Source organism: Prosthecobacter sp. (assembly GCF_049294395.1).
Lineage (GTDB): Bacteria > Verrucomicrobiota > Verrucomicrobiia > Verrucomicrobiales > Verrucomicrobiaceae > Prosthecobacter.
Genome location: NZ_JBAQCR010000147.1, coordinates 1 through 41,218, shown reverse-complemented (window position 1 = coordinate 41,218; position 41,218 = coordinate 1). Strand labels below are relative to the sequence as shown.

The window sequence follows — 41,218 nt, the reverse complement described above, 5'->3', positions numbered from 1 at the left end:
CTCCTGCACGGCGTCGCAGATGGCCTGGGTCTGGTCGCGCCGGTCGCCGGGCTCGTCCCCGATGGGCCGGTAGCGCAGCTCGACGGGGTAGGAGCGACCCGACACCTCCACCACCGGGGCGCCACCGAAGTGGGCCGAGAAGCGCTCGGTGTCGATGGTGGCGGAGGTGACGAGCAGCTTGAGATCGGGGCGCTTTTTCAGCAGGCCCACGAGATAGCCGAGCAGGAAGTCGATGTTCAGGGAGCGTTCGTGCGCCTCATCAAGAATGAGCACGGAGTAATTCCGCAGCATGGGATCGCTCTGGATCTCGGCCAGCAGGATGCCGTCTGTCATGAACTTGATGCGGGTGTCGCGGCTGGTGTCGTCGCTGAAGCGCATCTTGCAGCCGACTTCGCGGCCCCAGGGTACATTCAGCTCTTCCGCCACGCGTTTGGACACGCTCATGGCCGCCACACGACGCGGCTGCGTGCAGCCGATCTGGCCGCGCACATCGTGCAGGGCTTCGAGGCACATCTTGGGCAGCTGCGTGGTTTTTCCTGAGCCGGTTTCGCCCGCCAGGATCACCACCTGATTTTGGCGAATGGCCGCAACGATCTCGTCACGGCGGGCCGTGATGGGCAGGTCTGGGGGATAACTGATGTGCGGCATGAGACGAAAACGGGCGCGGAGAGTAGGCGGAAAATGGCAGATGACGAATTCCGAATGACGAATGCTGCGCAGATGTATTGTCCGCCATGGAGTCCACCCGTCCAAAAACCGCGCAGCAAGGCGTGTGTGCCGTCACTGGCAAGTCACAGCCGATCACCAAGCTTTTTGTCCTGCGGGAGCTGCGTCCCAACATTGCGCATACCCTGCGCGTCCGTCATCCAGAACTGGCCGACGACTCCCGGGTGAGCTTGGATACCGTGAACGCCGCCCGGCTGGAATACATGCGCGATTTGCTGGAGACCCAGGTGGGTGATCTGACGAAACTGGATGAGGAGGTGGTGGAAAGCCTGCACAAACATGAGGTGTTGAGCGAGCGCCCGCTCTCTGAGACGGAGGAGGTGCAGAACCTCACCTTTGGCCAGCGGCTGGCGGACAAGATCGCGGACTTCGGCGGGAGCTGGACGTTCATCATCTCATTCTGCTTGTTTCTGGCCCTGTGGATTGTCATCAATGCCGGGGTGCTGCTGAAGCAGCCATTTGACCCGTATCCATTTATCCTGCTGAACCTCATGCTGTCGTTTCTGGCCTCGCTGCAGGCACCGGTGATCATGATGAGCCAGAACCGGCAGGAGGCGCGCGACCGCCAGCACGCGGAGGGTGACTACAAAATCAATCTCAAGGCCGAGCTCGAGATCCGCCACCTGCACGAAAAGATGGACTACCTGCTGCATCAGCACGCCACCAAGCTGATGGAGGTGCAGCAAATCCAGCTCGACCTGCTGCGCGAGCTGGCGCACGGGCGCGGCAAGCCGCACGTGTGATTCAGATCGAGCGTGGCAGCGGCCCCACTGGAATGAGTTTCACGTTTTGCGCAGGCAGTTTGGCCCCCGCTTTGATCCAATCGCGAAGGACTTGAACATCCTTTTTGGAGATGGCATGGCCGCTGGGCGGCATGGCTCCGGGGATTTCATCAGGAAAGATGACGACCTGGAAGAAGCGGCTGGACTGCGGTTTGCCGGGGACAATCCAATGAGAGCCGATGAGCTTTGAAAGTGCGTGCGTGTCGTTGATCGGCGGCATCGTGGAGAGCCGGTTGTCGCCGTGGCAGTGCACGCATTGATGTTCGAGGACGGTGAGAGCCGGCCCCCAGTTTCCAGACCCGGCGCTCGCGGTCGCAGATTTTTCTTCCCAGACAGGCTGCGTGCAGGAGGCAATCAGAACGAGGCAGGCTGAGAGCAGAAGTCGTTTCATGACTCAGCATGCCAGCATTTCCGGATCTTCACACCGCAAATGCTTGTGCGGGAATTGGCCTACTCCTCGCCTTTGAAGTACTCCACTTCCTGCATTTCGAAGGCTTTCCGGTGAGGTTTAGTCATCCATTTGCCGGAGTCGGGGTAGTGGATCACATCTGCCTGCGGCTGGTCGGCAATGACGAAAAAGGTGAGGTCTTCGGTGCCGTAGTTGATGAGCTGGTGGGCCTCTCCTGGAGGAAAGACGAGGTAGTCGCCCGCCTTGATGTCTTCCTGCCCCTTGGGGGTGCGCACCGCACCGACGCCGCTGAGGATGTAGTAGGCCTCCCACTGGGCGGTGTGTTCATGGAAGGGAAAATTGATCTTTCCCGCTGGAATGCGCTGGATTTCGAGATCGAAGGGATGGCCGCCAGCCCAGGTGCCGATGTCCTTCTGCCCGCCTGCGGCGATCGAGAGTGACTTGCGGGCGAGGCCGTACTTGCCTTGAGGGGAGTTTTGCTGGGTCCAGGGGAGGTCTTCGGCATTGGTGCGGGTCATATGGGCAGGTTGTAGCACGCGACGGACGTTTTGGCGTGATTTGGAGCAAAGAATTTTCAGCAAAACCGGCATCCCCGCTTGCCAAGTGAGCGTTCCCAATGCAGTTAGAATCATTCTAATTCTAAATTCGTCATGCCCCCCTCCCCTTCACGCACTCCTGCCAAACCTACCGGTCTGGACTGCCGCCTTGCCGTGCTGGGTTCGGACGTGCGCCTGACGCCGCACCGGCGTGAGGTGTTCGAAGTCCTGGCCTCCTCCACGGACCACCCCACGGCCTACGACATCCTCGACCGGGTGAAAAGCCGCAGCCCCGGCATGTCTCTGGCCACCGTTTACAACTGCCTGGAGCACCTGACCACCGCAGGGCTCATCAAGCTCGTCCATCTGGAGCGTGGGCAGTCCCGCTACTGCGCGAACCTGCACGAGCACATCCATTTCCACTGCGAGACCTGCGGCAAGGTGATCGACGCGCATCCCACCACCGACTTCGATCCCGCCAAGTTCTGGAACCTCCCTGCCGGCACCAAGATCGCCCGCACGGATCTGGCCATCCATGGCACCTGCTCCAAGTGCGCGGAAAAAGCCCTGAACTCGTAAGCCTGAACCCAAAACCACTTTCCATGTCCCTCGAAATAAAAGCCCTCCACGCCCAGATCCCCGGCCGCGAAATCCTCAAAGGCCTGAACCTCACGATCAACCCCGGTGAAGTCCATGCCATCATGGGCCCGAACGGCTCTGGAAAGAGCACCCTGAGCAAGGTCCTCTGCGGCCACGACGACTACGAAGTCACCAGCGGCGAAGTCCTGCTGGACGGCGAAAACATCCTCGACATGGCCGTGGATGCCCGCAGCCGCGCCGGCCTCTTTCTGGCCTTCCAGTACCCGCATGAAATCCCCGGTGTCAGCAACGCCAATTTCCTCCGTGCCGCCTTGAAGGCCCGCCTGCCAAAGGGTGAAGACATCGATGCAGTGAAGTTCTACAAGCAGCTCTACGCCCGCATGGACCAGCTGGAAATGGACCGCAGCTTCACCAGCCGCAGCGTCAATGAAGGCTTCTCCGGCGGTGAGAAGAAGCGCAATGAAATCCTCCAGCTCATGATGCTGGAACCCAAGTACGCCATCCTCGACGAAACCGACTCCGGCCTCGACATCGACGCCCTCAAAATTGTCTCCCGCGGCGTGAACGCCATGCGCAGCGAGAACCGCGGCTTCCTCGTCATCACCCACTACCAGCGCCTGCTGAACTACATCCAGCCCGACATCGTCCACGTCCTCAAAGACGGCCGCATCGTGAAGACCGGCGGCAAAGAGCTCTCGTTGGAGCTTGAAGAACGCGGCTATGACTGGGTGACTGATGAGTCGCTGGTGGCGGCAGCATAACCCCACCCTTTGAAGCCATATCGAGATGAAACCCAGCGTGTATATCGAAACGACCATCCCGAGCTACCTCGTAGCCCGGCCTAGTCGTGACATCGTACTCGCCGGGCATCAGGAAACGACGCGCATTTTTTGGACGCAGCGCCGAAAAGAATTCGACCTTTTCATCTCTTCGTATGTGATCGAAGAATCAAGCAGTGGAGAAGCTGAAATGGCGGCCCTCCGCTTGGACAGTCTCAGAGGCATCCCCATGTTAGCCGAAACGCCGGAAACTGGTTTACTGGCCTTGCGTTTGATTGCCAAACTCGGTCTTCCTCAGAAAGCCGAGGCAGATGCATATCACATCGCCATTGCGGCGGTCCACGGAATGGACTTTCTGCTGACTTGGAACTGCACACACATCAACAACCTGAACATGTTTCGACGCATTGAAGAAACCTGCCGGGAAGCAGGCTTTACGCCACCAGTCATCGGTACCCCCGACGAACTCATCTAATGACTGCCATGAACACCATCGAAGATCCTATCGTCGCAGAAGTGCGGGCCAATCGTGAAGCGATCTTTGCCAGTTGTGGTTACGATCATTCCAAATTCAACGCCCACATGCATGAGGTCAGCGAACGACTCAAAAGCGAGGGGTGGCCCGTGGCAAACCGCCCCGTCATCCGTCGCTCCACGAGCCACCAGTCCACTCCTCCAGAATCCTTCATCCTCCGCGAAGACCCTCCAGCAAACACTGAAAGCTGAGTGCATCCAGCTTGAAACTTTAAACCTGAAACCCGCCAAACTTTAACATTATGGTCACCGCCCCAGACAACGACATCTCCGACATCAAGGTCGACAGCGTCGGCGATTTCACTTTCCCCGAGCGCAACAAGTACGACTCCGGCTTTGGCATCACCGAGAAGACCGTCGATTTCATCGCCGATGTGAAGAATGATCCCGACTGGATTCGGGAGTTCCGGCACAAGGCGCTCAAGGTCTTCCAGGACAAGCCGATGCCGACACATTGGGCCACGAAGGATCTGGAGAACATCAAGTTCGACGAATTCCGCTACTACCTCAGCGACGGCCAGAAGCCGAAGCGCTCCTGGGACGATGTGCCCGAGGACGTGAAGAAGACCTTTGACCGTCTCGGCATCCCTGAGCAGGAACGCAAGTTCCTCGCGGGTGTGGAAGCGCAGTATGACTCCGAAGCCGCCTATTCGAACATCAAGGCAGCCGTCGAAGAGCAGGGCGTCATCTTTGTGAACAGCACCGAAGGCCTGCACAAACACCCCGAGATCTTCCGGAAGTGGTTTGGCAAGGTGATCCCGACGGGCGACAACAAGTTCTCCGCGCTCAACAGCGCCGTGTTCTCCGGCGGCTCATTCATCTACGTGCCGCCCGGCGTGAAGGTGAAGCATCCGCTGCAGGCTTACTTCCGCATCAACAGCGAGCAGTTTGGCCAGTTTGAGCGCACGCTCATCATCGCCGACGAAGGTGCGGAAGTGATGTACATGGAAGGCTGCACCGCGCCGAAGTTTGAAACCGCCACTCTGCATAGCGCGGTGGTGGAACTCGTCGCCATGAAGGGTGCCAAGATTCAGTATGTGACCGTGCAGAACTGGAGCAGCAATGTCTTCAACCTCGTGACGAAGCGCGGCATCGCGCATGAAGACGCCGAAGTGCGCTGGATCGACTGTAACATCGGCAGCCGCCTCACCATGAAGTACCCCGGCGTCATCATGAAGGGCAAACGCGCCCGTGGTGAAGTCATCAGCATCGCTCTGGCGAACAGCGGCCAGCATCAGGACACGGGAGCCAAGATGGTCCATGCCGCCGATGACACCACGAGCAACGTCATCTCCAAGTCCATCTCCATCGGTCAGGGCCGCAGCACCTATCGTGGTCTGGTTCACATCCCAAAGCACCTCAAGGGCTGCAAGAACAACACGGAGTGCGATGCGCTGCTGATCAACAGCAACAGCCACACGGACACCTACCCCGCCATCAGCGTGCGGGGCAACCAGCACTCCACGCAGCATGAGGCGAGCGTCAGCCAGGTCAGCGCGGATCAGATTTTCTACCTGATGCAGCGCGGCCTCACCGAGGCTGAAGCCATGAGCTTGTCCGTGAACGGCTTCATCAATGACCTCGTGAAGGAATTCCCGATGGAATACAGCGTGGAATTGAAGCGCCTCATCGACCTCGAAATGGAAGGCAGCGTGGGCTAGCGCCAGCATGACGAAATCAGAATGACGAACAACGAACATCAACGAATCCCAGCTGCGGGATGCCCGACTTTGTCACGGCACTCTGGAGTATTCCATCCTGCCGGACCTTTCCGCATGCCTGTGATCGCCCGAAAGCGCCGGAGGGCCGGAGGGCCGGCGCACTCCAAAACGCTGTCGCGGCTTTTATCACACCCACGCGTTTGTCATCGTTGTGTTCCAAAGATGCCGCCCGCCATTAACCACTGACTTTTTACCTCTCACTTCCCTTCGATGTCTGCCACGCTCCTCGCTCCCACATCCCCCTCCATGCCCGCCGAAGCCACTCCTGATCAGCCCGCTCCTTCCGGCCTCGAAATCACCGTGCCTGTGCGCGATGAGAAATCCGCCCCCGGCTGGTTTCTCGCCCGCTCCGAAGCAGCCTGGGCTGAATTCCAGACGTTGCCGATGCCTGGCATCAAGGATGAGAACTGGCGCTACTCCAGCTCGAAGAAAATTGAGCTCGCTGATCATAAGCCTGCCATCGCCCCCACGGCTGCAAACACCGCTGCTGCTCTCGCGGCCACAGAAGGGCTCAAGGAACGTGCGGCACGCTTTGTCTTTGTGAATGACGTGCTCGTCGAGTCTGACACCACGAACCTGCCTGCGGGTGTGGTTTGCGTGACCTTTGCGGATGCGCTGCGGGATCACAACGAGGTGCTCAAGGAGCACTTCATGCAGCGTGAGATGACGCTGGGGTCGGCGAAGTTTGCGGCCCTGCACCTCGCGCACGTGAAAGCAGGTGCGGTCATCATTGTGCCAAAAAATGTGGCGATTGAGAAGCCGGTCGAAATCTTCCATTGGGTGGTCGGCGATCATGCCGCCATCTTCCCGCACACGCTCATCGTGACGGGTGACAATGCCGAAGTCAGTGTGGTCGATCATTACCGCAGCCTCGAAGGCGAAGGCGGACTCAGCATCGCCATTGCCGATCTCGTCGGCGGACGTGGCAGCAAGATCACCTATGCCGCATGCCAGGAGCTGGCGGATGATGCGCAGGCGCTGCATCTTTCCAGCATCGTGGCAGGACGTGATTCCGCCATCAAGAGCTTCCAGGTGCAGCTGGGCGCGAGTTTCAGCCGCAGCGAAAGCGTGAGCGATCTCATCGGCGAAGGCTCCCGCAGCGACATGCTCAGCGTGTCATTGCCGATCGGCGAGCAGGTGGTCGATCAGCGCACGTTGCAGAACCACAAGGCCCCGCATGCCAGCAGCGACCTGCTGTACAAGAACGCCCTCTACGGCAAATCGCGCAGCATCTTCAGCGGGCTCATCACCGTGGATGAAGGCGCGCATTACACCGACGCCTACCAGACCTGCCGCAACCTGCTCAACAGCAACGAAGCCGAGGCAACGAGCCTGCCCGGACTCGAAATCAGCGCCGACCAGGTCAAGTGCAGCCATGGTGCCACCAGCGGCCCCATCAGCGATGAGGAGCTCTTTTATCTCAAAGCACGTGGCATCAGCGACAGCGAAAGCCGCAAGCTCATCATCGAAGGCTTCCTGGCCGGTGTCATCGAACGCTTTGGCAATGGCGAACTGCTCGACACCCTGGTGGCGCGCATCGACGAAAAGCTGGAGCGCGCGGTATAGTCTGCGGGGCGCCCCCTGCCCTCTTATCGCCGCATCTGCACTTTTTGCGCGGGCTCCATCATCGTCTTGACGCCGCTGGCTGCTGGGTTTTTAAGCACCTCGTCCACCTTTTGCAAAAACCCACGAACGTATGCCGCTGAGAGCGACTGCGACAGATGGGAGTTCGGAAGCGACACGACCAAGCCCTCGCCTTGAGCCGCCCGTTCCAAGACGGCACGATCATACCTCTGTCCCTCCAAAGTGACCTCGTGGTCCTCTGCAGTCTCCTGCATGTCGCTCGCCTGTAATTGCAGGACATTTTTTTGATAACAGTGGAAATAGCGCGCCTTGCCAGACGCTATTTGAGCAGCCAGCCCCCCTCGCACCATCCGCGGAAGTTCTGTTGTCGTGGTGAACTCGATGTAATCCCAATCTCCCTGCACCAGCAGCGAACCGCTCTTCAACCGGAAGACCTCGGTGCTGGCATAAGCTTTGGCTGGATTTTTGACTGTGGAAGGCGTTTCACATGCGACCAGACAAAGGCCGACAGCCATAAGAATACGACGGGAGAATTTTTGCATCATGACCATAGGATAAAACAACCATTCGCCTTCAAGCAATTTTTGCTTCAAAACATCCCTGACACCTTCCGGTCTTAACCACGCTTTCCATCAATCCGTTGCTGCTTGGAAATATACCGATGGCACCAGCTCGACAGTGGCGTTCTGACACAAGAGCTTTGCCCCCACTTCAACAAACGCGATCCAGCGCAGGAATCACCCCGACCGAAAGATCCACCGGGCAGTTGGTCACACTCGGGGTGAGACGCTCCCACATGTACTGAACGGCCTGGGCCAGCAGTTGAACGTCCACGCGGGCATCGTGGCGCTTCACGCCTTTGCTGGACACGCCTACGCGGCCCAGAACCGCGTCCAAACCATGGCCACCTTTGCCGCCCCAGATTTTGCGGGAGAAGTCACGTGAATCGAGGGCGCTCGTCTCGCGCACCGGAATAGCGTGGCGTTTGCAGTTCTCCGCAATGAAGCGCATGTCGAAACGAATGCCATTGTGGGCAATGAGCGTCGCATCATGACCGACGAAGCGGGAGAACTCCATCAGCACATCCACGGGATGGGGAGCGTCCGCCACCTGCTCCTGCGAAATGCCAGTCAGCTTGGTGATGAAGGACGGAATGCGGTTTTCCGGCCGCACATAGCTGTCGAAGTATTCTCCTTCATCCCACTTGCCGTTCTTCACCTTCATGGCTGCGATCTGGATGATCTCATGCTGGGAGGGTAACAGGCCGGTGGTTTCGAGGTCGAAGATGATGAGGTTCATGAATGCGGGCGGAACACGCTGTCGCATCCCAGCCCTTCGTTGCGGCCATAGCAGGCTGATTGCAAGGCATTAAACGTACACCCGGGGCACGCGGGAGTTGATATTGGTCAGCACTTCATAGGGAATGGTGCCCGCCCAATCCGCCACGTCTTGAGCGGATATGCCATCACCAATGAGGGTCACGGCGTCGCCATTGTAGGCGGTGCCCCACTCCAGATTGACCATGAACTGATCCATGCACACACGGCCCGCAATGGGATGCCGCTGGCCGCGAATGACGACCTGTCCGCGATTGGACAGTGCCCGAAAATAACCATCGCCATAGCCCACGGGCACGGTGACGACACGCACCGGGTGATCGCTCTGCCAGGTACCACCGTAACTGACGGAACTACCGGGCTGCACGACTTTGAAATACACCACCTGAGACTTCCAGCTCAGCGCCGGCTGCAACGTGACGGTATGCGGAACCTCCTTTGAAGGATAGACGCCATAGAGCATGATGCCCGGACGGACGAGATCGAGATGGCTCTCTGGAAGCTGCAGTATGCCGCCGGAATTGGCGATGTGGCGCTGGGGGGGCTGCAGTCCGCGCTTTGGATAAAACTCCAGCACTTCAACAAAGCGTGCGAGCTGCTCTCTGGCTGAAGCGAGGTCTGCGGAGTCTGAATTGGCAAAATGCGAGTAGATGCCGGCGACTTCCACATTCGTGAAGCTCAGACTGGCCTCCAGCAGTTTCTCCGCGTTGTACCAATGCACGCCGATGCGCTCCATGCCGGTGTCGATCTTCAGATGCACGCGCGCTTTTGTTTTCACTGCGGCGGCGGCTTCATCAATCTGGCGCAGCTTGTCGATGGAAGAGGCCGCCATCATCAAATCATGCGCGATGAACTGCGGGATCTGCCGCGTGGCCACACCGCCAAAGACGAGAATCGGCAGCGTGATGCCGGCCTGACGCAGGACGATGGCTTCTTCCAGCAGCGCCACGCCCAGGCAAGGCGCGCCATGATTCATCAGGTGCCGCGCCACCTCGACGATGCCATGGCCGTAGGCATTCGCCTTCACCACGGGCATGACGGACGCCGCGCCCACATGCGCACGGATGGCGTCATAGTTCTGCGCGATGGCACCGAGGCTAACCTCGACGTGGGCTGGGCGGATGGCGTCGGTTGGATTCAAGTGGGGCACACTCGACTAGCCCAGGATCGCTTTCAACTTCGCTGACACTTCGGCAAAGGCTTCGTCACTCATCGCCGGTGTGGCTGCGGCAGCCAGGGGCAGTCCTTCTTCAGGGAGGGTGATCCAAGAGCGGCAGCCGCCGTAGCTCTTGGCATAGGGGAAGTGCCAGTTCTGCGGCAGTTTGTAGGCACGGACGAGAGCGACATGCAGGCAGGTCTCATCGTCATAGATGAAGCGATCCTTCACCACGTCCTCATTCCAGATGTGCAGCGGAGCCAGTGCGGCCACTTTGTCCCAGTCCGTGACTTTCCAGACCTGCTCCAGCGTGGCGCAGCCGTCGATGTCGACGGTGGTGCGTTCCTCTTCGGGTGGGAAGTCGCGCTGGGTGTTTTCGGGCACCCAGCTGAGTTTTTCGGCCTGATTGTGGAACCAGGTAGGGAAGAGGAAGAACTGCCGGTGCTTCCACTCAAAGCCGCCGCGACCTTCGTGGATGCCGCCTTTGCGCAAAATGATGCTGAGCCGGCCCTGCGCGAGGGCATCGCAGACGAAGGACCATTCTTTGAATCCGGTGGGGGTGGTGAAATCAGGCATGATAGAGGGTTACGTAAGCGGAGCAGCGGCGAGAGCAAGCAGGAGCAAAAAACGAAGTCATAATGACAAATGACGAGGTCACACTTCGGTTATCAGATAACCACATCTGGCTCCAGCTCCCGCACGCGCCGCACCGCCACTGCCAGGTCCACTGCTTCCCCGCTCTCCACCACCCAGTGGGCTGCGATCAGCGCCGATCGTTGCAAGCCCAGCTGGCAATGCACAAACACGCGTCGCTCCAGCGCCCGCTGCTCACGAATAAACCCCAGCGCTGCTTCAATCTGTTCCGTCTTCAGCGGCACCAAGTCCAGCAGGGGCAGGTTCACGTAAAACGCCCGCTCCCGAAATGCCGTCGGCGCATTCGTTTCCGCCGTCAGATCCAGCACAGCCAGATCACCCTGCCCTTCCGCCATTACCATCGCCACCGCCTCCTTGCCCGTCATGCGTCGCCCAAAGCACACGCCCGGCGTCACCTCACACCAGCCGGGTTTCCGCTTCAGCCACCTCTTCTGCACCCAGTCCCGCACCAGCAGGATCGGCAGCAGGCACCATTCGGCGGAGGGAGACAGGGTGCCGTTCTCCTTGCCCAAAAGACGCGACAACCCGGTGGCATACGCCAGCGCCACGATTCCGCACGCCACCGCTGGCCACACAAAGCCGATCCACGCGAACCCCAGCGCCCCGAACACCACCGCGCCCGCTCCATAACGCACCGCATATTTCTTCGAGGGATTCCGCGTCCCCATCTGCCTCGGGTCAGGGATCAGGGCCGCCACCACCCAGCCCATGATAAATCCGCCCGCCACATCAATGAGGTGATGCTGCCACACCAGCAGCGTGGAAAGACCGATCAGGATGAACCACACCTTCACCGCCGTGCGCAGGTGTCCTGTGAGACGGGCCCCATAAAACACCCACACAATCGACCGCAGACTGATGTGCAGCGATGGAGCCAGATTGTACGGCAGGTCGTTGAAATACAGCGCGTGGAAAAACGGCGCCGTCCATCCACTCGGCTCCGGCCTCGGCAGCCCCAGCTTCAGCGGAAACAGCAGGAAAAACACCCCGCTGAGAATGGTCACCGCCATCAGCCGTTTCGTCAGGAGATTCAGCTCCGTCTTGCTTCCGCATAAAAAAAACGCCCCGCAGAAGAAGAAGTCCAGCGACCAGTAGGGCACCACCAGTTCCTTGACGAAAGGGATGCTCCGCTCCCATTCAAACATCATCGTCGGCACATCTCCCCGCGTGTGCGTGAACAGGTTGCAGCCGCTGTACACGATCACAAACGTCGCCCCCGCCAGCGCCAGCCGCCACATCGCCGGCCATGCAAGTCCAGCTTCACGCAGGGTTCGGTTCGGCAGGTTTTGCATCAGCATGATTGCAGCAATAGATATGATTTCGTAGCGCGCAGATTTTTCCCCGGTCCGGGCTCTCCATCACGCACCACTCTTCGGTTTCCTCGCCAAACTCACCGTGAAAATACCGAAGTCATCCACCCACTGCTTCTCTTTCTTGAAGCCTGCAGCCTGCACCAGCGCATCCATCTCCCCCTGCGGACGTCGGCGCATGACCCAGAACTGCCCATCACGATTCGTCAGCGTCCGCGCGATCATCTCCACCTGCGGATGCCACGGCTGCCCCGTGTAGATCAGCCAGCCACCATCATTCACCGCATTGAAGAGGCCGCGCAAAGAGCGCTGCAGCTTTTCGTTCTCTGGAAACAGCTCGTAGAGACCTGACACCACCGCCACCGATGGCTTCGGTTCCACACTCGCCAGCGAGTTTTCGTCAAAGGCATCGCCCTTCAGATGCGTGATCCGCTCCTGCAGTCCCATCTCGCGCGCCGTCGCACGCCCTGCATTCAGCGCTGACTCGCTCCAGTCCCGGCACAGCACCTTTAGATCAAAGCCAAATTCCTGGTCCTCCAGCGCATCCAGCAGATAACGCCCAGCGCCCCCTGCGATGTCCATGAGCTGGAGCGGCATGCCGGACTCACTCACTTGTTTGAGCGCATGCTTCAGTGCCTGGTTCATGCACGCCCGCCGCTGGCGGATGCCGCGCCAGCCGATCGCATCCAGATAACCACGGTCAATGACCTTGCCAATGCCCAGCCCCCCGTTCGCCTTGTTTTTGTATACGTAGTCGAGGGACTCCCCTGAATCGAACCCCGTCGCATGGCCGATACGGATCCCCTCGCTCAGCTTGCCCAGCGTGCCCAGGCCGATGCGCTGAATCAAAAACGACAGCCCGTGCAGGGAGGGAGAGGGCAGCGGTTTCTTCAGCATCGCAAATTCCGCGTTCGTCACCGGATGGGACAAGTCGGCCTCCAACCGGGGTGGCGTGAAGTTGGCAATGCAGCGCTCTGCAAAACGCTTGATAGCCCCGCACACCTCATCCCGGCACACATCGTGGAAGATCGCATGTCGCGCGCCCTTCAGCGTCAGGTGGGTCTTCTGGTCGCTGCCATAGTTCTCGTACAACTGGTCTGCCGCCTCACGTTTCACCACCTTGTCAGCTCCGGCGGAGAACATCAGCAGCGGCCGGTCCATCACCTCCGCATCACTGATCACCCGCTTCGCGGTGTCGAAGAGGTCCACCAGAATCTTTGCCGAGATGTCCTTCGAAATGAGAGTGTCCGCATCATACACCGCCGCCGCTCCTGCGTCCCGAGTCAGCCATGATCCACGCACATAGCTTTTGATCGTCGCATCCGCCTTCAGCTTCTGCAGCAGCCGGATGCCGGTCAATGCACCGGGCACAATCAGATTCACCTCCAGCGCGGGCGTCGCCAAAACCAGGCCAGCAATCCGTGGCGCGAAATCATGCACCCATGCCGCCCCCACCACACCGCCCACGCTGTGCGCCACCACCACCGTCCGCTCCGGCACCAGCCCATGCGTCTTCTGCAGGTGATGAAAAAACGAGTCCAGATCCCGCACATACTCCATGAATCCCGCCGCATGCCCGCGCCTTCCAGGTGACTGACCATGCCCCCGCGCCTCCCACGCATAGATCGCCGTGTCCGGCATCACCAGATGCGGCACCACCGTGTCCCACCGGTCAGCATGCTCATGCCCGCGGTGCAGCAGCACCAGCGCCTTTGACGCTCCCGCCACGTTCCACGTCTTGTAGTGCAGCGCCAGCCCGTCATCCGTCGTGAATTGCAGTCGTTCAGAGTTCATGCGTCGCTCATCCTTTCGGGGGTTTTTGATTCAAGGCCTTTGCGAGATGCGCCGTGCGCCGCCAGCAAGTGATCACGATGCCAGCGTTCACAATCACAAGACACCACAGCATAAGCGGCGGTGCTTTCACATTCATAATATCGATAGTCATCATCGACAGGCAGCCTACCGTCACGGCAAACATGCGGTGTGGCTTCGCCATCGGCCCGCAGAAATCATGCCTCCCAGTCAAGCTCGCACCCAGCGCGCGGATGTAAGCCGTCAGGATAGCACCGCCCATCGCCGCCCAGCCCAGCGCGATGCCCCAGTCTGTGCCCACCGCATAACCGAGTGGCACTAAGATTAACGCATCATCAATCCGGTCGGGAATCTCATTGAAGAGATCCCCCGTCACCGACTTCAGGCCGCCCTCCACAGCCAGCAGCCCGTCCATCATGTTGCAGAAAAGCCGCAGCTGAATCCCCGCCGCTGCCACGAGCCACCACGCCCAGGCGTGCGCGCTCTGCGGCACCATCAACGCCGCTCCACCGGCCACCGCTGCACACACGATGCCCAGCAGCGAGACCCCATTGGGCGTCAGCCCCGTCTTCAGCATCCATCGCGAGAAAAACCCCGCCCACGCCGTCGTGCGTGACTTAAGCGGACGCCGTGCGGCAGAGTCGTCGATCATGGTCCCCATGCAACAGCACGCCTTGAGTCCCCGCAAGTGCCCGATTGACGCTGTGCCACTATCCGCCGCATAATCCCACCACTCCCGCACGTATAGTCGTTAGTCAGTTCGCCGCCCTCATGCCGCCCTTCTCCAATCCCACCGGAGCCTGCTCCCCCAGCGCTTCAGTCACCCGCCGCCGCCTTCTCTCTGCCGGCGGCCTCGGCATGTTCGGCCTCACCATGCCCCGCTTCCTCCGCGGCGCAGACGCGCAGCAAACTGCGGCCTTGGCGGCTGCCTCCGCCACCACTCCGGGCTTGGACAAACTCGTCGCCCGCGCCAAGTCGGTGATCTTTTGCTTCCAGTGGGGCGGACCGAGCCATCTGGAGACTTTTGACATGAAGCCCGATGCGCCAGAGGGCATCCGCGGGTTTCACAAGCCGATCAAATCGAACGCCGATGGCATCTGGGTCTCTGAAAAGCTGCCGAAGACGGCGAAGGTGATGGACAAGGTGACGCTGGTGCGGTCCGTGCATCACACGATGAAGAATCACAACAGCGCGGGCTATTACGCGCTGAGCGGTCACGCACCGCCGAGTGATGACCAGCGTCTGAAGGATTCGCCGGATCTGTTTCCGGCCTATTCGTCCGTGGTGGACAGGATCGCACCGCTCAAGGGTGAAATCCCGACAGCCGCCACCTTCCCTTACATCGTGAGCGATGGCTCCCTGACGCCGGGGCAACGGGCGAGCTTTCTCGGTAAGGAGCATGATCCTTTCATTGTGCTGCGTGATCCGAGTGCGCCGGGCTTTGCGCTGCCCGAACTGAGCCTGCCCAGCGGGGTGAGCTTTGAGCGGCTGAATGCACGGCGCGAGCTGCAAAAGCTGGTCGATTCCCAGACGCGGCTGCTGGATTACTCCGCCGAGGCGCGGGGCATCGAAAGCTACTATGACAAGGCCTTGTCGATGCTGCACAGCGAGAAGCTGCGTGCGGCTTTTGATCTCACCAAGGAGCCGGACAAGGTGCGTGATGGCTACGGACGCTCGCCTTACGGACAGAGTCTGCTGCTGGCGCGGCGGCTGGTCGAAGCAGGGGTGAAGTTTGTGACGGTGAATTTTTCCCAGGGTATCGGCGGGCAGAGCACCACCGAGGGTGGCTGGGACACGCATGGCTTCAATGACACGCGCATGTTCCCGATCATCGAGAAGTATCACATGCCGATCACGGAGCAGACACTTCCGACGTTTTTGACCGACCTCGATGAACGCGGATTGCTGGATGAAACGCTGGTCGTGTGGGTGGGTGAGTTTGGACGCACGCCGAAGATCAACAAGAACGTCTCCCGCGATCACTGGCCGCAATGCTACACCGCCCTCCTGGCAGGCGGTGGCGTGAAGCGCGGCTACGTACATGGCGCGTCTGACAAAAACGGCGAACATCCCGCTGACAAACCGGTGAAGCCGGATGATCTGGCCACCACGATGTATCACCTGCTGGGCATTCAGCCGGACACGGAGGTGCGTGATGTGGTCAACCGCCCCGTGCCCATCAGCTACGGCAAAGTCATCCAGGAAATCATCGCATGAAGACACTGCTCGCCACACTCTGCCTGCTGGTTGCCACCAGCCTGTCTGCCAAGGATCTTGGCATGAATCCAGTCTTCAAAAACTACATCGGCACCTGGAAGGCGGCGGGTGAACTGAAGGGGGAGAACAATGTCCTCGACATCAAGGAGGAATGGACCGGCGCTGCTGAAGGAGACAATTCCTTTGTGGTCAAAGGGACGCGCACGATCAATGGTGACACGCAGCCATTCCAATGGACGATCACGTATAACGAAGGTGCGGACAGCTACGAGGCCATCCTCTTAGGAGCGGAAGGTTCGCAGACGATCCGGTTTGAAGGCCATGTGTCGGAGGTCAATCTCACGTTTGAACTCAAGGCCGTCACTGGCAGCGGGGAAAGCAGCATCACCATCAACGAAGCATTCGCCGGCGATGCCAAAGACGTCATCGAAAGCAAAGTCACCTTCACGGGAGACACCGGACAGACAACCCTGCAAGGCGTGATCAAGCACCAGAAAGAAAAACTACCATAGTGAACATCACCGACTGGAATCAGGCCTATCAGGATAACTTCACGCCGTGGGACAAAGGCCTGCCTTCACCACCGCTGGTGGAATGGGTTGCCAAAAACCAGCTTTCAGGAAGGGTGCTTGTACCCGGGTGCGGCGTGGGCCACGATGTGGCGCATCTGGTGTCAAGCGGCATCGACGCCTACGGACTCGACATCGCGCCTGCCGCCGTGGCACGTGCCAAGGAGCGCTACCCTGATCTGGCGGAGCGCTTTGTGTGCGCGGATCTGTTTGAGTTTCGCGGCCAGTATGACGCCATCGTGGAGCATACCTGCCTCTGTGCGCTGCCACCTGAATGGCGAGTGAAGTATCGGGATGCGGTGGTTTCCTTGTTAAAGCCAGGCGGACTGCTGGTGGGGGTGTTCTTCATCAATCCTGAAATGGATCCTGGGGAAACCGGGCCACCCTTCGGCATTTCGCCGGATGAACTCACCACCTTGTTTGCTGAGCACTTTCACGTCGTGGAAAGTCATGTGCCTGCGGTGGCCTATCCGGGACGCGAAGGCCGCGAAAATCTCCGCGTGCAGCGGCTCGCTGCTACTTGATAGCCCCAGCCAAGGGCGCAGCAGGGTTCTGCATGCGCCGGGTGATGAAATCCTGCGGGACGAGCTGTTTCACAGTGCCCGAAATAATGCCTTCAATCCCCGGAGCAAAACGAGTCGGACGGCCATAGTAGATCATGGCGCCGGCACCTTCGTAGCCGCCTTCCTCCCAAACCCGCTGAGAGGGAATGTAGCAGGGCACGTCGTTGGTGTAGCTGTTGACCCAGGTGCGGGCGGGATCGAATTCGTTCTTGAAGCGCAGGCTGTAATCCACGACCACCTCGCCGGGCAGATTGATGGTGAGCAGGTCGTTTCCGTAATTCCAGACCTGGACGGTATAAGGGAGAGCGGGGGAAATTTTCTCGCCGCGTTCGAGCATGGCGAGATGCTGCCGGGCATGATAGGCCGTCCATTTATTGGAGTCGGCGGCTTTGGCCTTCCATTCTTCCACCGTGGGCAGTTTGTCGAACGGCAGCATCACCTCCCGCTGGCCACAGTTGAGCGGACCGTTCAAAGGCTGCATGGGGCCGTTGATCAGACGCACGATTTCTTTGGCAATGCTGACGCCGTGATTCACGGCGAAACGGCTTTCCTTGCGTGGGTAAGGGTTCTGATCTGCACCACAGCCGATGGCGATCAGGCAGACAGAGTCAGGAAAGCGCAATTCGAGTTCCTCATGTGCCAGCCCCGCCCAATCGCCATGAATCTCGTCGATACCGAGCGTCGTGCAGTGACAGGCGTAGCTGGCATGCGTAGCGATGAGCTTTTTCCCATCGGCAGATCTGACGCACAGGACTGGCAGGGCACGATCGCTCGGCCCGCTGAAATTTTGGGTATTCTGGAACCCAGCGTCTGTTTTCAACCGGCGGTTGAAGGCGAAATAGGCCCTGCCCACACTCCATTCGAGCCTGGCGGGCACCATCTTGTCTAATGACTGACCAATGATGCTGACGATGTGAGCTGTCAGCTCCTCAGTGTAGCGCTCAATGTGCTTTGCCTGATCTGCAGCCAGGTCCTCGCCGAAAAGAAAAGGCAGCGCACCTTTGAGCATCGGCGCACAATGCGTGTGAGTTGAATGCAGGGCGAAGCGCTCGTCTGCAATGATCCTGCCGCCGGTGGCAAGCCGTTTGAGCACCTCGGCACGGACAGACGCGGGCACACCGCAGTTATCGACACTGACAATGACCGCAGGAGCATCATCCTTCCACTGCAGGGCAAGAGCATTGGCATGCAGCCGCTGCGCCACCTTGGCAGTCTCTGCCGTGCGGCTGCCATAACCGCTCAGACGAACCGGATAGTCAGGCGTGATGTCGACATCCACAGCGCCCGCCTTCCAAAGCGGTGCCGTTTGCGCCAGCAACGGCACCTGGAGGAGCAAGAATATCGGGAGGATGATTCGTCGCATTTGTTCGATTATGAACAAATGCGACGAATGCTTACAAGACTAATCCTAATTGTAGCAAAAAATGCTACGCATTGGCATTCGCATAATCGATAGCAGCACGGCAGATTTCCCAGAAGCTACCGGGCTCCATGCTGGCTCCGCCGACGAGGGCACCGTCCACATCCTTCTGGCTGATCAGCTCGGCCATGTTGCTAGGCTTCACACTGCCACCGTATTGAATGCGGATTTTGGCGGCCACGTCGTCACCAAACAGTTCGCCGAGCACCTGACGCGTGTAAGCGTGGGCTTCCTGCGCCTGTTCGGGGCTGGCGGTGCGACCGGTGCCGATGGCCCAGACGGGTTCGTAAGCGATGACGCAGTCGGTGATGCGGCGCGGTCCCACGTCCGCAAGGGATTCACGCAGCTGGCTGCCAAGCACCTGTTCGATCTGTCCATTGTCACGCTCAGCGAGTGTTTCGCCGATGCAAAGAATGGGGTGGATGCGGGCTTCGAGGGCCGCGAGCACCTTGGCGTTGACGATGGCGTTGGTTTCTCCGTAAAGGCTGCGACGCTCGCTGTGTCCGAGGATGACGTGCTTGCAGCCGCATTCCTTGATCATACGGGCGCTGATCTCACCGGTGAAAGCACCTGCTGGCTGGGCGCTCATGTTTTGAGCGGCCAGTTCAACGCTCTGCTCACGTGCATTAACGAGCGCGTCCTGCGCCTTGGCCAGGCTGACGAAAGGCGGAGCCACGACGATTTGCACTGGAATTTTGTCCGGCACAAGACGGGCGAAGGCACGGAGGAAGTCATCCGTCTCCTGCGGTGTCATGTGCATTTTCCAGTTGGCGGCGATGATGGGTTTGCGGAAGGGAACGAAAGCCATGGGGATGTTTAATAAAGGGGTTGGTAGCTGAGGGGGCGATTATTTTTCTTTCAAGCAGGCGACGCCGGGAAGGACTTTGCCTTCGAGGAGCTCGAGGGAGGCACCGCCGCCAGTGGAGATGAAGGTCATTTTGTCGCCGAGCTTGGCTTTCTTGACGGCTTTCACGCTGTCGCCACCGCCAATGATGGTCTTGGCGCTGGAATTGGCCGCGACGGCTTCAGCGACGTCAAAGGTGCCCTTGGAGCTTTCCTTGATCTCAAACACGCCCATCGGACCGTTCCAGATGACGGTTTTGGCCTTGGCGATTTCGTCGGAGAAGAGCTTCACGGACTCAGGTCCGATATCGACGCCTTCCCAGCCGTCAGGGATGCTTTCGCCTGCAGCTGTGAATTTGATGTTGCCGAGCTTCTTCGTGTCGAAGTCGAAGGAATCGGTGATCATCGCATCCACAGGGATGAGGATTTTCACCCCACGCTCCTTGGCTTTGTCGAGGGCAGCCTGTGCGATCGGCTCCCATTCGGGCTTGTAGAGACTTTTGCCAATGGTGATGCCCTGGACAATTTTGCGGAAGGTGTAGGCCATGCCGCCGCCGATGATGATGGTATCAGCCTTTTCGAGCAGGCGGTTGATGACGCCGATCTTGTCGTTCACCTTGGCACCGCCGAGGATCACCACGAACGGACGCTCAGGGTTTTCGAGTTCGTCGTGCAGCCAGGTCAGTTCCTTCTCCATCAGGAGACCGGAGACGGCGGGCAAGTAATCAGCAATGCCTGCGGTGGAGCTGTGCGCGCGGTGAGCGGAGCCGAAGGCGTCGTTCACGAAGATTTCCGCGAGGTCCGCCAAGCCTTTGGCCAGTTCAGGGTCATTCTTTTCTTCACCGGCATGGAAGCGGGTGTTTTCAAGCAGGAGCACTTCGCCGTTGCCGAGGGCGAGCGCCTTGGCCTTCGCCTCTTCACCGACGCAGTCACTGGCAAAAGCGACCGGCTTGCCGATCAGGGCGCTCAGCGCTGGAGCCACAGGGGCGAGGCTCTGCTTGGGATCACGCTGGCCTTTCGGACGGCCCAGGTGGCTGGCGAGGATGATTTTGGCGCCTTTTTCGATCAGGAACTTGATGGTTGGCAGTGTCTCCTGAATGCGGGTGGCGTCAGTGATGACCATCTGGCCGTCTTTCTCTTCGAGGGGCACGTTGAAATCGACGCGCACAAAAACGCGTTTTCCGGCGAGGTCGAGGTCACGAATGGTCTGCTTGGGCATGGTGTTTTTTGATGGGGGTAAACGGGCCGCAAGGCGGCGTGGGGCCGGATTCCTAGCACAGAGCGTGCTCGTTGCGCATGGATTTTTTTGGAGGGCCGGGAGGCTTTTCCAAAAATAGGTGAAAACCCTACCGCTCATTCAAATCCAGCCGGTGGATTTCGAGCGGAAGCTCCTGCTCAAGGAACTCAATGAGGCTTTTCACCCGCTGCGGCAGGTGTTCGTGCGCGGCATGGGCGATTTGCAGATCGAGGGGGGCCAGATGCCAGTCGGGCAGCAGCTGCACCAGCCTCCCGGCGTTGATGTCACGCGCCGCCATCCACTCCGGCAGAATCGTAAATCCGGCCCCTTCAATGGCTGCCTCACGCAAAGCGGTGACGGTATCCAGCAGCATGGCGGGAGCGAGCTTGAGCTTTTTGACCTGCTTGGCCCGCTCCAGATCGACCCGGTCCCGAGAATAAAAGTGCGGCTGCAAAATCCCCAGCCAGGGCAGATGGTTCAGGTCATCCGGACGGGCGGGCAGAGGGTGGTTTTTCAACAACGACGGTGCCGCAATGAGACGCCGGTTGAGCTGGGCGATCTTTCGGATGGTCACCCGGCGGTCGGTGGGCGCACCGACCATGATACCGCAATCAAAGCCCTCTTTGATGAATTTGGTCGGGCGATTGATGAGGTGAAGCTCGGTGGTGACGTCAGGATGCAGCTTTTTAAACCGTGACAGAACGCGGGAGGCGATCCACTGGCCCACATCGACCACGGAAACCATGCGCAGATGGCCGCGCAGGGAAAGACGTTCAGAACGCAGGCGGCTGCCCATGCGATCCGCCAGAGTGAGAAGCTCGCGAGCGTCCGAAAGCACGATCATTCCGGCCGTGGTCAGGCTCATCGTGTGGGTGTCACGGCGGATGAGCGGTGCACCCATCTGGGCCTCCAAAGCCGCCAGATGCCTGCTGAGCGTGGGCTGGGCCATGCCGAGAACTTTGGCGGCACGGGAGATGCTTCCCGTGTCAGCGATCTGCACAAATTCACGGACATGCTGGAGGTCATTGAGGTTGGTCATTCATTTATTGTATAAGCGATATGTCACTTATGCACTATTTTCGAGGCCTCATCGTACGTAAGTCTGTCCATGCAACGCGCTTCGTTTTACCCGATTCCCCATATTCTCACCTGGCGGAATGCCATGGCTGGCCTGCTCGTGATGAGCTGCCTGACCTCCTGCAAACGCGGTGCCCAGGGCCCTGGCGGAGCTCAGCAGACTCCCACCCCCGAAGTCACCGTGGCCAAACCCATCGCAAAACGGCTCATGGACTGGGACGAATTCACCGGGAGGCTGACTGCGCGTGAACGCGTGGAGATTCACTCGCGCGTCTCCGGCTACATCACCCAGGTCAGCTTCAAAGAAGGTACGGAGGTCAAGGCGGGAGACCTGCTGTTTACCATCGATCCACGCCCTTATGAGGCCATCGTCGAACGTGCCGAGGCCATGCTCGCCCAAGCCAAAACGACGGCTGAACTCGCCGGCGTCGAAGCCAAAAACGCCACGGCATTGCGCCAAGGTCAGGCAATCTCCGTGGAGGAATCGGAACGCCGCCTGAAAAGCGCCACGGGGGAGCTGGCCGGTGTGCGCGCGGCGGAGGCGGCCCTGCGCGCCGCCAAGCTTGATCTCGAGTTCACCCAGATTCGCGCCCCCATCAGCGGACGTATCAGTGATGCACGAGTGACCGAAGGCAATCTTGTCAGCGGCGGCACCCAAAACACCACGCTGCTGACCACCATTGTTGAGCTTGATCCAATCTACTGTGAACTCGAAGCGGATGAGCGTTCGGTGCTGAAATACCGCGCAATGCACAAAAACGGCGAGCGTGTGAGCGCGTTGTTCGAACGGATCCCCGCCGAGATGTCACTCATCAACGAAGAAGGCTGGCCCCACAAAGGCCAGGTCGATTTCGTGGACAACCAGCTCAATCCCGCCACCGGCACCATTCGTGCCCGTGCCGTATTTCCGAACACCGACCGTCTGATGGCGCCCGGCTTCTTTGCCAAGGTGCGCATTCCCGGCAGCGGTGAATATGACGGCGTGCTCATTCGTGATTCCGCCGTGGGCGATGATCAGGGCAGCAGCTTCGTCTGGGTGCTCGATGCGGAAGACAAAGCCGTCTATCGGCCCGTCACTCTTGGACCCCTGCTCGATGGACTGCGCGTGGTGCGCAGCGGCCTGAAGGCGGATGATCGCGTGGTCGTGCTCGGCCTCATGAGCGTGCGCAATGGCGGCAAAGTGAAGGCGACACCGACGGACATGCTGCCAGTGGCGGCCACCAAGTAACACCTCATGAATTTCGCCCGCTTTTTCGTGGATCGGCCCATCTTCGCGGCCGTGCTGAGCATTGTCATCACAATGCTGGGTGGCCTCGCCTACGTGTCGCTGCCCATCGCTCAATATCCCGAGGTCATTCCGCCCACGGTGGTGGTTTCGGCGGCTTATCCCGGTGCGGATGCCCGCACGCTGGCCGAGACCGTTTCCACGCCGCTGGAACAGGAGATCAACGGCGTCGAGAACATGCTGTACTTGTCATCCTCCTCCACGAGTGACGGCAAGGTGCAGATCACCGTCACCTTCCGGCTCGGCACCGATCTCGACCAGGCGCAGGTGCTGGTGCAGAACCGCGTGAACGCCACCATCTCACGCCTGCCCGAGGAGGTGCGCCGTCTGGGGGTCATGGTCAACAAGCGCTCGCCTGACCTCACACTGGCCGTGCAGTTCTTCAGTCCTGACGGCTCACGTGAGGTCGCTTATCTCAGCAATTACGTCACGCTGCAGATTCAAAACGAAATCGCCCGAATTCCCGGGGTGGCGGAGGCGTCCTCCCTCGGTGGACTTGATTACTCGATGCGGGTCTGGCTTGATCCTGAAAAGATCGCAGGCCTGGGTCTGACCGCAGGTGACATTGTGCGCGCGATTCGTGAGCAAAACGTGCAGGTCGCCGCCGGATCACTCGGCCAGCCGCCTGCTGCCACAGGTTCGGAATTTCAATACACCCTGACTGCGCCCGGACGACTGAAGAAGGCGGCGGAGTTTGGTGACATCGTGCTCAAAACTGGCAAGCAGGGAGATGTGGTGCGGCTGGCCAATGTGGCCCGCATCGAACTCGGCTCACGCGACTATTCCAGCCGTACTTACATGGATGGCTACAATGCCGTGTCACTTCGCGTGTTCCAGCTTCCTGGCAGCAATGCCATCGAAACCGCCGATGCTGTTTACAAACGGCTCGCACAGCTCAAGGAGCGCTTTCCTCCGGGCGTGGATTACAAAATCAACTACGACACCACGAAGTTCGTCCGCGCCTCGATCTCCTCGGTGCTGCACACGCTGATGGAGGCCGTCCTTCTCGTTGTGCTCGTCGTCATCATCTTCCTGCAAAACTGGCGAGCCTCCTTGATCCCGCTGCTGGCGGTTCCCGTTTCACTCATCGGCACGCTGGCGGTGATGCAGTGGCTGGGCTTCTCTCTCAACAACCTCTCCCTCTTCGGCCTGGTGCTCGCCATCGGCATTGTCGTTGATGACGCCATCGTCGTGGTTGAAAACGTTGAGCGCAACATTGCCAAAGGACTCGCCCCTCATGAGGCGGCCGTGCGTGCGATGAACGAAGTGAGCGGTGCCGTCATCGCCGTGGCGCTGGTGCTCTGCGCCGTGTTTGTGCCGACAGGATTCATCAGCGGCATCACCGGCCAGTTCTACCGGCAGTTTGCGCTTACCATCGCGGTTTCCACCGTCATCTCCGCCTTTAATTCGCTTACCCTCAGTCCCGCGCTCTGCGCCATCCTGCTGCAGCCGCACGGTGCGCCGCCGGATTGGTTCAGCCGTGTCTTGAACTTCCTGTTTGGCTGGTTCTTCCGAGGTTTCAACCGTGTGTTCCAATTCGGCTCCAATCTGTATGCCGGGCTGGTCGGCAAACTCATTCGTCTGGCCGTGCTGGTGCTCATCGGTTATGCCGCGTTGATCGGTCTGGCTGGCAAGCTGTTCCAGGATGTACCGGCCGGCTTCATTCCTTCCCAGGACATGGGCTATGCCATCGTGCTGGTGCAGCTTCCGGATGGCTCGGCCTTCGAACGCACCGACGCCGTGGTGCGCCGCATGGACGCCATGGCGCGTGAGATCCCCGGGATCGCGCACACCTTTGCGATCTCCGGTTATTCCTCCGTGCTGCAGGCCAACCAGCCCAACGTCGGCGCCGCCTTCCTGGTCTTCGATTCGTTCGACAAACGTCACGATCCCGAAGTCAAGGGTGATGGGTTGCTGGCCGTCATCCGCAAAAAGTTCTCCACCATTCAAGAAGGCCGGGTGCTGGTGCTGCCACCGCCACCCTTGCGTGGTCTGGGCAATGCCGGCGGCTTCAAAATCCAGGTGCAGGATCTCAACAATGCCGGTCTGCCGGCGCTCGAAGCTGCAACCCAGAAACTGCTGGCCGCGGCCCAGCAGGAGCCTGGATTGATTTCTCTCATCACCGGCTTCCGCGCGAAGAGCCCGCAGTTCAAACTCGAAATCAACCGTGCGCAGGCGAAAACCATGGGAGTCTCTCTGGCTGATCTGAACGAAGCGCTGCAGGTCTACCTTGGCTCAGTCTATGTAAATGATTTCAATCTTTTTGGCCGCACCTATCAGGTCACCGCACAGGCTGAACCGGCCTTCCGCAAAGACCCGGCGGACGTTGGCCGCATCAAGATTCGCAACCAGGCTGGTGAAATGGTGCCGCTCGCCGCGCTCGTCAAAGTCATCAAGACCGGTGGTGCGGACCGCGTGCAGCGCTACAACCTCTACTACTCCGCCGACATCAACGGCAACACGCTGCCGGGCGTCAGCTCCGGCCAGATGATCGAAAAGATCGAGCGTCTGGCCAAGGACAATCTGCCCGTGGGGTTTGCCATCGAGTGGACGGATCTCACCTACCAGCAGATTCTCGCGGGGGACACGCTCATCTACATCTTCCCGCTCTGCGTGATCTTTGTCTTCCTGGTGCTCTCCGCGCAGTATGAGAGCTGGAGCATGCCCATGGCCATCATCCTGATCGTGCCGATGTGTCTGCTCTCCGCCATCGGCGGCGTGTGGCTGCGGGCGCAGGACAACAACATCTTCACGCAGATCGGCCTGGTGGTGCTCGTCGGTCTCGCGGCCAAGAACGCCATCCTCATCGTCGAATTCGCCAAGCAGCTGCAGGACCAGGGCATGGACCGGGTGCATGCCGCCATCGAGGCCTGCCGCCTGCGCCTGCGCCCCATCTTGATGACCAGCTTTGCCTTCATTCTCGGCGTGCTGCCGCTCGTGCTCGCCACGGGTGCGGGTGCGGAAATGCGTCAGGCGCTTGGCACGGCGGTGTTCTTTGGCATGATCGGTGTCACCATCTTCGGCCTGCTCTTCACGCCTGTGTTTTATGTCATCCTCCGCGCCTTCGTCGAACGCCGTGAACAACGCCGCTCAGCCGCAACCTCCCCTACGCTTCATGAAGCCCATTAAGTCTCTGCTGCTCATCACCTGCGTGGTTTCCAGCTGCAATGTGGGCCCGAGCTTCGTCAAGCCGCAGCCCAAGATGCCTGCCGACTTTGCCTCACGGGCGAATGCGGCGCATGCTGCCGAGGTGGATGCCACCTGGTGGCGCAAGCTCAATGACAGCACGCTGAATGAGCTGGTGGCCCAGGCAGACGCCCAGAACAAGGACATCGCAGCCGCACGCTCGCGCCTGCTCGAAGCCCGCGCCCTGTGGCGTGAGTCGCAGTTCAACTATGCCCCCACCGTCACCTTCGGCTCGGCCTACGACAGCGTCCGGAACGGGGCCACCTCATTCTCGGGTCTGCGCACGCGTGATTTTGAGTTGTACCGCACTGGCTTTGACGCCGACTGGGAGCTTGATTTTTTTGGGCGCATCCGCAACTCCGTCAAAGCCGCCAAGGCCAACTCGAGTGCCATGGATGCCAACCTGCATGACCTGCTGATTTCCCTGCAGTCCGAGATTGCCATCAACTACATGGAACTGCGCGGCGCCCAGGCCCAGCTCACGGTGGCGAATGAGAACGCAGGCAATCAGTCCGACGCCTTGAACATCGCCGAGGCATCCCTCAAAGGGGGCCGTGGCACGCAGCTCGATGTCGCCCGGGCCAACGCTCTCTGGAACGCCACCCTGGCGCAAATCCCCACGCATCAGGAAAACATCGCCAAGTCCATCCATCGCATCGCTGTCTTGTGCGGACAAAACCCCTCCGAACTCCGCCCCCGGCTGCAAAGCGTCAAAAAGCAGCCCTCCGCGCCAGCACGGATCGGCATCGTCAAACCTGAAGAACTGCTGCGTCGACGCCCGGACATTCGTGTCGCCGAGGACATTCTGGCGGCCGAAACCGCCCGGATTGGCGTGGCCGTCGCGGATTTGTTTCCACGGGTCACCTTCAGCGGCCGCATCGACCTGGAGGCATCCACGCTGAGCTCCCTGACTGGCCGCAATTCGGATGGCTTCACCCTGGGTCCGCGCATTACCTGGGCCGCTTTCAATCTCGGCCGCGTGCGTCAGCAGATCGCTGCCGCCGGACGCCGCGCTGATACCGCGCTCGCCCGGTATGAGCAGACGGTGCTCCTGGCCCTTGAAGAGGCTGAAAACGCCCTGACGTCCTATGACCGCGAACGGATTCGCCTGCACCACCTCGAAGCTTCCGCCGCATCTGCCCGCGAAGCCGCCACTTTGGCGCGCAAACGTTATCAGGACGGCATCGCTGATTTCCTCACGGTGCTTGATGCTGAACGCGTCGCCCTTAATGCGCAAAACGACATCGCCCTCAGCCGCACCCGTGTCGCAACCGCCTGGGTGCGCATTTACAAGGCCATGGGCGGTGGCTGGAAGAGCTGAGGTTTGCGCCGGCTGGCAACAGCAGACAGGGGTGCAGCTCGTGGAGCTTGGGCTGGGTCAGAAGAACCGCCTTGCCTCACGGCCCGACCATCAGGAGCTGCCCTTCACTCTTCGGAACGCCGCCTTTCTTCTCGATGCTCAGCGCGAACTTGGCTTCACCTGAGACCGCTTCGACAGGTTTAAAGACCGTCTTCACAGAACCTTTGGCATCGACGGTCACCACGCCAGCGCTCACCGGATTGGGCTTGCTTGGATCCACGACCCAGAGCTGGTAATCTTTGTCAGAGTCCACCTTCGGCATCTTGTCGAGCATCACCACGCCCTGGCTGCGTTTCTGGTCCCAGACCACGAGCATCTCGCTCCGGCGGTATTCCCAAACCTTGCTTTGAAGAGTGGCGATCTGAAGCTGCGACTGCTGCTCCTGCTCTTTGAGCGCAGCCACTTCGGCGGTGAGTCTGGCATTTTGTGCCTTGGTTTCCGTCTCGCGCTTGTTCAGCGTTTCAATCTCCTTCGCCAGCGCCTGTTTTTGCGCCTCGAATTCATCCCGCCGCTTTTTAAGTTCTTCCTCCAGAGTGCGCGTCTTGCCATCATCCACCACGGGAATGGCGGGATTGTTCACGGGTGCGATGGCGCGTGAGGCGGCAGCGAGCTGCTGAGTCATGCCGGCCCGTTCCTTCCAGAGCCAGACCGACGCCAAGGCAAAGCTGGCGGCAAGCGCCCAGCCAGTGCCGCCAATGATGACGCCGCGTGAAACACCGGCCCCCTTGAGGCCTTTGGCACGCATCTTGGCACGGATGCGTTTTTTCATGTTCGCAGGCGGTTCCACCGGCTGGACAAGATAGGCCAGCTCCGCTGTCACCTGCTCCAGTTCGGAGGTGAGCAAGCGCACCTCTTTGTCGCGAGCGACGGCGCCATCCAGAGCACGCTTTTCGTCGTTCTCCAGCATGCCAAGCGCATTCATGGCGGCCAGTTCTTGGAAACGTTCCTCGTCCATCATGCGCCTCCTTTCAAAAGATCGCGCAGGCGCAGCAGCCCGCGGCGGATATTGGTCTTTACAGTACCGAGCGGCATGCCCAGTGACTCGGCGATCACATGGTGTGTCAGGCCCTTCAAAAATGCAAATTCGATCAACTGTCGCTGTTCTTTCGGCAGTTCTTTCAGCGCCTCGCCCACCACCAGGCTGCGCTCATGGGCCTCCACCTCTTCATTAACGCCGGCAGCGGAGGAAGCCCCCAAGGTGGAGTGCTCCAAAGCCGCGCTGTCCACCAGGCGGTTGCGACGTCCCAGCATGCGCATGCGATCAATCGCCTTGTGGCGGAAAAGCATGACCGCCCAGGTGAATGCCTTGCTGCGCTCAGGATCAAAAGTCGAGGCACGCTCCCACAGCAGCACAAAACCATCCTGCAGGATGTCTTCGGCCTCGCGCTCGTCATGCAGCATCTGACGCAGAAGACCAAAGATGCGTGGTGCCATCCGGTCATAAAGCTGGTCAAAAGCACGCGAATCCCCGCGTCCAGCACGCTGGAGCAGGTCTTCTTCGCTGAGTTCTGGCTGGCTCATGAGGGGTTTGGGCACGGATCGTTCCGAAAAGGCTACGATGCGCGGATTCCATGCCAGAGCTATTGCGGTCACACAAGTTTTTGCGTTATCAAAGGCGCTCTGGATTCAAAAAAAGTTACTTTACGTCCACCAGACGGCAATTGCGGGTGAACAGCAGGGCAGATTCGATCTGCTCCAGTTTCAAGCCCGTCAGCCGCACCAAAGCCTGACGGTAGAGCAGGATCTGCGGGCGATAACCCGCCACTTTTTCGGCCAGTGACTCCTCGGTCGCCACCTCATCTGTCTTAAAATCAATCAGTCGCACCGAGTCGCGCTGGACCACGACCCGGTCAAACACGCCGCTGATCCAGCTCCCTTGATGGATCAAGTCAAAGGGGCGCTCCCGCCAAGACTGTGCTTCAGCCGCTGGTCTGGCGAAGGCAAACTGCGCAGCGCCTGATTGCAACACACAACGCACCATCGCCAGCGCCGTCGTTTCAACCGCCTCCCCGCGCAACAAGCCAGACGCCTGCCAGCGCGATTCGAGTTCGGCCATGTCCGAAGTGGCGTCCCACCACTCCACATGAGCCAGCAATTCATGCACCAGATTGCCCAGTCTCCGGCCAGGCTCACGCCCCGCGCTGAAGAGCATGCTGCCCTTCACCTGGAAATCTTCCTCTCCCGAAGGCGTCACGCGCTTGGCCAGCGGCTGGAACTCCCGCAGCAACTCCCCCAGCGGACGTGACACCACCGCCGTTTCCGGTGCCCGGGGCGTTACGCCAGGGGATGTGGCAAACCACTGCGCGTCGCCCGTCTGCCACTCGATCAAATAAGACTCGCCGACTTCGGGTTCACCCGAGACACCCAGCATCCGGCGCAAAAACTGCGCTTCTCGCATGGATGGCTCTTTTGACTTCGGTGGTGGCTCGGCAATCAGATACAGGCCGCGTTTGGCCCGGGTCATGGCCACATACAGGCGACAGAGTGACTCAAAACCCGAGCGCTGTTTCGAGACCTCCAGTTCCTCATCCAAAGCCTCATGCAACGGCGCATAAATGCGCGGTGGCTCCTGCAAAACCCAGGAAATGCCCTGCGCATCGCGATTCACAATCAATGATCTCCGCCGCACTTGATCCATCGCATCGCCATTCAGATCCGGCAAAATGACCACATCAAACTCCAGCCCCTTGGCCTTGTGCACGGTCATCACCTGCACCGCGTTCGCCGCACCGCGCACCTGCATCGGCATATCGCGCGCATGCTGGAGAAATGCATCGATGTCGCGTGAACCACCGGCATCAAATTCGGCGGCCATTTCACCGAACTGACGCAGCCGCAGCTCGTGAAAGGCATCCATCTCCGGCAGCAGGTCGCGCACATGCCGGGTCCAGATTTCCGTGAAACCGACAAAGCCACGCTCAAACACGGATTCACGCACCTGATGGCAGGTCAGCGGCCAGCTTTGCACTTGATCCTGCTTCTTAAATTCAATCTGCGGCCACAGAGGGGTCATTCTGAGGTGCTCCAAAGCCAGGGAATCCCCCGGATGCGCCGCCAGCTGCAGCAGCGAGAGCAGGGCAAGCGTCACCGCATTGTCCGTGGCCGGGTGGATCTGCGATTCGCACACGACCTCCATGCCCGTTGTCGCCCGCAGTTCTTCCGCAACTTCATTGGCGTTCTTGTTGCCGCGCACCAGCACCGCGCAGGTCAGCCCACGCTCCAGCGGACGGATCTCATTCAGCAGTGCCGTCACCGTGGGTGTGGTGGAGGGATTGCGCAGCCCCTCCTCATTCGACACACTGAGCAGCGCCGCATAGCCGCTGAGCCGCTGATTTCGTTCCGCAGCCACATGATCTTTGAAAGCAAAGCCGGCCGTGCAGCCTGGCAGCACCGCTTCAATACCTGCGGGGTTTGCAAACACCGCATTCACTGCATCCAGCACCGCCGGAGCGCTGCGGAAGGACTGGCTGAGCGTCTGCGGTTCCAGCCCGTCCTGGTCCTGATGGGGCCATTCACGCAGCACATCGTCAAACAGGCCTGGCTCCGCCTGCCGCCAGAGATAGATGGATTGTTTCGGATCCCCCACGGCGTAAAAACTGCGCCTGCCGGTGTCATCCTGCATCACTTCATCCACCAACCCGCGCACGACATTCCACTGCACGCGGCTGGTGTCCTGAAATTCATCAAACAGCCAGTGGTCATAGCGTCCGTCGAGCCGGAACCACAGATCCCCGCTCTCACCGTCCGCCCATTCCGCGCCATCTGTCGTTGCAGCCGCCAGCAGGCGCTGGACATCCGCAAAGGACAGCCGCCCGCGTGAACGTACTCGCCGGGCATACTCGGCCTCGTACAGCGCCATGAGAGCCGCCATGCCCTGGGTGCGCTGCGCCCGGCAGATCAGCTCCTGTTCAAGAATGGCCCCGGCCACCCGCCCCCAGGCGCGTGCGGTTTCCCCGGTGAGTTCGGATTTTTTGCCACGCCCCCAGCCGATTTCCGCCCTGCCAGCTTTGAGCTCCTTCCAGACCGCAGTCGTTTTATCCAAAAAATACTTCACCCTCGGCGGCAGTGTCGTCCCCGGTTCCAAGGCGAAGGCTTCCGCCATGAATTCATCGAAGAACCGGGCACCCTCGTCGGTGCGCGGCACAAAACGATCCCGCAGGTCATTGAGCGCCGCCGTAAGGTGACCGGCCTCTGCCAGTTCCAGTCCCGGTAGCCTGCCCCATGGCGAACCATCCCCGCTGTCGAGCCAGGTGGCATGGTGATCATTGATCCAGGACTCCAGGCTGCCTGCAGCGCTGCGTTCCTCGATGCCAAAGGTGGCCTGCTTGAAGCCTTCGAGCAACGCACGGCCTGCGTGCTCATCACGCGAGGAATGAATGCGTTCCAGCAGCGCATCCAGCGCCTCCCGCCGCGCCTGTGCCGCCTCATTTTCGGCCATGACACTGGCACCCAGCGGCAGGCCGAGCTCCAGCGGAAAGCAGGCGGTGATGTTGGCAAAAAAACTGTCCATCGTCCCCAGGCGCAGGCGATGGAGCTGCTGGGTGACCCTGCGCAGGAGGTCGACAAACTCCGGCCACTGCTCCGGCAAAGGCGCCATGCCCGTGAAATAGTGCTCCGGCTGCTCACTGTGCTGCGAAAGCACGGACAGCCGCTGCAGGATGCGCTGGAAAAACTCCCCCGCCGCCTTCCGCGTGAAGGTCATCGCCGCGATGCGCTCCGGCGGCTGCCCGAGCGCGAGCAGATGCAGGTGCCGCCGCACGAGCTGGTAGGTTTTGCCGGAACCTGCGGAGGCGGAGACGAGAATGTGGCGGAGACGGTTCACAGGTTTGAGGATGCAAGCCCACGCTGTGCGCCATGTCCAGCACTCTCACCTTTCCACCCAGCGCCGAATCCATGGCAAAGTCAGCACGACGGCGATGATGACCGATGCGCCAAGATAAAAGCCCGCGCTCATGAACTCGGCCTTCCCAAACACCCAGGCGGCAAGGACGATGCCATACACCGGCTCCATATTATAAACGACGTTGACCGTGAAAACGCTGACCCGGCGCAGTACGTCCATGAAACCCGCATAGGCTGCCACGGTACACACCAGGGCGAGAACACCGAGCCAAAGTGCCGAAGCGGCGTCTGGCAGCTCCGGCAGGAGCCCATCTTCGAGAAAAGGGCGGGAAAGGCACGCCGCGATGCATGCACCGCCCATTTGATAAAAGCCGATGACGCTCCAGTGCGTGTCCCGGGCGACCTGCTGCTTGCTCAAGGTGGCAAAGAAGGCGGCCAGCACGGCGGCGGCGATGGCCACGGAGAAGCCGAGCCAGTAACGAAACTCCACCTGATAGATAAGCCACACGGCCCCGACCATGACCGCACCTACGAGGAGTTCTGAAATCCGCCAGCGCCGCGAGCCATCAATGACCGGCTCAATCAATGAGGACCACAGCATGGCCGTAGGCATCACCGCCAGACACACAGAAGCGGTGGCCAGCCGGGCGGACCAAAAGAACAAAATCCAGTGCAGTCCTAGAATAATTCCCACAGCTAACATTGCCAAAATTCTACGTCGGGACACCAAAAGGGAGTACCCCATGCAGCGGGCCAGCGCCCCAAAGCAGAGCACCGACAGCGCTGTGCGCCACAGCACCACATCCACAGGCGGCAGCAGGATGAGCTTGCCCAAAATCGCCGTGAGCCCCCATGCCAGCACGACCAGATGCAGCTGGATGTAATTACTCAGATTGGAACGAGACATGCTTGGTGACGAATCTGTTGCTCCCGCTGTTACAAGGGCTGGGAGCTTCATTTTTTAGCCTTATACAAGGACGAAAACCCTCAATCCGCCATCTATACATCCCTTGGTCTCAAATAATGGCAAGAAGCCCCTTAGAACTTACGCCTTGACGTGGAGCGGTGCGGAAGCAGTAATGCAGGCTTGTCATGCTCCAGTTTGGGCGTGCCTTGCCGCCCAGTCTTTATCTCGTTTGCTCACTCTGCCCTGCCTATGAACCACGGAACTTCCCATCTGTCTCGTCTGACACTTTTATCTGTAGTGGCTGTCACACTCTTGATCGCCACAACCCAGCAGGCACGAGCACAAGCGGGCCTCCCGGCGGCACCTGCGGCAAAAAAAATCGTGCAGGACGTGCAAGTCGTCATCAAAGGCGCGGTCAAGCTGGATGAAAACCGCATCCGCACCCAGCTGTCCACCCGTGTGGGCCAGCCGTTCAGCAATGAATCGGTGGAACGTGACATCCGTGCTCTTTACAGCACAGGAGCGGTGGAAAACCTGGACATCCGCGCGGTGGATGTGGCAGGCGGCGTCAAAGTCATCGTCGAAATCATCGGTCGCGGCGGCATTGCAGAGATCAATTTCATTGGCAACACCGCCATCGACAACAGCAAGCTGCGCAAGGACATCGCGGTCAAAGTGGGCGACCCGGTGGATGACATCAAGCTTTCCGCTGCACAGCAGAAGATTGTGGAGATGTATGAAAAGAAGGGCTTCTCCGATGTCATCGCCAGCTATGACATCACACCGTCCGCCCGTGAAGGATTCTCCACGGTGACTTTCAAGATCGACGAGGGTGCGCGCGGCATCATTCATGACATCCGCTTTGAAGGCAACACCGCCATCAAGTCACGGGTGCTCCGCGGCAGCATCAAATCCCAGGAGCACCACATCTGGAACTTGTGGGGCAAAAAGGGCAAGCTGAGCAATCAGGACCTGCAGGAAGACATCAAGAAGATCGAGCAGGCCTTTCAGGACAAGGGTTATGTCTATGCCAAGGTGACCGAGGTGCGGCGCGAGCCAGTTTCCTCCAAGCAGATGGACCTCGTTTATGTGATCAATGAAGGCGCCAAGTATGATGTCTCGGCAGTTAAGATCTCCGGCAACACCATTTTCACCACTGAGGTGTTGATGCAGGGCATCAAAACTGAGCCCGGATTCCCTTATGTTGGCAGCTTCATCAAGGCTGATGAAAAGATGGTGCAGGATTACTACGGCTCCCGTGGCTACGCCGATGCACGTGTGGAGACCAGCATTTTGGAAACCGGTGCCGGACAGGTCGCCGTGGCCTACAACATCACAGAAGGCACCAAGTCCTACATCAGCAAGGTGAATATTTCCGGCAACTCCGTCACGAAGGACGAAGTCATCCGCCGTGAACTTCCCTTTGCCCCGGGTGAGGAGCTCAACACCGTAAAAATCGAGGCCGGTAAAAGCCGCCTGCAAAACCTGAACTACTTCAGCTCGGTGGACATGCGCAACACGCCCACCACCGCCCCCGGCTACAAGGATGTGGACATCAATGTGCAGGAGCAGTCCACCGGCACGGTGAACTTCGGCGCAGGTTTCAGCTCCATCGACAGCATCACGGGGTTCATCCAGGTGACCCAGACCAACTTTGACATCCGCGACTGGAAGGATTTCCGCGGTGGTGGCCAGCGTTTCAACGCCAACATCCGTGCGGGTGCCCTCCGTCGTGACGTCACGGTCAGCTGGACCGAGCCGTGGTTCCTTGGGCGTGAACTGGCTCTCACCGTTGAAGCGTTCTATCACAACCTCTACTACCTCTCCAACTTCTTCAACCAGACCAACGTCGGCGTCTCGTCCGGTTTGCGTAAACGGCTGGGCGAGCACTCCTACATTGAGAGCACCTACACCCTGCAGCAGATCAAAATCGACAGCATTGCCAGCGGTGCCTCTGCTCTTATCGCCCAGGAGGCCGGTTCCTACATTCAAAGCAAAATCGACACGAACTTTGTGCATGACACGCGTGACAGCGTCTTCATCACCCGCAGCGGTCACAAGATCGAAGCAGGCATCCTGCTTTCCGGCCTTGGTGGAGATGTCCCGGTTTATGGCGGCAACATCGGCGGCCAGCAGTATTTCAATCTGCCCGGAGACACCATCCTGAGCTTTGAAGGCATGTTCCGTGCCGTCAACAGCTGGAACAGCGATCGGGTGCCCATTTTTGAGCGTCAGTTCCTCGGCGGTGCCAACAACCTGCGCGGCTTCACTTATCGTCATGCTGGTCCCAAGGACACCACGGGGGAACCCATCGGTGGCCTGACATCCATCTATGCCTCCAGCGAATTTTCCGTTCCGGTGCACATCACCGCCAACACGGAAAAGTCACCGCGCGTGGTGATCTTCGGTGACGTCGGCTCCATCAGCGGGGCCACCGGTGCCTCCTATGGCAATGGTTCCATTTACTCAGATGCAGGCATCGGCCTGCGCCTCTTCCTTCCCGTCGGTCCTATCCGTGTTGACTATGCGGTGCCAATCGGCAAGGACGCCACTTCAGGCAACGGTGGGCGCTTCCAGTTCAACATGGGCTACAAGTTCTAACAGCCCGTTGTTCAGCCAAATTTGTTTGTCTGCCCCTCCAATCTCATTCAAAATCCCACACTTATGATTCGCAGCGCGTTCATCGCCCTCATCCTCGCCACCGTTACTCTTCAGGCCGCCGACCTCAAAATCGGTGTGATCGACATGTCCAAAGTCTTCCAGGAGTTCCACAAAACCAAAACCGCTGCGGACAAGTACAAGGCCAATTACGAAAAAGCCGCCCAGGAAATGACTGAGCGTCAGAACACGTATAAAAACCTGGCTGCTGAAGCCCAAAAGCTTCAGAAAATCGCCAGTGATCCGATCATCACTCCGGAACAGCGTGCGAAATACGGTGCTGAACTGGGTGAAAAAGTGAAAGAAATCCGCGCTCTGGAAATGGAAATGCAGGAGTTCGCGGACCGCCGCCAGCAGCAGCTCAAGCAGGAAGACATGCAGATCCGCAAAGGTCTGTATGAGGAGATTCTTGTTGTCGTCCGTGACCGCTCCAAGGCAGATGCCTATGACATCGTTTTCGACAAGACCGGCGTCAGCCTTTCCACAGTGCCGATCATTCTGCACGTCAGGGAAGGGGCTGCCACCGATCTCACCGATCAACTCATCGTCGAACTGAACAAGGATGCGCCACCTCCTGGCGCTGAGCCCAAGAAAGAAGGAGCCGCCGCTCCGGCACCCAAGGCTGAGGAACCCAAAAAATAGCCTGCGGCAGTCAGTTATTCCAAGGCACGCCGCAAACATTTGCGACGTGCCTTTTTTTGTTCCAGCGTAGAGATATTGATCTGCCATGAGCAACTCCATCACCCTGCAGAAACTCACTGAACTCGTCGGAGGAACACTCTCTTCTGGCAGCCCGGAATCCATCATCTCCGGTCTGAACTCCATTCTGGAAGCCAGCCCGGGTGAAGTGACTTTCCTTGGCAATGCACGCTACCTGCCCGGACTCAAAACCACCCGTGCCTCCGCCGCCCTCGTACCGGAGGATCTTGACGCCGAAGACGCGCGGGAGGGGCTTGCGCTCATTCGTCTTAAAAATCCCACGCTTGCCTTCTCCCATGTCATTCGTTTCTTTGGCCCTCCCGCCGTTGAATTTGTGCCCGGCGTGCATCCCACGGCCACGGTGGCCAATGACGTGGTATACGACCCGCAGAAGGTCAGCATCGGCCCAAATGCCGTCATTGAGACCGGCGTGCACCTTGGCGATGGCTGCACCATTCACGCTGGCGTCTACCTTGGTCGTGGAGTCAAACTCGGTGCCGGCTGCGTCATTCATGCCAATGCCGTCATCAAAGAATACTGCATTCTGGGCCAGCGCGTCATTCTCCACAGCGGCTCTGTGATCGGCAGCGACGGCTTCGGCTACGAGCAGGTTCAAGGACGCCATCAGAAGATTGATCAGGTCGGCATCGTGCAGATCGATGATGATGTCGAAATCGGCTCCTGCACCACCATTGACCGCGCCCGCTTTGGCCGCACTTGGATCGGCGAAGGCTGCAAGATCGACAATCTGGTGCAGATCGGGCACAACTGCACGCTTGGGAAGCACTGCATCATCGTCTCTCAAACTGGCATCTCAGGCAGCACCCGCCTGGGTAACTACGTCACCATGGGCGGGCAGGTCGGAGTGGCCGGTCACCTTGAAATTGGCGACAAGGTCATGTTCTTTGCCAAATCCGGTGTCACCAAAAGCATCCTTGAAGCGGGGGCCTACACCGGTTACCCAGCCCGTCCGCTCATGGAAGGGCGCAAGATGCTCAGCCTTCCGGCCAAGATCCCTGATTTGCTGGACCGCGTGCGCGCCTTGGAAAAAAAACTCGCCGCACTCGAAGGCGGAACGGTCCAATCCTGAGCAAGGCGCGTAACTTTGCCTGAAGCCAGCGCAGACGTTGCCAAGGGCAGGTCTTCGATCTACTTTCATCCCCCCATGACCGCCGCCTCCATCCTTCCCCTCCCCGTGATGCCCGACAGCCACGGCCACTTTGGTCAGTACGGCGGCATGTTCGTGCCAGAGACGCTCATGGCGGCGCTGACTGAACTCTCGGATCATTACGAGAAGGCGAAAGCCGACCCTGCTTTCCAGAAGGAACTGGACCGGCTGCTCCACGAATACGTCGGTCGCCCGACGCCGCTGTACTTCGCCGAACGCTGGACCGAAAAACTCGGCGGCGCCAAAATTTACCTCAAACGCGAAGACCTGCTGCACACCGGCGCCCACAAGATCAACAACGCCCTCGGGCAGATCCTGCTCGCGCAGCGCCTGGGCAAGAAGCGCATCATCGCTGAAACCGGTGCCGGCCAGCACGGTGTCGCCACCGCCACCGTGTGCGCACGATTTGGCTGCGAATGCGTCATCTACATGGGCAAGGTGGACATGGAGCGCCAGGCGCTGAATGTCGCACGCATGCGTTTCCTTGGGGCCAAAGTCGTCGCAGTGACGGCGGGTCAGGCCACGCTCAAGGAAGCGGTGAACGAAGCCATGCGCGACTGGGTGACCAACGTGCGCACCACGCATTACATCCTCGGTTCCGCTCTCGGCTCACACCCCTTCCCCATGATGGTGCGTGATTTCCACCGCATCATCGGCGTCGAGGCACGCCGCCAGATCTTGGAGCGCGAGGAGCGCCTGCCAGATCTCCTCGTCGCGTGTGTCGGCGGCGGCAGTAACAGCATCGGCCTCTTCCATCCTTTCCTGAATGACAAGGATGTGCGCATGACGGGCGTCGAAGCCGGCGGTGACGGCATCATCCCCGAGCGCCATGCCGCACGTTTCCAAGGCGGTCGTCTTGGCGTTCTGCAAGGCACCAAGACCTGGCTCCTGGCCAACGCCGACGGCCAGATCGAGCTCACCCACAGCGTTAGCGCCGGTCTCGACTACGCCGCCATCGGCCCCGAGCACGCCTGGCTGCATGAGCAGGGCCGTGTGACCTACAATTACGCCACGGATGACGAGGCACTCGCCGCGTTCCAGGAGCTCAGCCAGGTCGAAGGCATCATCCCCGCCCTCGAAAGCAGCCATGCCATCGCCGAAGTCTACAAAGTGGCCCCGACCATGCGCAAAGATCAGATCATCCTCGTGAATCTTTCCGGTCGCGGAGACAAGGACGTGGCCCAGGCGGCACGCATGATCTTCGGCGAGGAATTGAAGTTTTGAGATATGCTGCCCGCTCCGATAGCCGAAGACATGTCGCAGCTGAAATCGCTGCTGCATGACTCGCTCTCGCCGCATCTGCCTGCGGCGCAGAAGGACATGCGCATCCTCAATCTGGCCTGCGGGCGCTGCGATGAAGCGGAGACCTTGATCAAAGTCGGTTCTGAACTCACCCAAGGCGGCGAGGTCGAAATGATCGGTGCGGACATTCGCATTCGCGAAATCCGGCAGGCTCGTGAAACGCATGGACATCTGCCCGCGAAGTTTTTGATCGAGGACGCCACCAAGATCGACCAGCACAAAGAGCTGAATGATGACTTCAACATGGTCTTCCTGCGCCACCAGAACTTCTGGCACGGCCAGGAGCTGTGGAAGAAGATTTTCGACCAGGGCATCGCCAAGCTGCGGCCCGACGGCATGCTGGTGATCACCAGCTATTTCGATGTCGAGCACCGGCTCGCGCTGCGTGCACTGGAATCTCTGGGAATGGAAGTCGTCAGCAACAAGCGCAACAAGAACAGCCGGGCCCTGCAGGACGCTCCGGGCAAGTCCGTGGACCGCTGGGTGGCCGTTTTGCGGCAGCGGCAGGCCTGAGACAGGCTGCCAAGACCATTTACAAGGACCCCGCAAAGCGGTAAACTCCTTCTCTTCCCCCAATATTCCATGAATCGCCTTTTTTACGTCCTCACCCTTTTTGCGGCGCTTGTACTTGCCGCACCGGTGTCGCATGCTCAGTCCATTGATACCAGCAGCGAAGTGGCCGACCAGTACTTCCGCGGCTTTGTCCTCAACAATGAAGCCGCCGCTCTCGAAAACTCCGGTGACTTGACGCTCGCGCAGACAAAATTCAAACAGGCAGGCGAGATCATGGACAGCATCGCCCGGAATTACCCGACATGGCAGCCGGAAATGCGGGCTGCGCGTCAGCAAAAGATTCAAGATGCTCTCCTGCGACTGCAGTCACGCTCGTTGCAGGCACAAGCGCAGGCTCAGGCGACCGCAGCTGCACCCACCGCAGCTCCGGTGGCAGCCGTGGCTCCAGCTCCCGCCATGCCAGTGGCCACCATTCCCTCTCCCGGAGTACTGGCGCAACCCGCCGTCACCATTCCTACCACCCCCGGTTCCCTTCCAAGTCTCAACGACCTGCTGAGCCAATGGGAGCAGATGCACAAGAAGCGCGTTCTGGAACTGGAAGCGCAGAACAACCAGCAGCAGATCGATCTCGGCAAATGGCAGAACTGGTACCAGTGGGCCTCCGGCGAGATCACCACCGCCCGCCAGCAAAATGACGCCCTCGGCAAAAAGGCCAGCGCTTTGGAGCAGAGCATCCTCGCCATGGGCAGGGAGGTGGCGGCAGGCCAGGCCGCTCAGGGTCAGCTGGCCAAGGTGATGGAAGAAAAAATGGCGGTGGATCTGGAGATGCGCAAAAACGCCCAGCGACTGACAGCCGCTGAAACTGCGGCCAAGGAGGCCTCCCAAAAACTGGCAGACGCATCCACTCAAATGGCTGCCGCGCAACAGGAGCGTGACAAGCTGATCAAGGAACGTGACCAGATTGTGAAGGAGCGCGAGGACGCGATCGCTCAGCGCGAGGACGCGATCGCTCAGCGCGAGGACGCGGTGAAACAGCGTGATTCAGCCGTCAAGGAACGTGATGCCGCCAGCGCCGTCAGCCTGGGATTGAAGACTGAGATGGAAGGTTTGAAAAAGAAAACCGGCAGCGCTGAAATGAAGCGCCTCATCGCAGAGAACGAACGCTTGAAAAAGGAGATCGTGGAGGCGCAGAAGCAGGTCGAAACCCTGAAGGCGGATGTCGGTCGCAAGGATCAGGAAATCGTGGCCCTGCGTGGCCAACTCACCGGCTTGCAGGGCCAGATGGCCGAACTGCGCAAAGAAAGCGCCACCTACCAAACCCAGGTGGCCGAGCTGACGAAGCAGCTCAAAGAAGTGCAGGGCGGCATGGAACGCAAGATCGCCACCACACCTGAGCTCACCCAGGAAAATGCACTGCTGCGCGGCATCATCC

At 59.7% G+C, this 41,218-nt stretch carries 37 protein-coding genes; 19 read left to right on the top strand and 18 right to left on the bottom strand.

The annotated features are described in order from the left end of the window. On the bottom strand, nucleotides 1-648 hold a 648-nt coding region (locus tag WAW39_RS09745; RefSeq protein WP_422318230.1), incomplete at its 3' end, for a DEAD/DEAH box helicase. A gap of 86 nt (nucleotides 649-734) precedes the next feature. On the opposite strand from WAW39_RS09745, the gene WAW39_RS09740 reads away from it, so the two are divergent. Further along, nucleotides 735-1,469, top strand: a complete 735-nt coding sequence (locus WAW39_RS09740; protein WP_422318228.1) for a DUF1003 domain-containing protein — start codon at nucleotides 735-737, stop codon at nucleotides 1,467-1,469. A gap of 1 nt (nucleotide 1,470) precedes the next feature. Here WAW39_RS09740 and WAW39_RS09735 read toward each other — a convergent pair whose 3' ends face one another. Next, nucleotides 1,471-1,899 (bottom strand): hypothetical protein, encoded by a 429-nt coding sequence (locus WAW39_RS09735; protein ID WP_422318226.1) that lies wholly within the window; start codon nucleotides 1,897-1,899, stop codon nucleotides 1,471-1,473. A 59-nt stretch (nucleotides 1,900-1,958) separates the two neighbouring features. After that, nucleotides 1,959-2,435: a cupin domain-containing protein gene (locus tag WAW39_RS09730; protein WP_422318224.1), complete on the bottom strand. Its 477-nt coding sequence runs from the start codon at nucleotides 2,433-2,435 to the stop codon at nucleotides 1,959-1,961. Between the two features lie 132 nt (nucleotides 2,436-2,567). Here WAW39_RS09730 and WAW39_RS09725 point away from each other — a divergent pair, with 132 nt between their 5' ends. The 6 genes from WAW39_RS09725 to sufD all read left to right on the top strand — a co-directional run bounded on the left by WAW39_RS09725 (nucleotide 2,568) and on the right by sufD (nucleotide 7,653). Then, a complete protein-coding gene (locus WAW39_RS09725; protein WP_422318222.1) occupies nucleotides 2,568-3,032 on the top strand; it encodes a Fur family transcriptional regulator in 465 nt (154 codons plus the stop codon). A 23-nt stretch (nucleotides 3,033-3,055) separates the two neighbouring features. Continuing rightward, a complete protein-coding gene (gene sufC / locus WAW39_RS09720) occupies nucleotides 3,056-3,814 on the top strand; it encodes a Fe-S cluster assembly ATPase SufC (protein WP_422318220.1) in 759 nt (252 codons plus the stop codon). A 25-nt stretch (nucleotides 3,815-3,839) separates the two neighbouring features. Then, complete coding sequence (locus WAW39_RS09715; protein WP_422318218.1) at nucleotides 3,840-4,307, top strand: type II toxin-antitoxin system VapC family toxin; 468 nt, start codon at nucleotides 3,840-3,842, stop codon at nucleotides 4,305-4,307. An 8-nt stretch (nucleotides 4,308-4,315) separates the two neighbouring features. Continuing rightward, a complete protein-coding gene (locus tag WAW39_RS09710) occupies nucleotides 4,316-4,558 on the top strand; it encodes a hypothetical protein (protein ID WP_422318217.1) in 243 nt (80 codons plus the stop codon). 50 nt (nucleotides 4,559-4,608) lie between these two features. Next, nucleotides 4,609-6,027 carry a Fe-S cluster assembly protein SufB gene (gene sufB / locus WAW39_RS09705; RefSeq protein ID WP_395733896.1) on the top strand — a complete coding sequence of 473 codons (1,419 nt, stop codon included), beginning with the start codon at nucleotides 4,609-4,611 and terminating at the stop codon, nucleotides 6,025-6,027. A gap of 270 nt (nucleotides 6,028-6,297) precedes the next feature. Next, the gene (gene sufD / locus WAW39_RS09700; protein ID WP_422318214.1) at nucleotides 6,298-7,653 is read left to right on the top strand and encodes a Fe-S cluster assembly protein SufD; all 1,356 of its coding nucleotides are present in this window, start codon (nucleotides 6,298-6,300) and stop codon (nucleotides 7,651-7,653) included. Between the two features lie 23 nt (nucleotides 7,654-7,676). On the opposite strand, the gene WAW39_RS09695 is transcribed toward sufD, so the two are convergent. From WAW39_RS09695 to WAW39_RS09665, 7 genes are all read right to left on the bottom strand, one after another. Next, the gene (locus WAW39_RS09695) at nucleotides 7,677-8,216 is read right to left on the bottom strand and encodes a hypothetical protein (protein ID WP_422318212.1); all 540 of its coding nucleotides are present in this window, start codon (nucleotides 8,214-8,216) and stop codon (nucleotides 7,677-7,679) included. 166 nt (nucleotides 8,217-8,382) lie between these two features. Further along, nucleotides 8,383-8,970: a PolC-type DNA polymerase III gene (locus tag WAW39_RS09690; RefSeq protein WP_422318210.1), complete on the bottom strand. Its 588-nt coding sequence runs from the start codon at nucleotides 8,968-8,970 to the stop codon at nucleotides 8,383-8,385. A gap of 69 nt (nucleotides 8,971-9,039) precedes the next feature. After that, nucleotides 9,040-10,149: an alanine racemase gene (gene alr / locus WAW39_RS09685; protein WP_422318208.1), complete on the bottom strand. Its 1,110-nt coding sequence runs from the start codon at nucleotides 10,147-10,149 to the stop codon at nucleotides 9,040-9,042. 15 nt (nucleotides 10,150-10,164) lie between these two features. After that, nucleotides 10,165-10,740: a DUF1802 family protein gene (locus tag WAW39_RS09680; protein ID WP_422318206.1), complete on the bottom strand. Its 576-nt coding sequence runs from the start codon at nucleotides 10,738-10,740 to the stop codon at nucleotides 10,165-10,167. Between the two features lie 92 nt (nucleotides 10,741-10,832). After that, nucleotides 10,833-12,116: a phosphatase PAP2 family protein gene (locus WAW39_RS09675; protein WP_422318204.1), complete on the bottom strand. Its 1,284-nt coding sequence runs from the start codon at nucleotides 12,114-12,116 to the stop codon at nucleotides 10,833-10,835. A 60-nt stretch (nucleotides 12,117-12,176) separates the two neighbouring features. After that, complete coding sequence (locus tag WAW39_RS09670; RefSeq protein ID WP_422318202.1) at nucleotides 12,177-13,922, bottom strand: bifunctional alpha/beta hydrolase/class I SAM-dependent methyltransferase; 1,746 nt, start codon at nucleotides 13,920-13,922, stop codon at nucleotides 12,177-12,179. Nucleotides 13,923-13,929: 7 nt separating this feature from the next. Continuing rightward, nucleotides 13,930-14,592: a CDP-alcohol phosphatidyltransferase family protein gene (locus WAW39_RS09665; protein WP_422318200.1), complete on the bottom strand. Its 663-nt coding sequence runs from the start codon at nucleotides 14,590-14,592 to the stop codon at nucleotides 13,930-13,932. A 119-nt stretch (nucleotides 14,593-14,711) separates the two neighbouring features. Here WAW39_RS09665 and WAW39_RS09660 point away from each other — a divergent pair, with 119 nt between their 5' ends. The 3 genes from WAW39_RS09660 to WAW39_RS09650 are packed head-to-tail and all read left to right on the top strand — an operon-like array spanning nucleotide 14,712 to nucleotide 17,250. After that, nucleotides 14,712-16,157 carry a DUF1501 domain-containing protein gene (locus WAW39_RS09660; RefSeq protein WP_422318198.1) on the top strand — a complete coding sequence of 482 codons (1,446 nt, stop codon included), beginning with the start codon at nucleotides 14,712-14,714 and terminating at the stop codon, nucleotides 16,155-16,157. Beyond that, entirely contained in the window at nucleotides 16,154-16,669 is a 516-nt protein-coding gene (locus WAW39_RS09655; RefSeq protein WP_422318196.1) for a hypothetical protein, read from the top strand. Before WAW39_RS09660 ends, WAW39_RS09655 begins: the two co-directional genes overlap by 4 nt. Then, nucleotides 16,669-17,250 (top strand): methyltransferase, encoded by a 582-nt coding sequence (locus WAW39_RS09650; RefSeq protein ID WP_422318194.1) that lies wholly within the window; start codon nucleotides 16,669-16,671, stop codon nucleotides 17,248-17,250. Before WAW39_RS09655 ends, WAW39_RS09650 begins: the two co-directional genes overlap by 1 nt. Here WAW39_RS09650 and WAW39_RS09645 read toward each other — a convergent pair. From WAW39_RS09645 to WAW39_RS09630, 4 genes are all read right to left on the bottom strand, one after another. After that, the gene (locus tag WAW39_RS09645) at nucleotides 17,243-18,652 is read right to left on the bottom strand and encodes a neutral/alkaline non-lysosomal ceramidase N-terminal domain-containing protein (RefSeq protein ID WP_422318192.1); all 1,410 of its coding nucleotides are present in this window, start codon (nucleotides 18,650-18,652) and stop codon (nucleotides 17,243-17,245) included. The genes WAW39_RS09650 and WAW39_RS09645 overlap by 8 nt on opposite strands. Before the next feature lie 64 nt (nucleotides 18,653-18,716). Beyond that, nucleotides 18,717-19,517 carry a triose-phosphate isomerase gene (gene tpiA, locus WAW39_RS09640; protein ID WP_422318190.1) on the bottom strand — a complete coding sequence of 267 codons (801 nt, stop codon included), beginning with the start codon at nucleotides 19,515-19,517 and terminating at the stop codon, nucleotides 18,717-18,719. A gap of 39 nt (nucleotides 19,518-19,556) precedes the next feature. Further along, on the bottom strand, nucleotides 19,557-20,771 hold the full coding sequence (locus WAW39_RS09635) for a phosphoglycerate kinase (protein WP_422318188.1): 1,215 nt from the start codon (nucleotides 20,769-20,771) through the stop codon (nucleotides 19,557-19,559). A gap of 127 nt (nucleotides 20,772-20,898) precedes the next feature. Further along, nucleotides 20,899-21,828, bottom strand: coding sequence for a LysR family transcriptional regulator (locus WAW39_RS09630; RefSeq protein WP_422318186.1), 930 nt, complete (start codon nucleotides 21,826-21,828; stop codon nucleotides 20,899-20,901). A 69-nt stretch (nucleotides 21,829-21,897) separates the two neighbouring features. On the opposite strand from WAW39_RS09630, the gene WAW39_RS09625 reads away from it, so the two are divergent. Genes WAW39_RS09625 through WAW39_RS09615 form a run of 3 tightly spaced genes read left to right on the top strand, consistent with a single transcriptional unit; the run spans nucleotide 21,898 to nucleotide 27,658 of the window. Then, nucleotides 21,898-23,094, top strand: coding sequence for an efflux RND transporter periplasmic adaptor subunit (locus WAW39_RS09625; protein WP_422318184.1), 1,197 nt, complete (start codon nucleotides 21,898-21,900; stop codon nucleotides 23,092-23,094). 6 nt (nucleotides 23,095-23,100) lie between these two features. Further along, nucleotides 23,101-26,280: an efflux RND transporter permease subunit gene (locus WAW39_RS09620; protein WP_422318182.1), complete on the top strand. Its 3,180-nt coding sequence runs from the start codon at nucleotides 23,101-23,103 to the stop codon at nucleotides 26,278-26,280. Continuing rightward, nucleotides 26,267-27,658, top strand: a complete 1,392-nt coding sequence (locus WAW39_RS09615; RefSeq protein WP_422318180.1) for an efflux transporter outer membrane subunit — start codon at nucleotides 26,267-26,269, stop codon at nucleotides 27,656-27,658. Before WAW39_RS09620 ends, WAW39_RS09615 begins: the two co-directional genes overlap by 14 nt. A 76-nt stretch (nucleotides 27,659-27,734) precedes the next feature. Here WAW39_RS09615 and WAW39_RS09610 read toward each other — a convergent pair whose 3' ends face one another. From WAW39_RS09610 to WAW39_RS09595, 4 genes are all read right to left on the bottom strand, one after another. Then, entirely contained in the window at nucleotides 27,735-28,655 is a 921-nt protein-coding gene (locus tag WAW39_RS09610) for an anti-sigma factor (RefSeq protein ID WP_422318178.1), read from the bottom strand. Further along, on the bottom strand, nucleotides 28,652-29,218 hold the full coding sequence (locus WAW39_RS09605) for an RNA polymerase sigma factor (protein ID WP_422318176.1): 567 nt from the start codon (nucleotides 29,216-29,218) through the stop codon (nucleotides 28,652-28,654). Before WAW39_RS09605 ends, WAW39_RS09610 begins: the two co-directional genes overlap by 4 nt. Nucleotides 29,219-29,333: 115 nt before the next feature. Beyond that, nucleotides 29,334-32,519, bottom strand: a complete 3,186-nt coding sequence (locus tag WAW39_RS09600; RefSeq protein WP_422318174.1) for a UvrD-helicase domain-containing protein — start codon at nucleotides 32,517-32,519, stop codon at nucleotides 29,334-29,336. A gap of 45 nt (nucleotides 32,520-32,564) precedes the next feature. Then, nucleotides 32,565-33,446: a DMT family transporter gene (locus WAW39_RS09595; RefSeq protein ID WP_422318172.1), complete on the bottom strand. Its 882-nt coding sequence runs from the start codon at nucleotides 33,444-33,446 to the stop codon at nucleotides 32,565-32,567. A gap of 312 nt (nucleotides 33,447-33,758) precedes the next feature. On the opposite strand from WAW39_RS09595, the gene bamA reads away from it, so the two are divergent. From bamA to WAW39_RS09565, 6 genes are all read left to right on the top strand, one after another. Beyond that, a complete protein-coding gene (bamA, locus tag WAW39_RS09590; protein ID WP_422318170.1) occupies nucleotides 33,759-36,047 on the top strand; it encodes an outer membrane protein assembly factor BamA in 2,289 nt (762 codons plus the stop codon). 63 nt (nucleotides 36,048-36,110) lie between these two features. Then, nucleotides 36,111-36,746 carry an OmpH family outer membrane protein gene (locus WAW39_RS09585; protein ID WP_395730931.1) on the top strand — a complete coding sequence of 212 codons (636 nt, stop codon included), beginning with the start codon at nucleotides 36,111-36,113 and terminating at the stop codon, nucleotides 36,744-36,746. Nucleotides 36,747-36,831: 85 nt separating this feature from the next. Continuing rightward, nucleotides 36,832-37,893 carry a UDP-3-O-(3-hydroxymyristoyl)glucosamine N-acyltransferase gene (gene lpxD / locus WAW39_RS09580; RefSeq protein WP_422318167.1) on the top strand — a complete coding sequence of 354 codons (1,062 nt, stop codon included), beginning with the start codon at nucleotides 36,832-36,834 and terminating at the stop codon, nucleotides 37,891-37,893. 75 nt (nucleotides 37,894-37,968) lie between these two features. Then, the gene (trpB, locus tag WAW39_RS09575) at nucleotides 37,969-39,195 is read left to right on the top strand and encodes a tryptophan synthase subunit beta (RefSeq protein WP_422318165.1); all 1,227 of its coding nucleotides are present in this window, start codon (nucleotides 37,969-37,971) and stop codon (nucleotides 39,193-39,195) included. A 3-nt stretch (nucleotides 39,196-39,198) separates the two neighbouring features. Beyond that, the gene (locus tag WAW39_RS09570; protein ID WP_422318163.1) at nucleotides 39,199-39,786 is read left to right on the top strand and encodes a methyltransferase domain-containing protein; all 588 of its coding nucleotides are present in this window, start codon (nucleotides 39,199-39,201) and stop codon (nucleotides 39,784-39,786) included. A gap of 69 nt (nucleotides 39,787-39,855) precedes the next feature. Further along, the coding region (locus tag WAW39_RS09565) for a hypothetical protein (protein ID WP_422318161.1) at nucleotides 39,856-41,218 on the top strand (1,363 nt) is incomplete at its 3' end.

What these genes read in the sequence shown, in the direction of transcription:
- WAW39_RS09740 (WP_422318228.1), top strand. Translation starts at nt 735, where the DNA reads ATGGAGTCCACCCGTCCAAAAACCGCGCAGCAAGGCGTGTGTGCCGTC.
- WAW39_RS09735 (WP_422318226.1), bottom strand. Translation starts at nt 1,899, where the DNA reads ATGAAACGACTTCTGCTCTCAGCCTGCCTCGTTCTGATTGCCTCCTGC.
- WAW39_RS09730 (WP_422318224.1), bottom strand. Translation starts at nt 2,435, where the DNA reads ATGACCCGCACCAATGCCGAAGACCTCCCCTGGACCCAGCAAAACTCC.
- WAW39_RS09725 (WP_422318222.1), top strand. Translation starts at nt 2,568, where the DNA reads ATGCCCCCCTCCCCTTCACGCACTCCTGCCAAACCTACCGGTCTGGAC.
- sufC (WP_422318220.1), top strand. Translation starts at nt 3,056, where the DNA reads ATGTCCCTCGAAATAAAAGCCCTCCACGCCCAGATCCCCGGCCGCGAA.
- WAW39_RS09715 (WP_422318218.1), top strand. Translation starts at nt 3,840, where the DNA reads ATGAAACCCAGCGTGTATATCGAAACGACCATCCCGAGCTACCTCGTA.
- WAW39_RS09710 (WP_422318217.1), top strand. Translation starts at nt 4,316, where the DNA reads ATGAACACCATCGAAGATCCTATCGTCGCAGAAGTGCGGGCCAATCGT.
- sufB (WP_395733896.1), top strand. Translation starts at nt 4,609, where the DNA reads ATGGTCACCGCCCCAGACAACGACATCTCCGACATCAAGGTCGACAGC.
- sufD (WP_422318214.1), top strand. Translation starts at nt 6,298, where the DNA reads ATGTCTGCCACGCTCCTCGCTCCCACATCCCCCTCCATGCCCGCCGAA.
- WAW39_RS09695 (WP_422318212.1), bottom strand. Translation starts at nt 8,216, where the DNA reads ATGATGCAAAAATTCTCCCGTCGTATTCTTATGGCTGTCGGCCTTTGT.
- WAW39_RS09690 (WP_422318210.1), bottom strand. Translation starts at nt 8,970, where the DNA reads ATGAACCTCATCATCTTCGACCTCGAAACCACCGGCCTGTTACCCTCC.
- WAW39_RS09680 (WP_422318206.1), bottom strand. Translation starts at nt 10,740, where the DNA reads ATGCCTGATTTCACCACCCCCACCGGATTCAAAGAATGGTCCTTCGTC.
- WAW39_RS09675 (WP_422318204.1), bottom strand. Translation starts at nt 12,116, where the DNA reads ATGCTGATGCAAAACCTGCCGAACCGAACCCTGCGTGAAGCTGGACTT.
- WAW39_RS09670 (WP_422318202.1), bottom strand. Translation starts at nt 13,922, where the DNA reads ATGAACTCTGAACGACTGCAATTCACGACGGATGACGGGCTGGCGCTG.
- WAW39_RS09665 (WP_422318200.1), bottom strand. Translation starts at nt 14,592, where the DNA reads ATGATCGACGACTCTGCCGCACGGCGTCCGCTTAAGTCACGCACGACG.
- WAW39_RS09660 (WP_422318198.1), top strand. Translation starts at nt 14,712, where the DNA reads ATGCCGCCCTTCTCCAATCCCACCGGAGCCTGCTCCCCCAGCGCTTCA.
- WAW39_RS09655 (WP_422318196.1), top strand. Translation starts at nt 16,154, where the DNA reads ATGAAGACACTGCTCGCCACACTCTGCCTGCTGGTTGCCACCAGCCTG.
- WAW39_RS09645 (WP_422318192.1), bottom strand. Translation starts at nt 18,652, where the DNA reads ATGCGACGAATCATCCTCCCGATATTCTTGCTCCTCCAGGTGCCGTTG.
- tpiA (WP_422318190.1), bottom strand. Translation starts at nt 19,517, where the DNA reads ATGGCTTTCGTTCCCTTCCGCAAACCCATCATCGCCGCCAACTGGAAA.
- WAW39_RS09635 (WP_422318188.1), bottom strand. Translation starts at nt 20,771, where the DNA reads ATGCCCAAGCAGACCATTCGTGACCTCGACCTCGCCGGAAAACGCGTT.
- WAW39_RS09630 (WP_422318186.1), bottom strand. Translation starts at nt 21,828, where the DNA reads ATGACCAACCTCAATGACCTCCAGCATGTCCGTGAATTTGTGCAGATC.
- WAW39_RS09625 (WP_422318184.1), top strand. Translation starts at nt 21,898, where the DNA reads ATGCAACGCGCTTCGTTTTACCCGATTCCCCATATTCTCACCTGGCGG.
- WAW39_RS09620 (WP_422318182.1), top strand. Translation starts at nt 23,101, where the DNA reads ATGAATTTCGCCCGCTTTTTCGTGGATCGGCCCATCTTCGCGGCCGTG.
- WAW39_RS09615 (WP_422318180.1), top strand. Translation starts at nt 26,267, where the DNA reads ATGAAGCCCATTAAGTCTCTGCTGCTCATCACCTGCGTGGTTTCCAGC.
- WAW39_RS09610 (WP_422318178.1), bottom strand. Translation starts at nt 28,655, where the DNA reads ATGATGGACGAGGAACGTTTCCAAGAACTGGCCGCCATGAATGCGCTT.
- WAW39_RS09605 (WP_422318176.1), bottom strand. Translation starts at nt 29,218, where the DNA reads ATGAGCCAGCCAGAACTCAGCGAAGAAGACCTGCTCCAGCGTGCTGGA.
- WAW39_RS09595 (WP_422318172.1), bottom strand. Translation starts at nt 33,446, where the DNA reads ATGTCTCGTTCCAATCTGAGTAATTACATCCAGCTGCATCTGGTCGTG.
- WAW39_RS09585 (WP_395730931.1), top strand. Translation starts at nt 36,111, where the DNA reads ATGATTCGCAGCGCGTTCATCGCCCTCATCCTCGCCACCGTTACTCTT.
- lpxD (WP_422318167.1), top strand. Translation starts at nt 36,832, where the DNA reads ATGAGCAACTCCATCACCCTGCAGAAACTCACTGAACTCGTCGGAGGA.
- trpB (WP_422318165.1), top strand. Translation starts at nt 37,969, where the DNA reads ATGACCGCCGCCTCCATCCTTCCCCTCCCCGTGATGCCCGACAGCCAC.
- WAW39_RS09570 (WP_422318163.1), top strand. Translation starts at nt 39,199, where the DNA reads ATGCTGCCCGCTCCGATAGCCGAAGACATGTCGCAGCTGAAATCGCTG.